General features: G+C 60.2%; 46 protein-coding genes, 1 rRNA gene and 3 pseudogenes. 17 read left to right on the top strand and 33 right to left on the bottom strand.

The window, feature by feature from the left end; all coding sequences use genetic code 11:
- Nucleotides 1-2: 2 nt before the first annotated feature.
- From proB to rplU, 4 genes are all read right to left on the bottom strand, one after another.
- A complete protein-coding gene (gene proB / locus AACY08_RS17850; RefSeq protein WP_005791305.1) occupies nucleotides 3-1121 on the bottom strand; it encodes a glutamate 5-kinase in 1119 nt (372 codons plus the stop codon).
- A gap of 111 nt (nucleotides 1122-1232) precedes the next feature.
- Nucleotides 1233-2456 carry an Obg family GTPase CgtA gene (gene cgtA, locus AACY08_RS17845; protein ID WP_339470648.1) on the bottom strand — a complete coding sequence of 408 codons (1224 nt, stop codon included), beginning with the start codon at nucleotides 2454-2456 and terminating at the stop codon, nucleotides 1233-1235.
- Nucleotides 2457-2649: 193 nt separating this feature from the next.
- The gene (rpmA, locus tag AACY08_RS17840) at nucleotides 2650-2907 is read right to left on the bottom strand and encodes a 50S ribosomal protein L27 (RefSeq protein WP_003176049.1); all 258 of its coding nucleotides are present in this window, start codon (nucleotides 2905-2907) and stop codon (nucleotides 2650-2652) included.
- Nucleotides 2908-2941: 34 nt separating this feature from the next.
- The gene (gene rplU, locus AACY08_RS17835) at nucleotides 2942-3256 is read right to left on the bottom strand and encodes a 50S ribosomal protein L21 (RefSeq protein WP_003176051.1); all 315 of its coding nucleotides are present in this window, start codon (nucleotides 3254-3256) and stop codon (nucleotides 2942-2944) included.
- 239 nt (nucleotides 3257-3495) lie between these two features.
- Between rplU and AACY08_RS17830 the strand changes: the two genes are divergently transcribed.
- From AACY08_RS17830 to AACY08_RS17820, 3 genes are all read left to right on the top strand, one after another.
- Nucleotides 3496-4464 carry a polyprenyl synthetase family protein gene (locus AACY08_RS17830; RefSeq protein WP_339470647.1) on the top strand — a complete coding sequence of 323 codons (969 nt, stop codon included), beginning with the start codon at nucleotides 3496-3498 and terminating at the stop codon, nucleotides 4462-4464.
- Between the two features lie 166 nt (nucleotides 4465-4630).
- On the top strand, nucleotides 4631-4972 hold the full coding sequence (locus AACY08_RS17825; protein ID WP_339420544.1) for a zinc ribbon domain-containing protein YjdM: 342 nt from the start codon (nucleotides 4631-4633) through the stop codon (nucleotides 4970-4972).
- A 162-nt stretch (nucleotides 4973-5134) separates the two neighbouring features.
- Nucleotides 5135-5392: a PA4570 family protein gene (locus AACY08_RS17820; protein ID WP_003194088.1), complete on the top strand. Its 258-nt coding sequence runs from the start codon at nucleotides 5135-5137 to the stop codon at nucleotides 5390-5392.
- A 162-nt stretch (nucleotides 5393-5554) separates the two neighbouring features.
- Here the strand turns inward: AACY08_RS17820 and AACY08_RS17815 are convergent, their stop codons facing one another.
- Complete coding sequence (locus tag AACY08_RS17815) at nucleotides 5555-6172, bottom strand: FKBP-type peptidyl-prolyl cis-trans isomerase (protein WP_003176055.1); 618 nt, start codon at nucleotides 6170-6172, stop codon at nucleotides 5555-5557.
- A gap of 204 nt (nucleotides 6173-6376) precedes the next feature.
- Here AACY08_RS17815 and AACY08_RS17810 point away from each other — a divergent pair, with 204 nt between their 5' ends.
- From AACY08_RS17810 to AACY08_RS30565, 3 genes and pseudogenes are all read left to right on the top strand, one after another.
- Nucleotides 6377-12046, top strand: a complete 5670-nt coding sequence (locus AACY08_RS17810; RefSeq protein WP_339470645.1) for a membrane-targeted effector domain-containing toxin — start codon at nucleotides 6377-6379, stop codon at nucleotides 12044-12046.
- A gap of 175 nt (nucleotides 12047-12221) precedes the next feature.
- Nucleotides 12222-13286 (top strand): annotated as a pseudogene (locus AACY08_RS30570) (methyl-accepting chemotaxis protein); the annotation flags it as partial.
- Nucleotides 13278-14141: a methyl-accepting chemotaxis protein gene (locus AACY08_RS30565; RefSeq protein ID WP_370467837.1), complete on the top strand. Its 864-nt coding sequence runs from the start codon at nucleotides 13278-13280 to the stop codon at nucleotides 14139-14141. The pseudogene AACY08_RS30570 and the gene AACY08_RS30565, both read left to right, overlap by 9 nt.
- A gap of 319 nt (nucleotides 14142-14460) precedes the next feature.
- Here AACY08_RS30565 and AACY08_RS17800 read toward each other — a convergent pair whose 3' ends face one another.
- The 4 genes from AACY08_RS17800 to AACY08_RS17785 all read right to left on the bottom strand — a co-directional run bounded on the left by AACY08_RS17800 (nucleotide 14461) and on the right by AACY08_RS17785 (nucleotide 18682).
- The gene (locus tag AACY08_RS17800; protein ID WP_339420541.1) at nucleotides 14461-14829 is read right to left on the bottom strand and encodes a glyoxalase superfamily protein; all 369 of its coding nucleotides are present in this window, start codon (nucleotides 14827-14829) and stop codon (nucleotides 14461-14463) included.
- Nucleotides 14830-14991: 162 nt separating this feature from the next.
- On the bottom strand, nucleotides 14992-16458 hold the full coding sequence (locus AACY08_RS17795; protein WP_339470640.1) for an N-acyl-D-amino-acid deacylase family protein: 1467 nt from the start codon (nucleotides 16456-16458) through the stop codon (nucleotides 14992-14994).
- Nucleotide 16459: 1 nt separating this feature from the next.
- Nucleotides 16460-17320, bottom strand: a complete 861-nt coding sequence (locus tag AACY08_RS17790; protein ID WP_339420539.1) for a MurR/RpiR family transcriptional regulator — start codon at nucleotides 17318-17320, stop codon at nucleotides 16460-16462.
- A gap of 12 nt (nucleotides 17321-17332) precedes the next feature.
- Complete coding sequence (locus AACY08_RS17785; protein ID WP_339420538.1) at nucleotides 17333-18682, bottom strand: GntT/GntP/DsdX family permease; 1350 nt, start codon at nucleotides 18680-18682, stop codon at nucleotides 17333-17335.
- Between the two features lie 248 nt (nucleotides 18683-18930).
- On the opposite strand from AACY08_RS17785, the gene AACY08_RS17780 reads away from it, so the two are divergent.
- Entirely contained in the window at nucleotides 18931-19311 is a 381-nt protein-coding gene (locus tag AACY08_RS17780) for a lysozyme inhibitor LprI family protein (RefSeq protein ID WP_339470638.1), read from the top strand.
- A gap of 4 nt (nucleotides 19312-19315) precedes the next feature.
- On the opposite strand, the gene AACY08_RS17775 is transcribed toward AACY08_RS17780, so the two are convergent.
- The 4 genes and pseudogenes from AACY08_RS17775 to AACY08_RS30560 form a co-directional block, all read right to left on the bottom strand.
- The gene (locus AACY08_RS17775) at nucleotides 19316-20761 is read right to left on the bottom strand and encodes a SulP family inorganic anion transporter (protein ID WP_339470637.1); all 1446 of its coding nucleotides are present in this window, start codon (nucleotides 20759-20761) and stop codon (nucleotides 19316-19318) included.
- A gap of 200 nt (nucleotides 20762-20961) precedes the next feature.
- On the bottom strand, nucleotides 20962-21855 hold the full coding sequence (locus AACY08_RS17770; RefSeq protein WP_339470636.1) for an NAD-dependent epimerase/dehydratase family protein: 894 nt from the start codon (nucleotides 21853-21855) through the stop codon (nucleotides 20962-20964).
- A 103-nt stretch (nucleotides 21856-21958) separates the two neighbouring features.
- Nucleotides 21959-22855 carry a LysR family transcriptional regulator gene (locus tag AACY08_RS17765; RefSeq protein WP_339470633.1) on the bottom strand — a complete coding sequence of 299 codons (897 nt, stop codon included), beginning with the start codon at nucleotides 22853-22855 and terminating at the stop codon, nucleotides 21959-21961.
- A gap of 60 nt (nucleotides 22856-22915) precedes the next feature.
- Nucleotides 22916-22993 (bottom strand): annotated as a pseudogene (locus AACY08_RS30560) (sulfite exporter TauE/SafE family protein); the annotation flags it as partial.
- Between AACY08_RS30560 and AACY08_RS17760 the strand changes: the two are divergent.
- A pseudogene (locus AACY08_RS17760) lies at nucleotides 22977-23576 on the top strand (LysR substrate-binding domain-containing protein); the annotation flags it as partial. The pseudogenes AACY08_RS30560 and AACY08_RS17760 overlap by 17 nt on opposite strands.
- Here the strand turns inward: AACY08_RS17760 and AACY08_RS17755 are convergent.
- The gene (locus AACY08_RS17755) at nucleotides 23522-24928 is read right to left on the bottom strand and encodes an amino acid permease (RefSeq protein ID WP_339470632.1); all 1407 of its coding nucleotides are present in this window, start codon (nucleotides 24926-24928) and stop codon (nucleotides 23522-23524) included. The pseudogene AACY08_RS17760 and the gene AACY08_RS17755 overlap by 55 nt on opposite strands.
- Nucleotides 24929-25065: 137 nt before the next feature.
- Nucleotides 25066-26316, bottom strand: a complete 1251-nt coding sequence (kynU, locus tag AACY08_RS17750; RefSeq protein WP_339470629.1) for a kynureninase — start codon at nucleotides 26314-26316, stop codon at nucleotides 25066-25068.
- Nucleotides 26317-26460: 144 nt separating this feature from the next.
- Between kynU and AACY08_RS17745 the strand changes: the two genes are divergently transcribed.
- Nucleotides 26461-26934: an Lrp/AsnC family transcriptional regulator gene (locus AACY08_RS17745; protein WP_339437464.1), complete on the top strand. Its 474-nt coding sequence runs from the start codon at nucleotides 26461-26463 to the stop codon at nucleotides 26932-26934.
- Nucleotides 26935-27045: 111 nt separating this feature from the next.
- On the opposite strand, the gene catA is transcribed toward AACY08_RS17745, so the two are convergent.
- The 3 genes from catA to AACY08_RS17730 are packed head-to-tail and all read right to left on the bottom strand — an operon-like array spanning nucleotide 27046 to nucleotide 29447.
- Nucleotides 27046-27975: a catechol 1,2-dioxygenase gene (catA, locus tag AACY08_RS17740; RefSeq protein WP_339420529.1), complete on the bottom strand. Its 930-nt coding sequence runs from the start codon at nucleotides 27973-27975 to the stop codon at nucleotides 27046-27048.
- A 41-nt stretch (nucleotides 27976-28016) separates the two neighbouring features.
- The gene (gene catC, locus AACY08_RS17735; protein ID WP_065874670.1) at nucleotides 28017-28307 is read right to left on the bottom strand and encodes a muconolactone Delta-isomerase; all 291 of its coding nucleotides are present in this window, start codon (nucleotides 28305-28307) and stop codon (nucleotides 28017-28019) included.
- 12 nt (nucleotides 28308-28319) lie between these two features.
- Nucleotides 28320-29447: a muconate cycloisomerase family protein gene (locus AACY08_RS17730; protein ID WP_339470627.1), complete on the bottom strand. Its 1128-nt coding sequence runs from the start codon at nucleotides 29445-29447 to the stop codon at nucleotides 28320-28322.
- Nucleotides 29448-29561: 114 nt separating this feature from the next.
- On the opposite strand from AACY08_RS17730, the gene AACY08_RS17725 reads away from it, so the two are divergent.
- Nucleotides 29562-30437: a LysR family transcriptional regulator gene (locus AACY08_RS17725; RefSeq protein ID WP_339420527.1), complete on the top strand. Its 876-nt coding sequence runs from the start codon at nucleotides 29562-29564 to the stop codon at nucleotides 30435-30437.
- Nucleotides 30438-30500: 63 nt separating this feature from the next.
- Here AACY08_RS17725 and AACY08_RS17720 read toward each other — a convergent pair whose 3' ends face one another.
- Nucleotides 30501-31481, bottom strand: coding sequence for an AraC family transcriptional regulator (locus AACY08_RS17720; protein WP_339470625.1), 981 nt, complete (start codon nucleotides 31479-31481; stop codon nucleotides 30501-30503).
- A 311-nt stretch (nucleotides 31482-31792) separates the two neighbouring features.
- Between AACY08_RS17720 and antA the strand changes: the two genes are divergently transcribed.
- From antA to AACY08_RS17700, 4 genes are all read left to right on the top strand, one after another.
- The gene (gene antA, locus AACY08_RS17715) at nucleotides 31793-33184 is read left to right on the top strand and encodes an anthranilate 1,2-dioxygenase large subunit (RefSeq protein ID WP_339470624.1); all 1392 of its coding nucleotides are present in this window, start codon (nucleotides 31793-31795) and stop codon (nucleotides 33182-33184) included.
- Nucleotides 33184-33675: an anthranilate 1,2-dioxygenase small subunit gene (antB, locus tag AACY08_RS17710; protein ID WP_339420524.1), complete on the top strand. Its 492-nt coding sequence runs from the start codon at nucleotides 33184-33186 to the stop codon at nucleotides 33673-33675. The genes antA and antB overlap by 1 nt, the downstream gene beginning before the upstream one ends.
- 41 nt (nucleotides 33676-33716) lie before the next feature.
- A complete protein-coding gene (antC, locus tag AACY08_RS17705; protein WP_339470623.1) occupies nucleotides 33717-34724 on the top strand; it encodes an anthranilate 1,2-dioxygenase electron transfer component AntC in 1008 nt (335 codons plus the stop codon).
- A 72-nt stretch (nucleotides 34725-34796) separates the two neighbouring features.
- The gene (locus AACY08_RS17700) at nucleotides 34797-36197 is read left to right on the top strand and encodes an amino acid permease (RefSeq protein WP_339427499.1); all 1401 of its coding nucleotides are present in this window, start codon (nucleotides 34797-34799) and stop codon (nucleotides 36195-36197) included.
- Nucleotides 36198-36279: 82 nt separating this feature from the next.
- Here the strand turns inward: AACY08_RS17700 and kynA are convergent, their stop codons facing one another.
- Both kynA and kynB read right to left on the bottom strand, forming a co-directional pair.
- Nucleotides 36280-37137 carry a tryptophan 2,3-dioxygenase gene (gene kynA, locus AACY08_RS17695; RefSeq protein WP_219269019.1) on the bottom strand — a complete coding sequence of 286 codons (858 nt, stop codon included), beginning with the start codon at nucleotides 37135-37137 and terminating at the stop codon, nucleotides 36280-36282.
- Complete coding sequence (gene kynB, locus AACY08_RS17690; RefSeq protein WP_339470622.1) at nucleotides 37134-37784, bottom strand: arylformamidase; 651 nt, start codon at nucleotides 37782-37784, stop codon at nucleotides 37134-37136. Before kynB ends, kynA begins: the two co-directional genes overlap by 4 nt.
- A 299-nt stretch (nucleotides 37785-38083) precedes the next feature.
- Between kynB and AACY08_RS17685 the strand changes: the two genes are divergently transcribed.
- A complete protein-coding gene (locus tag AACY08_RS17685; protein WP_049711538.1) occupies nucleotides 38084-38428 on the top strand; it encodes a cupin domain-containing protein in 345 nt (114 codons plus the stop codon).
- Nucleotides 38429-38492: 64 nt separating this feature from the next.
- Here AACY08_RS17685 and mmsB read toward each other — a convergent pair whose 3' ends face one another.
- On the bottom strand, nucleotides 38493-39380 hold the full coding sequence (mmsB, locus tag AACY08_RS17680) for a 3-hydroxyisobutyrate dehydrogenase (protein ID WP_339420520.1): 888 nt from the start codon (nucleotides 39378-39380) through the stop codon (nucleotides 38493-38495).
- Nucleotides 39381-39394: 14 nt separating this feature from the next.
- Nucleotides 39395-40912, bottom strand: coding sequence for a CoA-acylating methylmalonate-semialdehyde dehydrogenase (locus tag AACY08_RS17675; protein ID WP_339437465.1), 1518 nt, complete (start codon nucleotides 40910-40912; stop codon nucleotides 39395-39397).
- Between the two features lie 131 nt (nucleotides 40913-41043).
- Between AACY08_RS17675 and AACY08_RS17670 the strand changes: the two genes are divergently transcribed.
- Nucleotides 41044-41991, top strand: a complete 948-nt coding sequence (locus AACY08_RS17670) for a LysR family transcriptional regulator (RefSeq protein ID WP_339420518.1) — start codon at nucleotides 41044-41046, stop codon at nucleotides 41989-41991.
- A gap of 314 nt (nucleotides 41992-42305) precedes the next feature.
- Nucleotides 42306-42596 (top strand): DUF3077 domain-containing protein, encoded by a 291-nt coding sequence (locus AACY08_RS17665; protein ID WP_339470620.1) that lies wholly within the window; start codon nucleotides 42306-42308, stop codon nucleotides 42594-42596.
- 45 nt (nucleotides 42597-42641) lie between these two features.
- Here the strand turns inward: AACY08_RS17665 and AACY08_RS17660 are convergent, their stop codons facing one another.
- The 10 genes from AACY08_RS17660 to rrf all read right to left on the bottom strand — a co-directional run.
- Nucleotides 42642-43589, bottom strand: coding sequence for a LysR substrate-binding domain-containing protein (locus tag AACY08_RS17660; protein ID WP_339470619.1), 948 nt, complete (start codon nucleotides 43587-43589; stop codon nucleotides 42642-42644).
- Nucleotides 43589-44437 (bottom strand): EamA family transporter, encoded by an 849-nt coding sequence (locus tag AACY08_RS17655; protein ID WP_339437468.1) that lies wholly within the window; start codon nucleotides 44435-44437, stop codon nucleotides 43589-43591. Before AACY08_RS17655 ends, AACY08_RS17660 begins: the two co-directional genes overlap by 1 nt.
- Before the next feature lie 54 nt (nucleotides 44438-44491).
- Nucleotides 44492-45439: a TauD/TfdA family dioxygenase gene (locus AACY08_RS17650; protein WP_339470618.1), complete on the bottom strand. Its 948-nt coding sequence runs from the start codon at nucleotides 45437-45439 to the stop codon at nucleotides 44492-44494.
- Nucleotides 45440-45784: 345 nt separating this feature from the next.
- Nucleotides 45785-46276: an OmpA family protein gene (locus AACY08_RS17645; protein ID WP_339470616.1), complete on the bottom strand. Its 492-nt coding sequence runs from the start codon at nucleotides 46274-46276 to the stop codon at nucleotides 45785-45787.
- Nucleotides 46277-46279: 3 nt separating this feature from the next.
- Entirely contained in the window at nucleotides 46280-47542 is a 1263-nt protein-coding gene (locus AACY08_RS17640) for a diguanylate cyclase domain-containing protein (RefSeq protein ID WP_339470613.1), read from the bottom strand.
- Complete coding sequence (locus AACY08_RS17635; protein ID WP_339437471.1) at nucleotides 47539-48114, bottom strand: YfiR family protein; 576 nt, start codon at nucleotides 48112-48114, stop codon at nucleotides 47539-47541. The genes AACY08_RS17640 and AACY08_RS17635 overlap by 4 nt, the downstream gene beginning before the upstream one ends.
- Nucleotides 48115-48255: 141 nt before the next feature.
- Nucleotides 48256-50328: an exodeoxyribonuclease V subunit alpha gene (gene recD / locus AACY08_RS17630; RefSeq protein ID WP_339470611.1), complete on the bottom strand. Its 2073-nt coding sequence runs from the start codon at nucleotides 50326-50328 to the stop codon at nucleotides 48256-48258.
- Nucleotides 50325-53999 carry an exodeoxyribonuclease V subunit beta gene (gene recB / locus AACY08_RS17625; RefSeq protein ID WP_339470610.1) on the bottom strand — a complete coding sequence of 1225 codons (3675 nt, stop codon included), beginning with the start codon at nucleotides 53997-53999 and terminating at the stop codon, nucleotides 50325-50327. The genes recD and recB overlap by 4 nt, the downstream gene beginning before the upstream one ends.
- Nucleotides 53996-57448: an exodeoxyribonuclease V subunit gamma gene (recC, locus tag AACY08_RS17620; RefSeq protein WP_339470609.1), complete on the bottom strand. Its 3453-nt coding sequence runs from the start codon at nucleotides 57446-57448 to the stop codon at nucleotides 53996-53998. Before recC ends, recB begins: the two co-directional genes overlap by 4 nt.
- Nucleotides 57449-57592: 144 nt before the next feature.
- A 5S ribosomal RNA gene (gene rrf, locus AACY08_RS30555) occupies nucleotides 57593-57671 on the bottom strand; the annotation flags it as partial.

Raw genomic sequence — 57671 nt, 5'->3', positions numbered from 1 at the left:
GGTTAGACTAGGATCAGGTTGTCGCGGTGCACCAGTTCAGGTTCCGCCATGTAACCCAATAGTCCGACAATCGCATCAGAGGATTGTCCAATGATTTTCTGCGCTTCAAGGGCGCTGTAGTTGGCCAGGCCACGGGCAATTTCACGACCGTCCGGCGCAACGCAGACCACCATCTCGCCACGGCGGAAGCTGCCCTGCACCAATTTGACGCCCACCGGCAGCAGGCTCTTGTTGCCTTGGGACAACGCTGATACGGCCCCCTCGTCCAGCACCAGCGTGCCTCGGGTTTGCAGATGACCGGCCAGCCACTGTTTGCGCGCCGCCAGCATGCCGCGTTCCGGCGACAACAGGGTGCCGATGCGCTCACCGGCCTTGAGGCGGTCCAGCACGCGCTCCAGGCGCCCGCCGACGATGATGGTGTGCGCGCCGGAACGTGCGGCCAGGCGTGCGGCACGCAGTTTGGTCTGCATGCCGCCACGGCCCAGGGCGCCGCCGACACTGCCGGCCACGGCGTCCAGCGCCGGGTCATCGGCGCGCGCTTCGTAGATAAGCTGGGCGTCAGGGTTATTGCGCGGGTCGGCGTCGAACATGCCGTCGCGGTCGGTAAGAATGACCAGCAGGTCGGCTTCCACCAGGTTGGCTACCAGGGCGGCCAGGGTGTCGTTGTCACCGAAGCGGATTTCGTCGGTGACCACCGTGTCGTTTTCGTTGATGACCGGGATGACCTTGAGCTCCACCAGCGCACGCAGGGTGCTGCGGGCGTTGAGGTAGCGCTTGCGGTCGGACAGGTCGTCGTGGGTCAGCAGGATCTGCGCCGTGTGGCGACCGTGCTCGGCAAAGCTGGATTCCCAGGCTTGCACCAGGCCCATCTGGCCGATGGCAGCGGCGGCTTGCAGCTCGTGCATCGCGCTGGGTCGCGCGGTCCAGCCGAGGCGGCTCATCCCGGCAGCAACGGCCCCGGACGACACCAGCACCAACTCGACGCCTGCTTCATGCAAGGCCACCATCTGCTCGACCCAGACGCTCATGGCTGCGCGATCCAGACCTTTGCCATCCGCCGTCAGCAGCGCACTTCCAATCTTTACGACCCAGCGCTGCGCACCTGTCACTTTGCTCCGCATCATCTTCAACCCTAGAGTGATGGCTGCGCGACCCAGCGCCGCCCATAACGTTATACCCAGATACTAAAACGCCGCTCTAAAAGGAGCGGCGTTCAAGTTTATCGCAACAGATCAGTCGCGCACGTAAATGATTTCCGGACCGTCGTCATCATCCACGTCTTCTTCGTCCCAATCATCGTCGCCGATGTCATGGACCGACTTCACGCCGCTGCGGCGCAGGGCACGCTGGTCGTCCAGGGCTTGCAACTGGGCACGGGCTTCGTCTTCGATCTGCTGATCGAGTTCAGCCAGTTCGGCCTTGAACACCGGGTCGGCCGCCAGGCGGTCGGCACGGTCTTCGAGGTAGCGCATGATGTCGCGGGTCAGGCGCTCGGTGCCTTCTTTGGCGATAGCCGAGATCACGTAGACCGGGCCAGTCCATTCCAGGCGGTCAACGATCTCCTTGACGCGCTCTTCGTGCTCTTCTTCGAGGATCTGGTCGCACTTGTTCAGCACCAACCAGCGATCACGCTCGGCCAGGGCCGGGCTGAACTTGGTCAGCTCGCTGACGATCACTTCGGCGGCGTCCGGTGCACTGGTGTCATCCAGCGGCGCCATGTCGACGAGGTGCAGCAGCAAACGGGTACGCGACAAGTGCTTGAGGAAGCGAATCCCCAGGCCAGCACCGTCGGAAGCACCTTCGATCAGGCCAGGAATGTCGGCGATCACGAAGCTTTTCCAACGGTCGACGCTGACCACGCCCAGGTTAGGTACCAGGGTGGTGAACGGGTAGTCGGCGACCTTCGGCTTGGCGGCCGAAACCGAGCGAATGAAGGTACTTTTACCGGCATTTGGCAGGCCCAACAGGCCTACGTCGGCGAGGACTTTCATTTCCAGTTTGAGGTCACGCTGCTCGCCCGGCTTGCCTGGCGTGGTCTGGCGTGGCGCGCGGTTGGTACTGGACTTGAATCGGGTGTTACCCAGACCGTGCCAGCCGCCCTGCACAACCATCAGCTTCTGGCCGGCCTTGGTCAGGTCGCCAATCACTTCCTGGGTGGCCGAGTCGATGATCGTGGTGCCAACCGGTACGCGCAGTACCAGGTCTTCGCCTTTTTTACCGGTGCAGTCGGTGCTGCCGCCGTTGGAGCCACGCTCGGCATCAAAGTGCCGGGTGTAACGGTAGTCGACCAGGGTGTTGAGGTTTTCGTCGGCCATCATGTAGATGGAACCGCCGTCACCGCCGTCACCGCCGTTAGGGCCACCGTTTTCGATGAATTTTTCGCGACGGAAACTCATGCAACCGTTACCGCCGTCGCCTGCTTTTACTCGGATGGAAACTTCATCAACGAACTTCATAACAAAACGCCTCTCGCCGCACGGACGAGCTTAAGAAACCAAGACATAAGACTCTTGCAAAAATGAGCGCAGCGACCTCAATCAACGACCGCACATCCCGCGCCTGAGCCCATTACAAACAGCTTTGCAAGAGACTCACCCCACAAACGAAAAAGCCCCGTCGCGAGACAGGGCTTTTCCAGCGATCTCGCAGTTAAGCTGCGACAACGCTCACGTAACGGCGGTTGAACGCGCCTTTTACTTCAAACTTGATCACGCCTTCGATTTTAGCGAAGAGGGTGTGATCTTTACCCATGCCAACACCGTAACCGGCGTGGAATTGGGTGCCGCGCTGACGCACGATGATGTTGCCCGGAATGATTTTCTGGCCGCCATACATCTTAACGCCAAGGCGTTTGGCTTCTGAGTCGCGACCGTTACGGGTACTACCACCAGCTTTTTTGTGTGCCATGAGTCAATTCTCCTAGTGAGGAATTAGGCTGAAATTAAGCCTGAATACCGGTGATTTTGATCTCGGTGTACCACTGGCGGTGGCCCATACGCTTCATGTGGTGCTTACGACGACGGAACTTGATGATGCGGACTTTATCGTGACGACCTTGGGAGATCACTTCAGCCACAACGGTAGCGCCAGCAACAACTGGAGCGCCGATGTTCACGTCATCGCCATTGGCGACCAACAGAACGCGATCAAAAGTAACGGATTCGCCGGTAGCGATTTCCAGTTTTTCGATCTTCAGGTATTCACCTGGGGCGACTTTGTATTGCTTGCCACCAGTAACAATTACTGCGTACGACATGGTATTTCTCCGATAATCCTGCTCACCCAGCGCTTTATAAGAAGAGGTATTGGCTGGCATGGCTGCATGGGATGGACGTCCCGAATGCAATTGCGTAAGGCAGGTGCTGCCCAGGAAGTTCAGGGTGCGCGATTGTACGCAAGGCTTTGACGCGTTGCAAGTGGCCGTCTATCGCGCCTTGACACCCGGGGGCCTGGGTCCTAGCATGCCGCGCAACCCTTCTGGAGCGACTGTCGCTGATGCAACCCCAAGCTTTCTACCGCGCGGTCGCGGACGATTTTAGCGCCGTCGACGGCATCATCAAGAAGCAGCTGACTTCTAAAGTGCCGCTGGTCTCCAAAATTGGCGACTATATTACGTCGGCGGGCGGTAAACGCCTGCGTCCTTTATTAGTGTTGCTGTGCGGCAAGGCCCTGGGTCGCGAAGGCGATGACCTGCGCCTGCTGGCGGCCACTATCGAGTTCCTGCACACCGCCACCCTGCTGCATGACGACGTGGTCGACATGTCCGGCATGCGCCGTGGCCGCGAGACCGCCAATGCCATGTGGGGCAATGCCCCTAGCGTACTGGTGGGCGACTTCCTGTACTCGCGCTCGTTTGAAATGATGGTTGAACTTGGCTCGATGCCGGTGATGAAAATTCTTTCACAGGCCACGCGCATCATCGCCGAAGGCGAAGTGCTGCAACTGTCGAAGGTCCGGGACGCCAGCACCACCGAAGAAACCTACATGGAAGTGATTCGCGGCAAAACCGCGATGCTCTTCGAAGCCTCCACACACAGCGCCGCTGCACTGTGTGGCGCGACGGCCGAACAGTCCGAAGCCCTGCGCACGTTTGGCGACCACCTAGGCGTCGCCTTCCAACTGGTGGACGACCTGCTCGACTACCGTGGCGACGCAGAGACCTTGGGCAAGAACGTCGGCGACGACCTGGCCGAAGGCAAGCCGACCTTGCCGCTGATCTACACCATGCGCGAAGGCACGCTGGAACAGGCCGCCTTGGTGCGCAAGGCGATCCAGAAAGGCGGGATCGAAGACCTGGAGGCCATCCGTGCCGCCGTCGAGGCGTCAGGCTCGCTGGCGTACACCGCGCAGTTGGCGCGTGATTATGTCGCCCGTGCGATCAAGTGCCTGGACGCCCTGCCGGCCAGTGAATACCGGGACGCCCTGGTTGAGCTGAGTGAGTTTGCGGTCGCACGTACGCACTGATACTGCCCGGTTTCATGTGGGAGCTGGCTTGCCAGCGATGACTTTTGCGAGTTCACTGCCGCTATCGCAGGCAAGCCAGCTCCCACAGAGTTCCGCGGCGCCCCAACCTTGCGATAAACCCTATATAATGTGCGACTTTAGCCATCCTGACTTTTAAGGAGCTTTAGTGAGCACGTTGCCACCCTGCCCGAAATGCAACTCCGAATACACCTACGAAGACGGCACCCAGCTGATCTGCCCGGAATGCGCCCATGAGTGGTCCGCCAATGGCGAGGCCGAAGCGGCCAGCGACGAAACCGTGAAGAAAGACTCCGTCGGCAATGTGCTGCAGGACGGCGACACCATCACCGTGATCAAGGACCTCAAGGTCAAGGGCACCTCCCTGGTGGTCAAGGTCGGCACCAAGGTCAAGAACATCCGCCTGTGCGACGGCGACCACGATATCGATTGCAAGATCGACGGTATCGGCCCGATGAAGCTCAAGTCCGAGTTCGTGCGCAAAGTCTGAATGTGCTACCTCCATCCCGCGCCCGCCGCGGGATGGCGTTTCGCCCTCTACGTTGCACCCCACGCAATATCCACACAGAAAAAACCAGAAACCGCCAATAGGCACTTGCTATTCTATGAATAAGAATTATTCTCATTGAAACCCATCAAGGAGATGCGACCCATGACTTATTTGATAGATGCCTGGCTGGACCGCCCACACCCTTACCTGCGGATCCTGCATCGGGAAACCGGCGAAGTCTGTGCGGTACTGGAAGAAGAAGCCCTAAATGAACTGCAGGATCAGGGTGACCTGGACGTCAACGGGCTGAGTTCAAGTGAACCTGGCGTGTTGAAGGAAGTGGTGCGCAATCTGTTTCTGTTCTGCTATGCCCGAGCGTTGCGCCCGGCCACGGAGCTCAATGGCAAGTTTCATCCATGAGCGACACGACAACCCACGAATGCACCGGCCTGATGTGGGAGTCGGCGGTTCGATGCTTCGACTTGCCCGCGATGCAGACGACTCGGTCAACCTTGCTACCGAGGTGATGCTATCGCAGGCAAGCCAGCCCCCACATCAAGCTGGCGTCAATGCTACCCAGTCTTACAGAACGTCGAGCAGTTCGACGTCGAACACCAGAACGCTGTGCGGCGGGATGCTGCCAACGCCTTGAGCGCCGTAAGCCAGTTCGCTCGGCACATACAGACGCCATTTGCTGCCGGCATTCATCAATTGCAGGGCTTCGGTCCAACCGGCGATCACGCCGCCAACCGGGAATTCTGCAGGCTGGCCGCGCTCATAGGAGCTGTCGAACACAGTGCCGTCGATCAGGGTGCCGTGGTAGTGAGTACGCACTTGGTCTTCACGGGTTGGCTTGGCGCCATCACCTGCGGTCAGCACTTCGAATTGCAGGCCGGAAGCCAGGGTGGTGATGCCATCACGCTTGGCGTTTTCAGCCAGGAACGCCAGGCCGGCGCCCGCTGCGGCTTCAGCCTTGGCAGCCGCTTCGGCTTGCATGATTTCGCGGATCACTTTGAAGCTGGCGGCCATCTGCTCTTGGTCCACACGGCTTGGCTTGCCGGCGAAGGCGTCGGTCAGGCCGGCCAGGATCGCGTCAAGGCTCACGCCCGGCGGCGGGTTGTCGCGCAGTTGGTCACCCAACTGACGGCCAATACCGTAGCTGACGCGGGTTTCGTCGGTGGACAGATTAACTTCGGACATGAAGAGGCTCCGCTGTAGGAAGACACCGAAAAAGCTGCATGAGCGCTGCGCTTCCCGTGCCATCCAGAACTAAAAGGGCCAGCAGACTAGCACAGAAAACCTGCCCCTGATGAGCCCCACCCCTGCCCCTAGCTATCTACCGCTGCGCCGCCCGGGCGTTACCTCATGCTGAGGATTCATTCCATCATCATGGGGACTGTGCCGATGAGCACCCAGACCGAACCCACCCTCGAGCAGCTCGAGACCCAACTGCTCGAGATCGACCCGACACTGCGCGGCCAGACGCTGCGCCCCGTCCAATTGCCGCACACGCTCCAGGCGCTGGAAAAAGTGAACGCCACGCTCAAGCAAGCCAACGCGGCTTTCTTCACCCAGGCCCGCGCGCTCTACAAAGGCCTTGCCGAAGACGACACCTCGCTCGCGCGCTTGAAAACCAATCTAGACCAGCAACTGCAAACCCTGGATGAAACCAGCCGCGTGGATGGCCAGGGCCGCAAGGCCTACATGACCTATACCGCCGGCAGCACCGCGCTGGAACAGGAAGCGAGCCTCAACGCCAAGGATTACCTGCTCACACCGTCCGACCAGCGCATGGTGGAAGACTGCTCCCGCGGCCCGGCGTTTCGTCCAGGCATGTATGCACTGACGTTCACCTATCAGGAACAGACCGTGGCCTTTGCCGGCGCCTTCGTGCTCACGCGCCAGGCCAGCCCCGTGGTGAACGACTTGACCTGCGGCGAGCCGGTCGGTCCGGTACTGCTATTCACGCCATCCCGTGGCCTGGAACCCTTCGACTCGTTGCACGACCTCGACCAGGGCCTGCTGACAATCATGGCAACCGCCACCGACCGGGACGTGCTCACTCGCCACCTGCCTGTGGCTTATCAACACGTGCACAGCGCCGGTATCTGGCCCCTGGAACTGCAACCGATCACCGGCCAGCCGCTGTTCGAATTCAGCTACCAGGCGCTGCTGAACAAACGCAGCCTCGACATCGAAGCCGCCCTGACGCACCACACGCCTGCCACACGGGTTCCATTGCTGGACGCCGCCATTCAGGCGGCGCTGCCCGACCTCAGCGAACGCCTGGAATTTCGCGCCCAACGCCTGTTGGAACAAGCCCTCTACAACCGTTTGCCCGCCTGGTACCGCAATGCCGCAGCGACTGACCAACACGCGTTAATCGCGAAACTGGCGAACTACAATCAGGCCCGCCAGTCATTCCTCGACCTGTTCGGCCCTGCCGCCACACCACAGGCCCTGGCGCACTACCAACTGGTAGAGCGGCTGGCAGACGACATGGATATCCACGACCTCGATCCGCACCAACTGCACATCACCACCCAGCGCAAGGTCTCCCTCGTCGGCGACTATGCACAACGCCATAACCTGGTGGCGTTGGCATTGGCAGGCCTGCACACCGACGACGGTTTGCCTGGCTCCGACTTCCTGCAGCGCAGCCAACTCACCTACGCCGACGCGCCGTTGCAGCGTGATCATGCCCAACTGACTCCGCAAGCTTTGTCCCTCCTGTTACAACACCTGCATCCGCGCCTGGACTTCGCCGCCGAGCAAAAAAGCATGCTCGGTACGCCTGAAATCAAACAGGCGACTAGGGCGCTGCTCGATCAACGCCTGCTCACGCTGGCGACCCTCGCCAGGCTCCAGGGCCATCTGGACACGGCCGACTACCGGCGCTTCGAACAACTGCGCGCCAATCTTAATCCGCACCTGCGGGCGCAACCGGTGCTGGTACATGGCGCGCAACTCAAGGACCTGTGGCTACTGCGCGACGAAGCTGCCAGCGGCCAGGTCAAGCGCCTGCTGCTATGCACTCCCGAAGCCCCGCGCGCTCGGCAGTTCATGGCCTTCGACAGCCTGCGGGAATGCCAGACCCACATTATCGGCTGGGCGGATGAAGCGTCCGGGGCGATGCGTGACTATGTGATCCAGCAAGTCCCCGTGCGCTTTCGTCCCAAGATGGCGACCTTTATGAACAACCTGAGCTTTAAGCCAGGGGACGACGAGTATCAGGAAGTCACCTTCGGCCCGGCGTGTAACCACGCCGACTGCCTGGACGCGATGGTCGCCCATTGGCTCGAATCCCAGGCGCTGGACGATTACCAACACAGCAGCCCACCCTGGTATCGAGCAGCGTCGGCAGCCAACCGAATCAAACTCACCAGCCTGGCCGAGGATACCCAGGGCGCACAGCGCACCTACGATGCCCGGCCCGATTCGGAGGCGCGCCTGCCGACGTTTGAGGCGTATGTGCATGAGCACGCCAAAGCCAGCCTTAATCGGCTGTTGGGGCATCAGCAGAATGATGTCGATCCAGACACGGTTTTCGTCTACTCGCCCAAGCCGCTGCTGGGGCCGAAAACCGAAATGCCCTACACCCAGTTGTACCGCGACGGTTACGAAGACGGCGTGGGGTTCCTCGACGAAAAATTCTCCACCAGCGCCACTTTCCGCGGCCCGGCAGGTGTGGACCTGAGCCGGCTGACTGCGCAGAACGTGGCCCGCTCAGTGACCGGGGTGTGGATCGGCCAGCGCTACATCGAGCGGGTCCGCCTGCAACTGCAAACCGATAGCACAGGGTATGACGACCGGCGCAGCGCCATCCTGAAGATCAACCAACTGCAGATGAAAAGCGCCGCCCTCGAGTCCCGTCTCCAGGGCCACATCGCCAGTGCCGACCTGGCCTGGCTGGAGCGCGCCATCGATGGCCTGGGCGACAAGGCCGTCAGCCAACGCAACAGCTACCGCGTGTACCGTGTGTTCATCGACGGTGAATGGGTGATCGGCAACTACCTGTTCAGTCACGCCGACAACCCCACGCTGCTCTATACCCCGAATGCTCCGGATGGCATCAGTTTTCGCGAGGCCAGGCTGTTCAACTATCTGCTCAAGCAGGTCGACGGTATGCCGGCCTACTTCTGTGGACGCGTGCCGACACAGTCCCGATCGCGGGTCAGCGGATTTCTGGAGAGCGTGCGTAAAGGCCTGCCCAGTGATATCAACCGCACTACGCCAAGCCCGGCCCGCTATGACGCGATCGCCCACGCGGCCCCCCTGGCCAATCTGCGCCATGAGTTCTACAACATGGCGCTGCAACGCAAGATCGATGAGGTCAACGCCACCACCGTCAACCGCATGCAGAAAATCACCGGCATTCTCTGGACCTGCGTGGAATGGCTCACCGCCGTCGCCACGATCCCATTCCCGCCCCTGAGCCTGAGCCTGGGCGGCCTGCTGGCATTCAAGGACGCCATGCTGGCGCTCAACGCCTATCAGCAGCGCGACAAAGCCATGGCGCTGCAGCACTTTCTCGGTTACTTGCTTAACAGCGGCGGTGCCTTGCTGTTTGATTACCGCCAGGTTCTGAAGGGAACGTTCAATTTGCTGTCGCCCCTGCGTCCGGTGATTCCCGCCAGCACGCAGGCCCTGAAAACCGCTGCACTCAAGCCACTCAAAAGCACCGTGCCACCCGGCCTGCAACCCGTGCTGTTTGAAGGCCAGTCACTGTGGGCCGCGCAACAACCCGATGCGCTGGGACGGCATCTGCTCTATCGCCTTGACGCGCGAACGGGCCACTATCGTTCAACGGCACGCCTGGTCAATCAGGACGCCAGCGGCAACTGGATGCGTTCCGGCCTGGCGGGAGGCGGTAAGACGAAATACGAAAAGCTGGCGGAGGGCGTCGATAACCCCTTGGCCCCGTATGAGATTGCTCCCGATCAGGGCAAGAATTTCAGGGCTGTACTGGCGCCCAACTTCCTTAAGGAGCAGAGCGATTGGGGCGCTGGCCTGGCCGATGCGTCCCGCACACAGGCCAGCGCAGCGCTGGCCCCGCTCAGAGAAACGTACCCCGCGCAGGTATTACGCCTGACTGAAGATGCTAACCAATTCTTCCAGCCCCCCGGACCGCGTCCTGCCCGGACCGCCGCGCCGGCACTGGCACCCGACGCCTCCCACGCGGGCATCTTGCAAACCCTGTTCGCGCCCACCAAACGCTTGATCATCGGGGCCCATCACAACGCCATCGCCAGCAAGCAATTGCTCATCGAGCACATGCCGGCGCTGGCCAAGCAAGGCTTGAAGCGCCTGTATATCGAAAACCTGCCGGCGGATATTTGGCACAGCAAACTGCAGGTGCTGAACAAGCAGGCCAAGGGCGATATCGCACGCGCACTGAAGCAGGTGGAAGACCACCTGGCCGAGGTCGACAGCGCGCTCGGACTGCACCGCGACGCCCCCTTCACTTACCGCAAACTGATGCTTGCCGCCCACCGGCACACTATCGCGGTGGAGGCGTTGGATGGCTCTGCCTCCTACCATCTGGAACACGTACTCGCCCTGGGGGACGGCGAGCGTTTTATCCCTCGCGCCAGCACCTTGAGAAACTTCTATTCCCACAAAATCCTGGAACGCGATGCCGCAGACGGTTGGATCGCTTTGGTCGAACAAAATCGCCTTGGCACCTATGATCAGATACCGGGCCTGGCCGACCTGCAGAATGCGCTGGCCTTACGGGTCGAGGAGGTACCGCCAGGCGGGGTGAACGGTATCTGGCCCGACGTCAGCGGTGCCGCCCAATCCCGAGGGGATTACAGGCTCGCCATGACGACCGCCCACCGCGTGCTGCCATCACCCGGCTCGTCACGGGTTATGCAGGCGGCGGCGGTGTCATCGCATTTCGACACGTTCGACCTCCCCGCGACACTTCACGAGGACATCACGCAACTGGCCAGCGAGCGCCGCGGCCTCGACCCGCGCTACGCCTCGCAGCACCGGTCGAAGACACAACAGGCCGCTATCCAGAGCTTTACCGAACAGCGAGACCAGTTGCATCGGCAAGCCAGCCGTTTCGTTGCCGATTACACCTTCACGACACGCCCGTCATTGACGCTCCCGGCCACAGCAACCACAGAAGTGGCGTTTCTGGAGCGCCTTTATCAGTCAAGGCTCGGGCTGGTGATTGGCGAAGTGCATTCGGCCATATCACCTAAGCAGTTTCTGATCAAACACATGAAATGGCTGAAGAAACAGGGGGTCCGGACCCTCTATGTGGAACACCTGCTGACGGACTTGCATCAGGCACAGTTGGACGCTTTCCACAGCGGTTTGAAAATGCCCGAGCGCTTGCAACGTTATGTAAAGCAGCAAGACCTCGGCCATATGTGGAACTACACCGGACCCAATACCTACACCGGTGTGCTGAGCGCGGCCAATAAATACGGGATCCGCGTGCGAGCGCTTGATTGCACCGCCAGCTACCACACCAAGGGCATCGGCGGCGCCAACGTTCGGCCTACGCTGTTCAGCTATTTCGCCAACGAAGTGATCAAGGCCGACCAGGCGGCGCAAGGTGCGCATAAATGGGTGGCGCTGATGGGCACGGCCCACACCGACACCCATTACCTGGTACCGGGGATTGCGCAATTGCAGAACGCCGTCAGCCTGCATATTCACGATGTAGCCCCAAGCCTCGCAAAGCCGTTGCACGTCGGCGCCTGGGAAACGGCTGACGATGCCGGCGGAATAGCCTTGCGCAGCGACTTCAAACTGACCGTCGGCGTGCCGGGCCGAGCGCTCCCGGCGCCAGTAGCACTCCCTGATCGGAGCAAACTCAAGCGGGCCGGTGAGTTCCTGATTGAGCGGCGTTCGTCGACTGAAATCAACCTGGTGCATCGTTCCAGAAACGATGAAATTGTGACCACCGCCATTCAAATCGACGAGCGCGGACGCTACTTCATCAATCGATGGGACCGACTCAACGAACAGCGCTTCCTGCACCTGTCGCAATTGATCGAGGCGCTCAAGAGCCATCCGCCCCTGGGCATTGGGCCGGGCCTGCGACCGGTGACCTGACTTACACCTGAAGGCCCCGCCCATTGCCAGGGTGGGACCGTTTTCGACCGTTTGGTCATTCGGGCGACAAAAGTATTTCAGGTTCACGCATTGCCGCCGATACAGGTCTACATAATTCAGCTGGCCCCAACAACAACACCGTCCAGCACACCGAAATCATTCTTGCGGAGTATCGATGAACAGCTGGTTCGGCAACATCAGCGTCAACCTCAAACTCGGCCTGGGCTTTGGCCTGGTGCTGGTTCTCACCTCAATTCTGGCGCTCACCGGCTGGACCAGCCTGGGCGGCTTGATCGACCGCAGCAACTGGATGAGCGACATCACCCAGCTCAACGCCTCCCTGACCAAACTGCGAATCGTGCGCCTGCAGTACATGCTCGCCAACGGCGACGAAGCCGTGGCGCAGAACGTACAGACCAGCCTGGATACCTTCGCTGCCCAGCAGCAGAAACTGCTGGACAGCTTCAAGAGCCCGGCAAACCTCAAGCTGCTCAACGAGCAGAAATCCATCATCACCGCTTACCAGCAATCGCTGAACAAAATGCGCGAGGCTTACCGTAACGGCAACGCCTCGCGCCAGGTAATGGGCGACAAGGCTGATATCGCCAATGCTCAGATCGACGCGTTGGAAGCCAGCGTTAAACAGATGCCCGACAGTTCGGAGTACCTTGCCCAATTCCAGGCAGTGACCGACGCGAAGATGCAATTCCAATTGGCCCGCTACGAAGTGCGTGGCTACACCGCCAACGTCAGTCCGGAGACCGAAGCCCGCGCCGCAGCGCAAATCGAGAATGCCATTGCAGGCTTGAAAGGCCTGAACACTGCCTTTGGCACCCGCCAGCAAAGCGAGTTGACCGCATTGGAAACAGCCTTGGGTGCCTATCGCAGCGCCGTGCAGAACTACAAGGCCGCCAACGCCAACATCGTATCCGCCCGTGCCGAGATGACCACCCAGGGCGCCGACATCGTCACGATCAGCGACAAGCTGTACGACATCCAGTTGACCCGTCGCGATGCCGAAAGCACCCAGGCGCGCAGCCTGCAGTTGATCAGCACACTGCTGGCGCTGCTGGTGGGCGTTATCGCCGCATGGGCCATCACTCGCCAGATCACTCGCCCGATCCAGGACACCCTGGCCGTGGTGGAACGCATTGCCTCCGGCGACCTGAGCCACACCATCCAAGTGACCCGCCGCGATGAACTGGGTGTGCTGCAACAAGGCATCCAGCGCATGGGCACCACCCTGCGTGAGTTGATCAGTGGTATTCGCGACGGCGTAACCCAGATCGCCAGCGCCGCCGAGGAACTGTCGGCCGTGACCGAGCAGACCAGCGCCGGTGTGAACAGCCAGAAGATCGAAACCGATCAGGTCGCTACGGCGATGCACGAAATGACCGCCACCGTGCAGGAAGTTGCGCGCAACGCCGAGCAAGCTTCCCTGGCCGCGGCCGAGGCCGACGGCCAAGCCCGCGCCGGCGACAAAGTGGTCGCCGAGGCCATTGCCCAGATCGAGCGCCTCGCCGCCGAAGTGGCGCGTTCCACCGACGCCATGGCGCACCTGCAACAAGAGAGCAACAAGATCGGCAGCGTGATGGACGTGATCAAGGCCGTGGCCGAACAGACCAACCTGCTGGCCCTCAACGCGGCGATTGAAGCGGCGCGTGCCGGTGAAGCCGGTCGTGGGTTTGCCGTGGTAGCCGATGAAGTGCGCGGCCTGGCCCAGCGCACCCAGAAATCCACTGAAGAAATCGAAGGCCTGGTTGCCGGTTTGCAGAACGGTACTCAGCAAGTCGCCTCAGTGATGAACAACAGCCGCAGCCTCACCGACAGCAGCGTCGAGCTGACACGCAAGGCTGGCGTGTCCCTGGAAAACATCACCCGGACGGTGTCGAACATCCAGTCGATGAACCAGCAGATCGCTGCCGCCGCCGAACAGCAAAGCGCCGTGGCCGAAGAGATCAGCCGCAGCATCGTGAATGTGCGTGATGTCTCGGAGCAGACGGCGACGGCGAGTGATGAGACGGCCAAGTCGAGTGTGGAACTGGCGCGGTTGGGTAGCCAGTTGCAGCAGATGGTCAGCCACTTCCGGGTTTAAGAAACCAAAAAGCCGCCTCGGCCTACACCGAAGCGGCTCCACTTCTCAGACCTTAACGGTCATCAAAGCTGTCCCGCAGGAACTTCCATACGTGATAAGCACGCAGGCAGTTCACTACGAGGTTCCATGTACGTCGTGCAAACTTAAACATAATCGGCCCTCCGTAAGTTGGGCCTTACCTCCAGCGCACTTACCGGAACACGTGAGCCTTAGGATGCTGGTCATAGCTTCCAATGAGGTCGCAACCCCAGCCACTAACTGGGATTGCAATAAAAAACCGCCCTACCAAGGCGGTTTTTTATTGCCTGCGATTTACCCCTCAGCCCTCGCTCTCCTCGACAAACACCACCCGATTCCCGAACGGATCCTTGATGCTCATCTCGCGCGAGCCCCAAGGCGTGTCCTCAACTTCAGGCTTGGCATACCGGTAATCCTTGCCCGCCAATTGCTGCTGATACGCATCCACTCCCTGCGCCTGAATACGCACTGCCGAGCCCGGCGAGGCGTCGCCATGATGCTCAGTCAAATGCAGCACGCACTCACCCAGCGACACCTGCAGGTACAACGGATAATTCGCCTCGAAACGGTGTTGCCAATCTACCTTGAACCCCAGGAAGTCGACGTAGAATTCCAACGCCTTGGCCTCGTCGAAAATCCGCACTATGGGGGTAACTTTTCCTAAGTGCATGTATCCGCCTCCGTGTCTGAAAACCACAACTATAAAGGGTTTCCCGTGTTGAATGACAGATCGCAATCGCAGGCAAGCCAGCGCCCACAGATGATCGAATGTGGCTGGATAAATACGATCAACTGTGGGAGCCGGCTTGCCTGCGATGAACGATAAACCGGTCTATCCACCCGCCACGAATCCACGGCGCAAATCCCCACTGCGTGCCAGGAAGCGCCCTGCGCGCCGGCCATTCGCGCGCCCATTGCTGTAGCTCAACGCGCCGTTGACCCACACACCATCGATGCCTTCCGCCGCCCGCTGCGGTGCTTTGAAATCCGCCACATCGCGCACGCGCAGCGGATCGAACAACACCAGGTCGGCCCAGTGCCCTTCACGGATTTCACCGCGCTCGGCCAAACCAAAACGCGCCGCCGACAAGCCGGTCATTTTGTGCACCGCCGTGTGCAGCGCAAACAACCCGACATCCCGGCTGAAATGCCCCAATACCCGTGGAAACGCCCCCCACAAACGCGGATGTGGAAACGGGTCTTCCGGCAGCCCATCCGACCCGACCATCGACAATGGATGCGCCAGGATCTTGCGCACATCGTCTTCATCCATCCCGTAATACACAGCCCCTGCCGGTTGCAGGCGGCGCGCTGCATCCATCAACGAAACGCCCCACTCGGCGGCGATATCCTGCAAGTCGCGCCCGCCCAGCTCCGGGTGCGGTGTCGACCAGGTGATGGTGATGCGAAACGCGTCAGTCACCTGCTTGAGGTCCAGGGTCGAAGAACTCGCCGCATAGGGATAACAATCACACCCCACTGGATGGGTTCTAGCAGCCGCTTCCAGCGATGCCAGCAGCTGCGGGCTACGCCCCCAATTCCCCGCGCCGGCGCATTTGAGGTGGGAAATAATCACCGGCGCCTTGGCATGCCGGCCAATCAAAAACGCCTCGTCCATCGCCTCCAGCACCGGCTCGAATTCACTGCGCAAATGGGTGGTGTACACCGCGCCATACGCGGTGAGTTCTTCACTCAGTTGCAGCACTTCATCAGTCTCGGCATTGAACGCACTGGCATAGGCCAGGCCTGTGGATAAACCAAGGGCGCCGGCTTCAAGGCTTTCCTGCAACTGCACGCGCATGGCGGTGATTTCATCCAGCGAGGCGCTGCGGTGCAGGTCGTCCATATGGTTGTTGCGTAGCGCCGTATGACCGACCAGTGCGGCAACGTTCACCGCCGGATGCGCCGCGTCCACCGCCGCGCGGTAGTCGGCAAAACGTGGATAAGTGAACGCCTCGCGCGTGCCCAACAAGTTCATCGGGTCCGGCGGATCGCTGCGCAAACTCACCGGCGTGGCGCTGATGCCACAATTGCCGACGATCACCGTGGTCACACCCTGGCTGAGCTTGGGCAGCATTTGCGGATGGCGAATCACCACGGTGTCATCGTGGGTGTGCACGTCGATAAAACCCGGCGCCAGCACGCGCCCCATGGCGTCGATTTCATGCTCGGCCACGGCCGCCGACAAGTCACCGATCGTCTCGATGCGCCCGTCGCGCAACCCCACATCAGCAACGTAGCCGGGCGTATTGCGGCCATCGATGATCAGCGCCTGGCGTATCAACGTGTCGTACTTCATATCAGTCTCCAAGCGGCAGGCTATCGGGACCGCCGCGGTAATCGTCCAGGGCCAGCTTGATCCGGCGCAGGCGTTCCTGGTTGTCGTCGGGCATAGCCAGCGCCAGCTCGGTGGCGAGCAGGTCGATGGCCAGCAGCATGCCGTAGCGCGCGGCGGTGGGCTTGTAGATAAAACTGGTTTCGGCCGGTTGCAACGGCAGCAGCACATCCGCCAACTGGGCCAAGGGCGAATCGGCCAGGGTGATGGCGACGACACGCGCGTCGTAGTTGCGCGCCAGTTCCACCACGTCCAGTAACTCGGGGGTGAGGCCGGTCAGGGAACACACAATCAATGCATGGTCCGGGCCCAAGGTCGCTGCCGTGACGCGCATCATCAGCGGGTCATGACAAGCCGCAATCGGATAGCCCAGGCGCACCAAGCGCACCTGTAATTCATCACTGCACAGGCTCGACGGGCCGCCCATACCGAACGCGTGGATCATCCGTGCCTTGCCCAGCAGGCTGACCGCGTCAACGAAACTCGCCTGGTTGAACCCCGACAAGTGCTGACGCAAAGTCGCCTCGATATCACCCAGAATCTGCCGATGAAACGCCGATTGCTCCGGCAACCCCGCCGGGTCCAGGAAGCGGCTACCGACGCCACTGGCTTGGGCCAATTGCAGGCGCAAGTCGCGCAAATCCCGGCACCCCACACTGCGCGCAAACCGCGACAAGGTCGCCGTGCTGACCTCGGCCCGCTGGGACAACGCTTCCAGGCTGGCCGAAGCGGCAAAGCCTACGTCCTCCAGCATCAGCCTGGCGATACGCCCTTCACCGGCGCTGAAGGAATCCTGGCGGGCGCGGATCTGGTAGAGGATGTCCATGGGGTCTCCGGGTTACAAAATGCAGGACAGACCGTACGTCAGACCAAAGGCGACAAGAGAGATCAATGTCTCCAGCACGGTCCAGGTCTTGAAGGTCTGGATCACCGTCATATTGAAGTATTCCTTGATCAGCCAGAAGCCGCCGTCGTTCACGTGAGAAAAGATCACCGAACCCGCGCCGGTGGCCAGCACCAGCAATTCGGGGTGTGGATAACCCAGGCCCATGGCGACCGGCGCCACCACGCCGGAGGCGGTGGTCATAGCGACAGTGGCAGAGCCTGTAGCAATACGCATCAGTGCAGCGAACAGCCAACCCATCACCAGCGGCGACAGATGGAAGGCATGGGCCAACCCGAGGATTTCGTGGGTGACGCCAGCGTCCACAAGGATTCGATTCAACCCGCCGCCCGCCCCCACCAGCAAGGTGATACTGGCGGTCGGCGCCAGGCACTCATTGGTAAACCTGAGGATTGACTCGCGGTTGAAGCCCTGGGCCAGGCCCAAGGTCCAGAAACTGACCAACGTCGCCACCAACAACGCGATCACCGAGTTACCGATAAACAGCAGGAATTGATTAAAGCCCGTGCCCGGGGTGGAAATCACGTTGGCCCAGCCGCCAATCATCATCAACACTACCGGCAACAGGATAGTGCCCATGGTCAGCGCGAAGCTCGGCAGGCGCGTGCGCGGTTCGCGCTCGATGAACTGGCGTTCCAGCGGGTTTTCCGCCGGCAGATGAATACGCGGCACGATGAATTTGGCATAGACCGGGCCGGCAATGATTGCCGTGGGAATGCCGATCAAAATCGCATACAGCACGGTCTGCCCTACCGAGGCGTTGTACGCCAGTACCGCCATCATCGCCGCCGGGTGCGGCGGCACCAGCGCATGCACCACCGACAAACCGGCGACCATCGGCAAGCCGACCATCAGGATCGACACGCCCACGCGCCGCGCTACGGTAAAGGCGATCGGCACCAGCAACACAAAACCGACTTCGAAAAACAGCGGCAGCCCCACCAGGAACGCGATGCACACCATCGCCCAGTGCGCGTTGCGTTCGCCAAACCGGTTGATCAGCGTGCGCGCCACCTGCTCGGCACCGCCAGACTCGGCCATCATCTTGCCCAGCATGGTGCCCAGTGCCACCACCAAAGCAATATGTCCCAGGGTCTTGCCGACGCCCGCCTCGTACGAGCCCATGATGGTATCCGCCGGCATCCCGGCCATCAGCGCCAGGCCGATGGACACCAGGGTGATGACGATAAACGGGTTGAGCCGGTAACGTGCAATCAGCACGATCAAAGCAATGATGGCGATGGCAGCGTATGCCAATAGCCCGAAGCCCGGTGATGCGGCCATGCGGTACTCCTCGGAAAGGGTCACGTCGAGTTGGTTGTGAAACTCATAAATCATTACCGAAGGGCATTTTCAAATGCTATGAAAGTGATTTTCGCCCACGGGTAAGCGCTGTCGCGTTGGGGTATGCGCGACAGCCGTACATGAAAACTCGGGGGGTGTTCTTACATGAGGTTCAGAAAAGGCTGGAAACTCAGCGCGAGCGCTTGAGTCATAGAATGCACATCCCTTTAAGCCCAGGAATATCGACCATGATTCGCACATCCCTTGCTGCCGGTGCCGTGCTTCTAGCCCTGTGTGGCACTGCTTCAGCCGCCGACAACGCGGCCTTGAAAAAATGCATGGACGGCGCCAACACGACCGTAGAAATGGTCAGTTGCAACGTCAAAGAAGCCAAGGTCCAGGACACGCGCCTGAACAAGGCCTACAAAACCGCCCTCGCCGCCCAGAAAGGCGCGCGCAAGCAACAACTGCAAGACGTGCAGCGCCTGTGGATAAAGTACCGTGACGCCAATTGCGCCTTCGCAGGGTCCGCCACCGGCGGCACCATCGACCAGGTCAACGGTACCGGCTGCATGCTGGACATGACCCAGACCCGCGCCCAGGAACTGGAAACCCTGGTCGGGCCTTGATCACTTACTCATGATGTACCCGGGCGCGCTTGAGCAACTTCTTGCAGCGCTCGGACAAATGCAGCACCCGCAGATGCTTGCCAGCCTTGGTGTAGCGCTCGCGCAGGGTCATCAGTGCAGCAATCGCCGAGTAATCGACAAAGCTCAGGTGGCGGCAATCCAGTGTCACCCGGTCCGGATCATTGGCCGTATCGAATTGATTCAGGAACGGTGTGGTCGAGGCAAAGAACAGCGTGCCGTGCAGGCGGTAGAGCTTGCTGCCATCAGCCTCCAGATGCTCATCGGCATACAACTCGCGCGCTTGTTGCCAGGCGAAATTCAACGCTGCGATCACAATGCCGCACAGCACCGCCGTGGCCAGGTCGGTGAACACGGTGATCACCGTCACCGCGATAATCACCAGCACGTCATTGAGCGGCACCTTGTTGATCACGCGCAGCGACGCCCAGGCGAAAGTCTGTTGCGACACCACAAACATCACCCCCACCAGCGCCGCCAGCGGAATCCGCTCAATAAACGGTGACAGAAACAGAATGAACAGCAAGATCATCACCCCGGCAAACACCCCGGAGAAACGCCCGCGCCCGCCGGAGCTGAGATTGATCACGGTTTGCCCGATCATCGCGCAACCGCCCATACCGCCGAACAGGCCCGAAACCATATTCGCTGCGCCAAGGGCCACGCTTTCGCGGTCGGGGTAGCCACGGGTCTCAGTGATTTCGTCGGTGAGGTTGAGGGTGAGCAGGGTTTCCAACAGCCCAACCATCGCCATCAGGAACGCGTAGGGCGCGATGATGCCGAGGGTTTCCAGGGTCCAGGGGATTTGCGGCAGCGCGAACGTTGGCAGGCCACCGGCGATGTGGGCCATGTCGCCAAGGGTGCGGGTTGGTAGGCCAAGCAGGTAGACCGCCAGGCCGACGCCGAGGATCGCCACCAACGCGGGCGGCACGGCGCGGGTGATGCGCGGCAGCAGGTAGACGATGGCCATGGTCACCAGCACCAGGCCGGCCATCACGTACAGCGGCGTACCGCTGAGCCAGGTTTCACCGCTTTTGAAATGCTCCAACTGTGCCAGGGCGATGATAATCGCCAGGCCGTTGACGAAGCCGAGCATCACCGGGTGCGGCACCATGCGCACCAGCTTGCCCAGGCGCAGCAGGCCGAAGGCAACCATGATTAACCCGCCCAGCAATACCGTGGCCAGCAGATACTCCACGCCGTGTTGCACCACCAACGCAACAATCACGACAGCCATCGAGCCTGCCGCACCGGACACCATGCCGGGTCGACCACCAAACAACGCCGTGAGGGTGCAGATGATAAAAGCGCCGTAGAGCCCCATCAGCGGGTTGAGATGGGCCACCAGGGCAAAGGCGATGCATTCGGGCAGCAACGCAAAAGAGGTGGTGAGGCCAGCCAGGGCATCGGCGCGCAGACGGGTGAGGTTCATGAGGTACCAGGGTAATGCGGGGGATAAGGCGGGGAATGGTACGGAATTGAGCGCGGCGGGGCCAGTCTCGGGTGAACCAGACGGACCGAGTGGCCCCTTTCGCGAGCAAGCCCGCGCACACTTGACCGAGTTTCAACGTTGGAATGCAGTCAAATGTGTGGGCTTGCTCGCGAAGGCAGCAGCTCGGTCTCAAGCGAACATCACACCCTCTCGTGGCGAATCCACTCCACAACGGAAGTCCGCTTCGGCGCCCAGCCCAACAGTTCACGGGCATGCTTGCCCCGCACCCGGCTGTTGGAGCCCAAACCATAATTCGCCATTTCATAGCCCCACTCGGCCTCGGCGTCGGCCAGTGGCCAATCCTGCGGTTTACCCAGTTTCAAGGCTTCGGCAATGGCCGTGGTCATGTCGATAAACGACGCCTCGCCGCTTTCCACGAAGTAAAAAGTGCCTGGCACATTCTTGGCCAGCGCCAGCAAGTACAGCGCAACCACGTCTTCAATGTGCACGTTGGACCACATGTTCTGCCCGCTGCCCACATGACGCACCACCCCGCTCTTGCGGGCTTGCTTGAGCAGACGCGGCAATTGCACGCTGTCGCGCTTCACGCCCAGGCTGTGGCCGTAGATCAACGTATTGCAGATCACTGCCGAATTCACACCGTCCTGAGCGGCGGCCAGGATCAGGTTATCGATGGCGACACGGGCCGCTTTATCGACAGTCGGCTCAGGAAGGTTGTCTTCGAAGTAGATGACATCACTGCCTTTGCCACCCGACGCATCACCGACGATGCTTGAACCGCTGGTGTGCAGGAACGGCTTGTTCGAGCCCTTCAATGCTGCCAGCAGGGTTTCAACGGCCGCACGATGGTCGCTGCTCGCGGCATTGATCACCGCATCGGCCTTTTGCGCCTGCTCGGTCAACACGGCGCTGTCATCCAAGGTGCCGATTACCGGGGTGATGCCCAGGGCGGTCAACTCGGCGGCTTGTTCGGCACTGCGCACCAGGCCGGTAACGGTGTGGCCGGCCATGACCAGGCCAGTGGCGATGGAACCACCGATAAAACCGGCTGCGCCGGTGACGAATACGTTCATGGAGAGTGCTCCTGACTGAATAAGTGATGGGGCCAGTATCACGGGCTGATCCATGACGAATAAGCCCCGTTTACCCAATTCACTCTTGCGCAAGAGTCACGAATCAGCGCGCATACCGCGCCAGCTTGGCCTGGATAAAGTCGAGGAAACACTGGATGCGCAACGCCAGTTGCGAGTTGCGGTAGAACACCGCGTGGATTGGTTGGCGATAGCCACTGTTGAACGCTTCCAGCACCGGCACCAGGCGCCCGGCGTCGATGTCGGCGCCGGTCATGAAGTTCGACAGGCAGCAAATACCCTGGCCCTCCAGCGCCAACTGGCGCACGGTCTCGCCGCTGGAGGCGGCCACGCTGGGCTGGATCAGCCAGCGGTCACCGTCTGCATGGCGCAGCGGCCAGTGGTTGAGGGTTTCAGTCTGGGTGAACCCTAGCAAAGTGTGGTCCGCCAACTCGGTGACCGTGGACGGTGTGCCGTATTGCTTGAGGTAGTCGGGGCTGGCGAGGATATGCAGCGGCGTACTACCAAGGGCTCGTGCATGCAGGGTGGAATCGCCCAGGGCGCCGATGCGAATGGCGATGTCGGTGCTTTGCTCAAGCAAATCGATAATCAGATCATCGCTGTTCAGCTCCAGCTGGATCTGTGGGTAGAGGCTGCGAAACTCGGCGATGTACGGCACGATGCCATGCAGCATGAACGGCACGGCGGCATTGATGCGCAGACGCCCGGCGGGCTTTTTCTGGCGCGACGACAGGCGTTCCTCCAGCTCATCCATCTGCGCCAGGATCACCTTGGCCTGCTCGAAGAAGTACTTGCCCTCCTCGGTCAGGTCCATGCGCCGCGTGGTGCGGTTGATCAGCGTGGTGTCGAGCTTGGCTTCCAGGCGCGACAAGGTGCGGCTGACCGCCGAGGGCGTATACCCGACCTGTTCGGCGGCGGCGGAAATCGAACCGCACTCAATCACGCTGACGAAGATCTGTAGCTCATCGGATCGGGCTTTCACACGTCGTTCTCTCTTATCCGTTCGCAGCAGCTTACACCGAGAGATTGAACTGTTGCGCCTTTAACCACTGATCAGCAAGTGACCGCCCAATAGCGCCATGCCGATGAAAAATACGCGTTTGAACAGCACCGCCCTCAGCGAATACTTACCCGAGTTGCTGGCGGACTTTTTGCGCGAGCACCCCAACCTCGATATCGACCTGCAAGAGCTTCCGAGCCTGCGCATTACCCAGGCCTTGCGTCAGGGCACGGCGGACCTTGGGATCATTTCCGACGCCGTAGACACCCACGGCCTGCAGACCCTGGCGTTTCGTGACGATCCGCTGGCGCTGATCATGCCGCTGGATCATCCACTGACGACGCAACACGTGAGCTTCATCGACAGCCTGCAACACGACTACGTAGGCCTCGCCGCCAACAGCGCGCTGTCGGTGTACCTGGAAGAACAGGCGCTGCACGCAGGCTTTCGCTTGCAGACGCGCATCCGTGCCGAGGGTTTTGATGGCGTCATTCGCATGGTCGCCGGTGGCGCCGGCCTGGGTATCGTGCCCCAGGCCGCACTGGAGCGTGGGCAGCCGGAACGTCGCTTCAAGGCCCAACCGTTGCAAGAGGATTGGGCCTGCCGAAAGCTGCTGCTATGTGCGCGCTCGTTCGAACAGCTGCCGGGCTACGCCAAAGCCTTGTTCGACGCCTTGGCCCTGCCTTTGCGGAAAAACCCGTAGTAAACCGCCGACAGAATCAATAGAAACGGCACACCAAACACCAACGTCATCTTGAACGCCTCGGTGAAATAGGTGGTGATCATCACCGCGCCCATCAGCACCAGCCCCAGCAGGGTGCTGTACGGGAACAGCCGCATCTGGAAGGATAACGTCGGCCCGCCGTGACGCGTGCGATAGCGCCGGAAAAACAGGTGCGTGAGGAAGATCATGAACCAGGTGAAGATCGCGCCAAACATCGAAATCGCCATCATCAGGGTGAACGAGCTTTCCGGGTACACCACATTGAGCAACGTCGCCAGGGCGATGCCCGAGCTGGACAGCAACAACGCGTTCAACGGAATGCCGCTCTTACTCAAGGCGCCCATGGACTTGGGCGCAAAGCCGGCGCGGGACAAACTGAACATCATGCGCGTGGTGATGTAGAGCTGGCTGTTCATGGCCGACAGCGCCGCAATCAGGATCACAAAATTCATTACCCCCGTGGCGCCGGGAATGCCGATGGTCTGCATCACTGTGACGAATGGGCTCTGGGTTTGCCCGGCCTGGTTCCACGGCACGATGGCCAGCATCAGCGCCAGGGTCAGCAGGTAAAACACCACGAGGCGCACGATGGTGGCGCGGAACGCTTTCTTCACTGCTTGTTGCGGGTCCGCCGCTTCACCGGCGGCCACCGCGATCATCTCCACGCTCAAGTAGCTGAAGATCGACACGATCACCGCGATCCACATGCCGCTCAAGCCATGGGGAAAAAAGCCGTCATGGGCGGTGTAGTTCTGCACCCCGTAGTCCGGGTTACCGGAGCCGAATACTACGTACACCGCGAGAATAATGAAGCCGACGATCGCGCTGATTTTGATCGTCGAGAACCAGTATTCGAAGTTGCCGAAGGTCTTCACGCTGATCGCATTGAGCACAATCAACACGCTGGAAAACGACACGATCCACACCCATTCCGGTACGTTGGCGAACCAGTACTTCATGTACATCGCCACAGCCGTGACCTCGGCCCCCACCGCCAGTACTATCGCTGCCCAGTAGGCATACCGCACCAGAAAGCCCGCCAGCGGGCTGATATAGAACTCGGCGTAGGCGCCAAAGGAGCCCGAGGTGGAATGCGCCACGGTCATTTCCGCCAGACAGCCCATCAACAGCAAGGTGATCAACGCACCAATGGCGTAGCTCACCAGCACACTGGGCCCGGCATAACCGATGGCGTAGGCGCTGCCCATGAACAGCCCGGTGCCGATGGCGCCACCGATGGCGATCATGCTCATCTGGCCGCAAGTGAGCTGGCGCCGCAGGCCCAGCTCGCGGTGGGTGATCTCTGCAAAGCCGTTGTCTGGCGTGGTCACGTGGTGTGCCCCTTTATTATTGTGAGGGTTGTTGCTGGCGCTGAACCCTGTGGGAGCTGGCTTGCCTGCGATGGCGATGGTGAATTCACTACCGTCTTCGCAGGCAAGCCAGCTCCCACATTGGATTTGGGTTGTGCTTAAGTGACGCTGTTTCGGACTTTGTATTGCGGCTGGTCCCAGGTGTGGTTGTCGAGGATGTCGCCGAGGATTTCCACCGCATCGAATACCTCGGTAAAGCTGGTGTACAGCGGGGTAAAACCAAAGCGCATGATGCGCGGTTCTCGGTAATCGCCGATCACTCCACGGGCGATCAAGGCCTGGATCACCGCGTAGCCTTCGGGGTGTTCAAAGCTCACATGACTGCCGCGCCTGGCGTGCTCACGCGGGGTGATCAGTTCCAGACCGTGGGCGCCGCAACGGGCCTCGACCAGGGCAATAAACAGGTCAGTCAGGGCCAGGGATTTGCTGCGCAGACTCGCCATGTCGGTCTGGGCAAAAATCTCCAGGCCGCATTCCACCATGGCCAGCGAGGTAATCGGCTGGGTGCCGCACAAGTAACGCGCGATGCCTGCGCTCGGTGCGTAAGTCGACTCCATGGCGAACTGGCGGTTGTGCCCGAACCAGCCGGACAACGGCTGACGCACCACATCCACCAACGCCGGGTTGACCCACACAAACGCCTGGGAGCCCGGGCCACCGTTAAGGTATTTGTAGGTGCAGCCAATCGCATAGTCGGCACCCGCCTGATGCAGGTCGATGGGCACGGCACCTGCCGAATGCGCCAGGTCCCAGATACTCAACGCGCCACATTCATGGCTCAGGGCGGTCAGCGACTGCATGTCGTACATGTAGCCGGTTTTGTAGTTGACGTGGGTAAGCATCACCACCGCCACGTCCTCATCGATGGCCTGGGGCAATTCGTCCGGGCTGTTTACCAGGCGCAGGGAATAACCTTGCTGCAGCAGCTCGGCCAGGCCCTCGGCAATGTACAAATCGGTAGGAAAGTTGCTCGCTTCGCTGACGATCACTTTGCGATGAGGCTGGCGTTGACGTTGCACAGTCAACGCCGCGCTGAGCACCTTGAACAGGTTGATCGAGGTGGTATCGGTGATCACCACTTCGCCGTCATGCGCACCCATCAGCGGCGCCAGGCGGTTGCCCAGGCGCTGGGACAAGTCCGCCCAACCGGCGCTGTTCCAGCTGCGAATCAGGCCATTGCCCCATTCTTCGGCAATCACCGCCTGCGCCCGCGCCAGCGCCGCCACCGGACGCGCGCCGAGGGAGTTGCCATCGAGGTAGATCACGCCCTCAGGCAAGGCGAACTGACGACGCAACGCTGCCAGCGAATCCTGGGCATCGAGGGCTTGGCAATGGCTTCGAGTGGTCATGGGTTGTCCTGGCTTTTATAAGTGAGAATGGACCAAATAATGAACGAAGTTTTAGAGAATTTTCGTGCAAAGTGGTGGGTAACAGGCTAATTAAGCTGTAGGAAATTCGAATTTAACCCCCAAACACGCGGATTTATTCTAACCATGATTCTTGACGCCACCGACCTGCGCCTCCTGCATTTCCTGCAACAGGATGGTCGTATCAGCAACCAGGAGCTGGCGGAAAAAGTTGCATTGTCGCCTTCCGCCTGCCTACGCCGTTTGCGCCTGTTGGAGAGTGAGGGAATCGTCAGCGGCTATCGCGCAGTGCTGAATGCCGAGCAATTGGGAATCGAGCTGGAAGCCATCGTCCACCTGTCGTTGCGCCAGGACGTGGAAGATTGGCATGAGACGTTTATCAAGAAGGTGCAGGGCTGGCCGGAAGTCGCCAGTGCCTATGTGATCACGGGTGCCAGCAACTATGTGCTGCGCGTGCAGGCGAGGAATCTGAAGCATTTTTCCGACTTTATCGTGAACCACTTGAACCGCACGGCGGGGGTGATGGATATCCGTTCGGAGATTGTGTTGCAGAAGATCAAGGATCGGGATGAGGTGCTGGATCTGGTCATCCGCAAATAACCGTAACACCCCAGAACCCAAGGGGGCTTGCTCGCGAATGCGGTGTATCAGTCGCCGAATATATTGACTGAGATACCGCATTCGCGAGCAAGCCCACATTTTTAACCGCGTTTAATCTTCCAAAGCGCGTACGCGTTGCATGCGTTTTTGCTCTACCGGCGCGTCAGCCACGTGCAATTCAAAGTCAAAATCAATCTGCGCAAACCGACCCTCCACGCCAAACCCGCGCGCCAGCTGCGGGTCGTCACTGAAGCGAATCTGCGCAATCAATTCATCCCGCGTGGCATAGGCAAAATCATCATGCAGGTACGGGTCGTCCGACAGGTTGATCTGCGTGGTCAGGTGCCGATGCCCCGGCGCCGAGATAAAGAAGTGGATATGCGCCGGCCGCTGTCCGTGACGCCCGAGTTGATCGAGCAGTTGCTGGGTCGGCCCGCTCGGCGGGCAACCGTAACCCGACGGCACGATGCTGCGAAAACGGTAGTTGCCCTGGGCATCGGTCTCGATGCGACGGCGCAGGTTGAATTCGGATTGCGTCGGGTCGAACCACGAATACGTACCCGCGGTGTTGGCCTGCCACACATCCACAATCGCCCCCGCCACCGGCTTGCCATCGATGTCACGCACCTGCCCGCGCATGAACAGCGGCACCGCATCATCCTTGCCATCATCCAGCCGTGCCTCGTACTTCGACAACGGCGCCCCGGCCACGTACAACGGGCCTTCGATGGTGCGCGGGGTACCGCCGGACTTGCCGGCCTCTTCATCGGCGGCGTCCATCAACAGGTCCAGGTAATGTTCCAGGCCCAACCCGGCGGCAAGTAAACCGGCTTCCTGGTTTTTGCCCAGTTCGTTGAGGTAGTTGACGGCCTTCCAGAACTCTTCCGGGGTCACCTCCAGGTCTTCGATGATGTTCACGGCGTCACGCAGGATCCGGTAGATCAGCGATTTAGTGCGCGGATTGCCGCGGTCGTTAAGGTTGCCGCTGGCTTCTTCGAGAAACTGTTGGGCATGGGCAGTCTGGGACAGTCGGATGGACATGGTGCATTCCTCATCTTGTAGTTATTAGTTTGAAAATCGACCTAGCGGTCATCCTCATGGATCGACGACGGGTGCCGGCACAACGCATTCACTTCGATAGCCATGTAGGGGTAAAGCGGCAGTTGCATCAGCAGGTCGTGCAGTTCCTGCACACTGTCGACGTCAAACACGCTGTAGTTGGCGTAGTGCCCGGCGATGCGCCACAGGTGGCGCCATTTGCCGTCTTGTTGCAGGCGTTGCGCCAAGGCTTTCTCATCGGCCTTGAGGCTGGCTGCACGTTCGGGGTTCATGTCGACGGGCAGGTTCACGGTCATTTTTACGTGGAACAACATGGCAGACGCCTCTTAGTGTTTGTCACGACGGAAGAACGCCAGGCGCTCCTCATCAATGGCCAGGCCCAGGCCCGGTGCGTTGGAGACATGCAGCTGAAAATCGCGATAAACCGGTGGCTCGGTGAGGATGTCTTCGGTCAGCAGCAACGGACCAAACAGTTCGGTGTCCCACGCCAGTTTGTTCAGCGTGAGAAAGGCATGTGCAGAAGCCAGGGTGCCGATACCGCCCTCGAGCATGGTACCGCCGTACAGGCCAATACCCGCCGCCTCGGCAATCGCAGCAGTGCGCAACACCGCACGGGGGCCGCCGTTCTTGGCGATTTTGAGGGCGAACACCGACGCCGCGCCTTCGCGGGCCAGGTTGAAGGCATCCTCGACACACTCAATGGACTCATCGGCCATGATCGGCGCCGGGCTCGACAGGTTGAGCCGCGCCATGCCGCCACGGTTATTGCGTGAGATCGGTTGTTCGATCAGGTCGATCCCGTTGTCGCCGAGCACCTTGCATGCCCGCAGTGCCACGGCTTCATCCCACGCCTGGTTGACGTCGACACGCACACTGGCACGCTCGCCAAGGGCCTTTTTGATCGCGATCACATGGGCCAGGTCATGGCTGACTTCGCCCGCACCAATCTTCAATTTGAAGATGCGGTGGCGGCGCAGGTCGAGCATCTTTTCTGCCTCGGCAATGTCCTTTTCGGTGTTGCCGCTGGCCAGGGTCCAGGCCACCGGCAACGCGTCACGCACACGGCCGCCGAGCAACTCGCTGACCGGCAGGTTCTGGCGTTTGCCCAGCGCGTCGAGCAAGGCGCTTTCGATACCGGACTTGGCAAAGGTGTTGCCGCGAATGTTGCGCTCCAGGCGCAACATGGCCGCGTTGATATTGCTCGCGTCCTGGCCAATCAACAGCGGTGCGAAATGGCGGTCGATGTTGACCTTAATGCTGTCGGGGCTTTCATTGCCGTAGCTCAGGCCGCCAATGGTAGTGGCTTCGCCGATGCCTTCGATGCCGTCGGCGCAGCGCAGGCGGATGATCACCAGCGTCTGGTTTTGCATCGTGTGCATCGCCAACTTGTGCGGGCGAATAGTGGGGAGGTCGACGATGACAGTGTCGATCGACTCAATGGCGCAAATCGGCATGGCTATACCCGTTGGGTTATTTTTAGAGTTGAGCCGATTCTGTTCCGCATCTTTCGAGGCTTCCAATATAGAATTAGTCTCGACCAATACCCCAAAGGTATGAAAGGAGCCGTCATGGAACTGCGTCACTTGCGCTATTTCCAGGTGCTGGGAGAAACCCTGAACTTCACCCGCGCCGCCGAACGTCTGCACATCGCTCAGCCGCCGTTGAGTCGGCAGATCCAGCAATTGGAGGATGAGCTGGGCGTGATTTTGCTGGAGCGTGGCCGGCCGCTGCGGCTGACCGAGGCCGGGCGGTTCTTCTATGAGCACGCCAATGTGCTGCTGGAGCAACTGAACAAAGTCTGCGACAACACGCGCCGCATCGGCCAGGGTGAAAAGACCTGGCTGGGTATCGGTTTTGCACCCTCGACCTTGTACGGCGTGCTGCCTGAATTGATTCGGCGATTGCGCAGTCACGAGGCGCTGGAGCTGGAATTGGGGCTGTCGGAGATGACCACCTTGCAGCAGGTCGAGGCGCTCAAGGCTGGGCGGATTGATGTGGGGTTCGGGCGGATTCGTATCGACGATCCGGCCATCGTCCAGCGTGTGCTGGTGCAGGACCGGCTGGTCGCCGTGTTGCCCGCCGGTCACCCCTTGCTGGGCGCGCCCGCCACCCTCACTCAACTCGCCGCCGAGCCGTTTGTGCTTTACCCCGGCAACCCGCGCCCCAGCTATGCCGACCATGTGATTGCGCTGTTCGACGCCCATGGCCTGAGCCTCAAAGTGGCGCAGTGGACCAACGAACTGCAGACCGCTATCGGGCTGGTCGGGGCCGGGATGGGGGTGACGTTGGTGCCGGCTTCGGTGCAGGTGCTGCACCGGGCGGATATTGGCTACACGCCGATTGTGGAAGCCACGGCGACGTCGCCGATCATCCTCAGCCGACGGGTGAATGATCAGTCGCCGGGGCTGAATCATTGCCTGCACCTGGTGGAAGAACTGATCTGAGCCTCCCAAACACTGAGAATCCAATGTGGGAGCAGGCAAGCCACAGTTTGATGTTCATTGTCTTCAGATACTGCGCATGCGCTTGCGCTGCTGGGTCTGGCTGGGGGACTCGTCGAACAGTTTTCGGTATTCGGCTGAAAACCGGCCCAGATGAGTAAACCCCCAACCTAGAGCGATTTCGGAAATGGTGCGAGTGGAGCCATGCTCAAGGATTTCCTGGCGAACCGAACTCAGTCGGTACTTCTTCAAATAAGCCATCGGCGACAGTGCGAAATACTTACGAAACGCATCGAACAGCTTGAACCGCGACACCCCTGCGGCCGCTTCGAGGTCTTCCAGATGCACGGCTTCGCGAGCGTTGTCGTGGATGTACTGGCGCGCACGGATCAGGTAGTGCGGCAGTTTCACGCCCAATACGTCGCGCAGTTCTTCGGAGTAATTGTTCGGCTGGGCCAGGATCAGGCCCTTAATCAACGAACTTTCCAGGTCGCGGGTGAACGCAGCCTGCTCATACAACTCGCTGCCGTGTTCCAGCTCCGCAATGAAGTAACGCACCATGCGCCACCACGACGCTGAAGCGCCATCCACCGCGTCCATCAACGACTCAAAGCGCAACGGCGCCTCAATCGGCCGATGCAGCAACCCTTCCAGGGACTCGCTCATCGCTGCGCGCGTGATCACCACCTGCAACTTGCGACAGTCACCGGAAATGGCCAGCACCTGGTGCTCGTTAGGCGAGATGATCACCCCTTGGTCACGGTTGGAACTCAGGCGCTCGCCGTTCTTGCTCAATTCCTGCTCGCCCACCAGCGGCAGGCTCAGGCTATAGCTGCTGAAGTGCTCGGCGTCTTCGATGTCGATGGTCACGTCGGTGCCGTATTCGATCATGCCCAAGGTAGTGGCGCGCGACTTGAACACGTTGGCGCTGTGATGAAAACGCAGGCGTTCGGGCGTGGCGGTGGCCAGGCGATGGGGCCCGCAGATGCCGGACATCCAGCTGCGGGCGCCTTCCAGGTCGAAGCGTTGAATCGTTTGGCTGCTCATCAGGGTGCACCCACGGCGGTTAGGCATTTGCGCGCTCTGACGGCGCGTCCTGTCGATCAAGGCAAGTTCCAAGCCACACCTGCCGTATCGCAACCCGATGGATAGCAACGGTCGACTATGTGGATAAGTAGCCGGCTTTTTTCGCCTCTTGCCCTGCCAGACAGTAGCGCATCCCGTCACCGGCCTGCACCGGGTTGGGTATTTGCTGCCCAATTATCCGGCTCAGGTTCCCCCATTAAGTGGATAGCCCGCGCCCTGCCCCGCTGCCTCTAATGAACCACCGTTTAGCCCCAATCAAAAAGGTGCCTCCCATGAGTGGTGCAAGAAGCGTCGAGCAATGGAAAAGCTTTATCGACAGTTGCCTGGATTTTCGCCCGGCAGATGAAGTGTTCCGCATCGCCCGCGACATGTTCACTGAACCGGAACTGTTCGACCTGGAGATGGAACTGATCTTCGAGAAAAACTGGATCTACGCCTGCCACGAAAGCGAACTGGCGAACAACCACGACTTCGTGACGATGCGTGCCGGGCGCCAGCCAATGATCATCACCCGCGATGGCGACGGCCAGCTCAACGCGCTGATCAACGCCTGCCAGCATCGCGGCACCACGTTGACGCGAGTCGGCAAAGGTAATCAGTCGACATTCACCTGCCCATTCCACGCCTGGTGCTACAAGAGCGATGGCCGGTTGGTGAAGGTCAAGGCGCCAGGGGAATACCCGGAAGGTTTCGACAAAGCCACACGCGGCCTGAAAAAAGCCCGCATCGAAAGCTACAAAGGGTTCGTGTTTATCAGCCTGGACGTGAACGGCACGGACAGCCTGGAAGACTTCCTCGGCGATGCGAACGTGTTTTTCGACATGATGGTCGCCCAGTCCGCCACCGGTGAGCTGGAAGTGCTGCGGGGCAAGTCCGCCTACACCTACGATGGCAACTGGAAATTGCAGAACGAAAACGGCCTGGACGGTTATCACGTCAGCACCGTGCACTACAACTACGTGGCCACGGTGCAGCACCGCCAACAGGTGAATACCGAGAACGGCAGCCCGTCCGGCACCACTCTGGACTACAGCAAACTCGGCGCCGGCGACGCGAATACCGACGACGGTTGGTTCGCCTTCAACAACGGCCACAGCCTGCTGTTCAGTGACATGCCCAACCCCAGCGTACGTTCCGGCTACGCCACCATCATGCCGCGCCTGGTCGAAGAGCACGGCCAGCAAAAGGCCGAGTGGATGATGCACCGCCTGCGCAACCTGAACATCTACCCGAGCCTGTTCTTCCTCGACCAGATCAGCTCGCAACTGCGCATTATCCGGCCGGTGGCGTGGAACAAGACCGAAATTATCAGCCAGTGCCTGGGGGTGAAAAACGAATCCGACGCCGACCGCGAAAACCGTATTCGTCAGTTTGAAGATTTTTTCAACGTTTCGGGCATGGGCACGCCGGACGACCTGGTGGAGTTTCGCGAAGCCCAGCGCGGTTTCCAGGGCCGGCTGGAGCGCTGGAGCGATATCTCGCGCGGCAGCCATCGCTGGGAAAGCGGCCCAACGCCCAACAGCGAAGCCATCGGCATCCAGCCGGCCATGACCGGCACCGAGTTCACCCACGAAGGCCTCTACGTGAACCAGCACCGCAACTGGCAGCGATTTCTGTTGGATGGCCTGGACCGGCAAGCGCTGAAACTGCGGGAGGTGGAATGATGAACGCGCACCTGCAATACCAGATAGAGCAGTTTTTCTACCGCAAATCCGAGCTGTGCGACGCCCAGGACTGGGATGCCTATGTGCAACTGTTCGATCCGCAGAGTGAATTCCACCTGCCGCAATGGGACTCGGAACACGTCTACACCCGCGACCCCAAGCGCGAGATGTCGTTGATCTATTACGCCAACCGTTCGGGCCTGGAAGACCGCGTGTTCCGGTTGCGCACGGGCAAAGCCGCGTCGGCGACACCCATGCCGCGTACCGTTCACCTGATCAACAACGTACGCATCGCCGAGCAGGCGGATGGCATGCTGGAAGTGCGGCTGAACTGGCACACGTTGTTTTGTCGGTTGGCCACTTCGGAGCAGTTTTACGGGCATGCCACCTACAGCCTCAAGCCCCATGGCGACAGTTGGTTGATTACGCGCAAGCACGCGTTGCTGCTCAACGACACCATCAACTCGGTGCTGGACTTCTATCACCTGTGAACACCTCCACAGCTGCTACGGGGTGTTTGGAGAGCAATCAGATGAATCACAAAGTGGCCTTCAGTTTTGCCGATGGCAAGACTCTGTTTTTCCCGGTAGGCACCCATGAAATCCTGCTGGACGCAGCACTGCGCAACGGCATCAAAATCCCTCTGGACTGTCGCGAAGGCGTGTGCGGCACCTGCCAGGGTCGTTGCGAGTCAGGCGATTACAGCCAGGATTATGTGGACGAAGAAGCGCTGTCGAGCCTCGATCTGCAACAGCGCAAGATGCTCAGTTGCCAGACGCGGGTGAAGTCCGACGCAACGTTCTATTTCGACTTTGATTCAAGCCTGTGCAATGCGCCCGGTCCGGTGCAGGTGCGAGGCACGGTGAGCGCGGTGCAGCAGGTGTCGGCGAGTACGGCGATCCTGCAGGTGCAGTTGGATCAGGCGCTGGATTTTCTGCCGGGTCAATACGCACGCCTGTCGGTGCCTGGCACGGACCGTTGGCGGTCTTACTCCTTCGCCAACCTTGCGGGCAATCAACTGCAGTTTCTGATCCGCCTGTTGCCCGATGGGGTGATGAGCAACTACATCCGCGAGCGCTGCCAGGTGGGCGATGAGCTGTTGATGGAAGCGCCACTCGGTGCCTTCTACCTGCGCCACGTCACCCAACCGCTGGTGCTGGTGGCGGGTGGAACCGGGCTTTCGGCCTTGCTGGGGATGCTGGATGAACTGGCTGCCAATGGCTGCAACCAGCCCGTGCACCTGTACTACGGCGTGCGCGGCGCCGAAGACTTATGTGAGGTGGCACGCATCCAAGGTTATGCCACAAAAATCGCTGATTTTCGCTACACCGAAGTATTGAGTGCCCCGTCAGATGAATGGCCCGGCAAACGGGGCTACCTCACCGAGCATTTCGACTTGGCTGAATTGCGGGACAGATCGGCGGATATGTACCTGTGCGGCCCCCCTCCAATGGTCGAGTCCATCCAACAATGGCTGGCGGATCAGGCACTTGATGGCGTTCAGCTGTATTACGAAAAGTTTACGCAGAGTAATATCTGACCCCTCAGCACTTCTGAGGGGTTGGTGCTGCGTGCAATCAACCCTGAGAAAAACAAGTAGAAGGGAATGTTAATGGCGGATGACATGGTTAACCCGGTAGGCCTCAAGCGTGGCCTGAAGAACCGGCACATTCAGCTGATCGCCTTGGGAGGGGCGATCGGCACGGGGTTGTTCCTCGGCTCGGCCGGGGTGCTCAAGTCGGCGGGGCCGTCGATGATCCTCGGTTACGCGATTGCCGGTTTTATCGCGTTCCTGATCATGCGCCAGCTCGGTGAAATGATCGTCGAAGAGCCGGTGGCCGGGTCCTTCAGCCACTTCGCCCACAAATACTGGGGCGGTTACGCAGGCTTCCTGGCGGGCTGGAACTACTGGGTACTCTACGTGCTGGTGGGCATGGCCGAACTGACGGCCGTGGGCAAGTACATCCAGTTCTGGTGGCCAGAGATCCCGACCTGGGTCAGTGCGCTGGTGTTCTTTGTCGCGGTGAACCTGATCAACACCCTGAACGTGAAGTTCTTCGGTGAGACCGAGTTCTGGTTCGCGATCATCAAGGTGGTGGCAATTGTCGGCATGATCGTGCTCGGCTGCTACCTGCTGTTCAGCGGTACCGGCGGCCCGCAAGCGTCCGTCAGCAACCTGTGGAGCCACGGCGGGTTCTTCCCGAATGGCGGCATGGGGCTGTTGATGTCCATGGCATTCATCATGTTCTCGTTTGGTGGCCTGGAGCTGGTGGGTATCACCGCCGCCGAGGCCAGCGAGCCGCGCAAAGTGATCCCGAAAGCGATCAACCAGGTCGTCTACCGGATCCTGATCTTCTACGTCGGCGCGCTCACCGTGCTGCTGTCGCTGTACCCGTGGGACCAACTGTTGCAAACCCTCGGCGCGTCGGGCGATCCCTACAGCGGCAGCCCGTTTGTGCAGATCTTCTCGCTGATCGGCAACGACACCGCTGCGCACATCCTCAACTTCGTGGTGCTGACCGCGGCGCTGTCGGTATACAACAGCGGCGTGTACTGCAACAGTCGCATGCTGTTCGGCCTGGCCGAGCAAGGCGATGCGCCAAAAGCGTTGATGAAACTCAACAAGCAAGGCGTGCCGCTGCGGGCGCTGGCGATTTCGGCACTGGTGACGATGCTGTGCGTGGTGGTCAACTACGTCGCGCCGCAGAGTGCGCTGGAGTTGCTGTTTGCGCTGGTGGTCGCCTCGCTGATGATCAACTGGGCGTTGATCAGCATCACCCATATCAAGTTCCGTAAGGCCATGGGCGAGCAAGGCGTGACGCCGTCGTTCAAGACCTTCTGGTTCCCGTTCAGCAACTACCTGTGCCTGGCGTTCATGCTGATGATCATCAGCGTGATGCTGGCGATCCCGGGTATTCGCGAGTCGGTGTATGCGATGCCGGTATGGGTGGGGATTATCTACATTGCCTACCGGTTGCGGATGAAAAACGCGAAAGTAGCCGTGATGCAATAACCCCTGTGGGAGCGGGCAAGCCCGCTCCCACAATTTTGAGTGCATGCCAAATGAAGAGCCCCGGTGATCCGGGGCTTTTTGTTTACAGCGTGGAGCGAACTCGCCAGAGTTCGGGGAACAGCACGGTATCGAGCATCTTGCGCAAATAGCCCACGCCTTCGGTGCCGCCAGTACCCGGCTGGAAGCCGATAATCCGCTCCACCGTGGTCACATGGCGGAAGCGCCACTGACGGAACGAATCCTCCAGGTCGATAAATTTCTCGGCCAACTGATACAAATCCCAGTACCGGCTTGGATCGCGATACACCTCGCGCCACGCGGCCTCCACGGATTCATCGTGAACCGTCGCCGCCGTCGGGTCGCGCTCGGCACGTTTCGGGTCAATCGCCAAACCTGCCTTGACCATCAGGTTGATCGCTTCGTCATACAGCGACGGCGTAGCAATCGCCACTTTCAACTGATTCAACAGCTCCGGCCGATGGGCGTGGGGCCGCAACAGCGCCGCGCTTTTATTGCCGAGGATAAATTCGATCTCACGGTACTGGAACGACTGGAACCCAGACGACTGCCCGAGGAACGGCCGAATGGCTTTGTACTCCGATGGCGTCATCGTCGCCAGCACCGCCCAGGCGTGCACCAATTGATCAAAGATCCGTGAGACCCGCGCCAGCATCTTGAACGCCGGCGGCAACTCGCCCAGGCGCACGTGCTCGCGGGCGGCCTTGAGTTCGTGGAGCATCAGTTTCATCCACAACTCAGAGGTCTGGTGCTGGATGATGAAGAGCATTTCATTGTGGTCCGGCGACAGCGGATGCTGGGCGCTGAGGACTTTGCCCAGGTCCAGGTAATCGCCGTAGCTCATGGACTCGGAAAAATTCAGTTCGGCGTTATGCCATTCTTCCGGGGGTTGGTAATCAGGCGAGAAAGGACATTGGCTCATCGCGTGGGCTCCTTGAGCGGACGGAGAATGGCGCGGACCGGGCTGGCGTCGAGGTTGGCGAAACGCAGCGGCAGCGCGATCAGTTCATAGTCGCCCTCCGGCACGTCATCGAGCACGATGCCTTCCAGAATCGCCATGCCATGGCGGCACACGGCGTTGTGGGAATCCATGGTCTTGGACTGCTGCGGGTCCAGGGACGGGGTGTCGATACCGATCAAACGCACACCCAGGCTGGCCAGCAGCTCGATGGTTTGCGGGGCAATGGCGGTGAAGTTCGAGTCCCATTCGGTGAGTGGCGCTTTTGGATAAGTGCGCAGCAACACACGCTCCGGCACGTTATCCACACGGCCTTCCAGCTGATGCGGCTGCACCAGCGCAACGCTGTCCAGGCAATGCAGCACACGGCAGGGCCCCATGTACACCTCCAACGACACCTCGCCAATCGGCGCGCCGTCTGCGCTGTAATGCAGCGGTGCATCCACATGGGCACCGGTGTGCGGCGATAGGGTAATGCGCCCGACATTCACCGGGCACTCCGGGCCGAACTGCCACACGCGTTCTTCCTGGAACGGCGTATCGCCCGGCCAGGTCGGGGTCGCCGTGCTCAAGGGTGGGCTGATGTCCCACCACGTTTTTATTGGGTTCATTTGAAGGCTCTCGGCGGTTACTGGGGTGAATGATACGAGGGCCTGCTGCGAATTTTCTTGCGAATTCTGGCGCGAAGCGGGAAATCTTTCGCACTTACTGCGAGGAATGGGTGGATTGGCGCTTAGATATATCATTCCGGCACGGTGGATCAGCCACTGAAGATCCAATGTGGGAGCGCAGGGTGCCAGAGGGATCGCATTCCCCTGCGCTTCTGAGCATCCCAATGTCGAGTTCAGACCACTGGCGCAACGCCAGAGGCCTTAGGGTTCATCTGTCCATTCCCTGCCCTGGAGTCATCATGTCCACGCCCATCACCGTACTGCGCGACACCCACCCCCTGCCGGTCCTGGACGCGTGCAAATGGGAAAAGCTCGAAGGCGACCCGCACACCGTGAACCTCAACGCTTACACCAGCGAAGACGGCAGCAAAATCATGGGTACCTGGATCTGTACACCGGGCAAGTGGTACGTGGACTACGTGAAGTGGGAATACTGCCACTTCCAGGAAGGCTACTGCATCATCACACCAGAAGGCCTGGAACCGATTCATTTGCGAGCTGGGGATATCTTTGTGGTGGAACCGGGGATGAAGGGGACGTGGGAAGTGGTCGAGACGGTGCGTAAGTATTTTGTGTTTGCTTGAAGTTGTTGTAGTGAGCGGGCTTGCCCCGCGCTGGGCAAGCCCGCTCACTACGCGTAGCGGCACCTTATTTGGGCTTGCGATAGCTGTTGATAATCGCCGAGAAGTCCTTGCCCCCTTCCCCACGCTGGCTCATTGATTGATACAACTGCTGGGCCACAGCGCCGAGGATCACCGGCTGCTTGGCCTGGCGCGCCGCTTCAGTGGCCAGGCCCAAATCCTTGAGCATCAAGTCGGCACCAAACCCGCCGGTGTAGCCACGGGACGACGGCGCGGTTTCAATCACGCCCGGCCATGGGTTGTAGGTGTCGGAACTCCAGCAACGCCCGGTGGAGCTGTTGATAATTCCCGCCAGCACTTGCGTGTCGATACCCAAGGCATCGCCTAGGGCCATGGCTTCGCTGACGCCAACCATGCTGATCCCCAGCAACAGGTTGTTGCAGATTTTGGCGATTTGCCCGGTGCCCACGTCGCCGCAATGCACGATGTTGCGGCCCATCTGCGCCAGCACCGGTTGCAGGGTGGCGAACAGTTCAGGGTTGGCGCCGACCATGAAGGTCAGCGTACCGGCCTGGGCGCCGCCCGTGCCGCCAGAGACTGGCGCGTCAGCCACGGCCACGCCTTGCTTCGCCGCTGCAGCCGCCACATCGCGGATGGTTTGCGGGTCGATGGTGCTGCAGTCCACCGCCGGCACGCCTTTGCCGATGCCGGCGAGCACGCCGTCTTCATTCAGCCAGACGCTGCGCACATGCGCAGCAGCGGGCAGCATCGTGATCACTAGCTCCGCGCCGTTGGCCGCATCACGCGGTGAGTCGCTGATAGCGCCGCCCAGCTCGGCCAGTTCCTTGAGCACCGTCTGGTTCAAGTCGAACAGGTTCAACGCGTGGCCGGCCTTGATCAGGTTGCGGGCCATGGGCGCGCCCATGTTGCCCAAGCCGATAAATGCAATCTTCATGGTCGTCTCCCGAATCAGCGCAGGTTGATGGTGGTGTTGACGCCATCGTTGACTGTGTCGTCATCAAACCAGCGGCTGGTGACGGTTTTGGTCTGGGTGTAGAACTGCACCACTTGCTTGCCGTACGGGCCAAGGTCGCCGAGTTTGGAACCACGGGAACCGGTGAAACTGAAGAACGGCACCGGCACCGGAATCGGGATGTTGATGCCGACTTGGCCTACATCGATTTCGCTCTGGAACTTACGCGCCGCCGCGCCGCTCTGGGTGAACAGGCCGGTGCCGTTGCCGAACGGGTTGGCGTTGACCAGTGCGATGGCCTCATCCAGGGTGTCGACTTCCAGCACCACAAGTACCGGCCCGAAAATTTCCTGGGTGTAGATTTGCATATCGGTGGTCACGCCCGAGAACAGGGTCGGGCCGACAAAGTTGCCTTGCTCATAGCCCGGCACCTTGATGTCACGGCCGTCCAGTTCCAGCTTGGCGCCTTCTTTCACGCCGCTTTCGATCAGTTCCAGGATTCGCGCCTTGGCGCGCTTGGAAATCACCGGGCCGACATCGGTACCGGCTTCGCTGCCGGCATTGACCTTGAGCTTTTGCGCCAGCGCCTTGAGATCCGGCAGCCACTGCTTCGACGCGCCCACCAGCACCACCACCGAGGTGGCCATGCAACGCTGGCCTGCCGCGCCGAAACCGGCGCCGACCAGGGCGTTGAGGGTGTGTTCACGGTTGGCATCCGGCAGCACCACCGCGTGATTCTTGGCGCCCATCATCGATTGCACGCGCTTGCCGTGTTTGCCGGCCAGGTCGTAGACGTGAGTGCCCACGGCGGTCGAACCAACGAAGGACACAGCCTTGATGTCTTTATGGGTGCACAGCGCATCCACCACATCCTTACCGCCGTGCACCACGTTGAGCACGCCGGCAGGCACCCCGGCCTCCAGCGCTAGCTCCACCAGCAGCATGGTCGACAGCGGGTCCTGCTCGGAAGGCTTGAGGACGAAGGTGTTACCGCAGGCAATCGCCATCGGGAACATCCACAGTGGAATCATCGCCGGGAAGTTGAACGGCGTAATACCGGCGCACACGCCGATAGGCTGGCGCAGGGTGTAGGTGTCGACGCCACCGGCGACGTTTTCAGCGAACTCGCCCATTTGCAGGGTGCCGATGGAACAGGCGTGTTCCACCACTTCCAGGCCACGAAAAATGTCGCCTTCGGCATCGGCAATGGTCTTGCCCTGCTCGTTGCTGAGGACCACCGCAATGCGCTTGGAATGTTCGCGGATCAAGGCTTGCAGCTTGAGCATGATGCGCATGCGCGCGCCGATCGGCGTCAGCTTCCAGGTCTGGAAGGCGCGATGGGCGGCGTCGATGGCGGCGTTCACTTCATCAGCCGTGGCGAACGGAACTTTGGCCAGCACCTGCTGGGTGGCCGGGTTGACGATGTCTTGCCATTCGGTGGTCTTGGACTCGACCCACTCGCCGTTGATCAGCAACTTGACCTGTTGCACGGAAATATCGGCAGATGCGTTCATGTGGTCTCCAATCTTATATTTATGCAGAGAACCAAGGCGTTGAATCGCCTTGAAGAATGAGGCGTTCGGACTGTTTTTGGAGTATAGATGTGCAAATCTCTAATAAGAACGCACATAAAAGCCGGACCAATATGCAAAAAAACATCACGTCACTGGGCTCCCTGAACTGGGATGACCTGAAGTTTTTCCTTGAAGTGGCCCGCACCCGCAAGGCCAGCGTCGCCGCCAAGCGCCTGGCGGTGGACTACACCACCGTGTCACGGCGCATCAGTTCGCTGGAAATGTCACTCGGTACCCTGCTCTTCGAAAAATCCCGGACCAACGGTTTCGTCCTCACCCCCGAGGGCCAGCGTTTACTGGGCTATGCGGAGTCCATCGAAAGCACCCTGCATATGGCCTGCGAACAGGTGTCCGGCTCCGGCGTGGCACTGTCCGGCCATGTGCGCATGGGCTGCACCGAAGGCTTTGGCAGCTTTTTCGTCACCCCGCAATTGAGCCACTTCGTCGACACCTACCCGGCGATCTCAGTGGATATCCTGCCCCTGCCCCACTTCATTAGCCTGTCCAAGCGCGAAGCCGATATCGTCATCGCCCTGGAGCGCCCGGAACACGGGCCCTACGTGTGCTGCAAACTGTGTGATTACAAACTGCAGCTGTACGCGACCCAGGAATACCTCGATCAACACCCGCCGATACAACGCCCGGCGGATTTGGCTGAGCATCCGTTCATCAGCTACGTGGATGACCTGGCGTTCAGTTCGGAACTGCTTTACCTGGCGAATGTGGTGCCCGGCGCCAGCGCCAGTTTGCGCAGTACCAGCGTGATCGCGCAGTACGTGGCGGCGCAACAGGGGCGGTCGATGGCGATATTGCCGTGCTTTCTGGCGGCGCAGGATCCGCGGTTGCTGCCGGTGTTGGGGGAGCAGATTGCGATTACGCGGCAGTTCTGGATGTATTGCCGGGAGGATTTGAGGAAGCTGAAGCGGATTACGTTGTTGTGGGATTACATCAGGGAAGTGACGGAGCAGAATCAGGGGTTGTTGATGGGGGAGACGCGGGAGATTAGGTTCGCGGATTAAAGGGCCATCAACGACGATTCGCTTTAATTTGCAGGACGTTTCCTAGAGAATCTCCGGCCTATCGTGCCGTAGGGTTCGAGTCATTAGCCTCCGTACTTCGCTGACATCAGCGAACGGGTTTAGCGACCCGAACCCGGACACAGCCTCCAACGGCAAGAGCTTCGTGCTCGTCGTTCTCGTGTTATGGCGGCTGTGCGTGGGAGACCCTCGGGTCTGCCGGGTCCTGGGTCCGGTTCGCTAACCTGCGTACAGCTGCCACCCTTTCATGTTTAGCGACATGAATGGGTGGTTCCTAAAACTCCCAGGTATGAATCATGACTAAAATCGTCCCCGACCCACCGCGTTCCTCCATCACCACCCTCGGCGTAGTCACATTCGGCGACTACGGCGAAAACGAAAAAACCCTGTTCCGCGTCAACTCCGGCATGCCGATTGAGGAAGCTTTGGAACACGCCTCCACCCTACTTTTTTACTCCAAGAAACTCGCGATGGAAGCCGCCATGGATGTACGCGGCGAGCAATACGCATGGGCTGCGCATTACCTGTGTGAAATGGGCAAGGCCGTGGTGGATGACTTGACGCAGGCGATGACACCGGGCCGATAAGCAAATACCGTTCGAATGCGGGAGGAGCCTTGCTCCTTCCTACATTTAAACCGCACCAGCCCCGGCAATTTGCGGATACCGAGCCCGAACTTCGCGCAGAAACTTACTCGCTCTGGTCTTGAGCCATTCAATCAGCCGAGCGATATCCGGCTCTAATTGCCGCCCGTTTCGACAAATGATGTAGTACGCCGCTGGCGACATCATCGCGGGGCTTTTCAACGCAACCAACGCGCCGTCTTCCAATTGGTCGTATACCAACGCAGTCCTGCCCAGTGCGATGCCTGTGCCCTTCACCGCCAGGCTGATCGCCAAGCTCGAATCCGGAAATCGTGGCCCATGGTGATAAGGAGGTGCCGCCAGCCCTTGAAACGCAAACCAACTTTCCCACCCCGGACACACCTGATCGTCCACTCGATGAATCAGCGGGTACCGGGCGACATCCTCCAGTGAAATATCCCCCTTCAACCGTAGAAATTCCGGCGAGCAAACGGGAAATACTGCGTCGCACATCAGCAGTTCAACATGGTGATCCGGATACTCGCCGTACCCCATCACCACCGCGACATCGTATTGATGAGCTTCCAGGCTGGTGCTGTTCATATCGGCGCTAGTCAACACCAGATCAAGGTTGAACGACGCCTCTGTGTGCGACCCATGCATCCTGGGGATTAGCCACGTCGAACAGAGAGAAGACGTGCATGAGAGGTACAACGGTCGGGATTTACCGGGGTTGAGAGATTGCAGTACCCCATCCAGCGCCTTGAAAAAACCATCGGTAACCGGCAACAAGGCTTGCCCCGCCTGGGTCAGCTTGACGCCGCGTGAATGCCGCTCAAACAACTGCACGCCCCACCATTCCTCCAGGCCTGCAATTTGATGACTAATGGCGCTGGCAGTGAGGTTAAGCTCAGACGCCGCACGCGCAAAACTACCGGTTTGCGCAGCGCTGACGAACGCTTGAAGCATCGGTGTGGGAGGCGGACGCTGAGCCATCAGGTGCTCACTTTGATCAAGATGATCCCGCTAACAATGACGAATGCCGACAGCATCCGTCGCCAACCGAACCGTTCATGAAAGAACAGCGCGGCAATAATGGCGCCGATAATAACACTGGTTTCCCGCAGCGCTGAGACCTTGGCCACCGCGTCCAGCGACAACGCAAACAACACCAGTGCGTAGGACGCCAAGTAAAAAACGCCGCCTAATAGGCCAACTCGCCAATGCCCACGTATCGCTTGAGCCAAAGCCGAGCGCTCTTTGGAAAACGCCAGCAGTGGGATCGGAATACTCTGGAACACCGTCAGGTAGATGATGTACTGCAGCACCGTCTCACTGGCTCTTACACCTTTGGCGTCCACTACCGTGTAAGACGCGATAAATGCTCCAGCGCACACCGCCATCAGAATCGGCTTGAACATCTGCGCCGTCATCCTGCGCACAAAGGTCAGGCTGATAATTCCCACACATATCAGCGCCCCCCCCACCAGCGCCAGCAGTGACAACTGTTCATGCAACAGAAAGTAGGAAAACAATGCGACAAATACCGGCGGTACCCCACGCATCACCGGATAAACCTGACCGAAGTCACCCGTTTCGTAAGCTTTGATCAGAAATAACCGATAGACCGTATTGAGTACCACGGAGACGAGGATATAACCCCCTACCTCCAGGCTGGGCACACTGACAAGCGGCAACGCCAACAGGCATATCACCAGCGCGGTGCCATCCACCATGGCCAAGGTCATGAAGCGACTGCTACCGGCGCGGACTACGGCGTTCCAAGTGGCGTGCATAAAGGCAGAGATCAGGACCAGCGTGATCGCGATATCGGAGTTGTCCATGGGGTTCGGCTTATGGCGGATAGTGGGGGGATGTAAGTTATGAGCATCGGGGCATCACTGCTTGCGCAACCACATCCGTAGCATGTAGCGATTTAGATCGTTCAAGGACTTCGCATCATCAATCACGCAACGTGGAGTATTCATATCTATAAAGTGCGTGCGGGTGTGGAGAAACTTGTTATCGGCTGAAATGAGTACCTGCCCTGGTTCCAGCAACACTCGATGCTGAACCGATGACTGATCGAGAGCGGTGTCCAGAAAGTCTAGCGCCTGGGATTGGGCCGCTGTTAATGGCACTCCCGCTTTAAGGTGAGCGGACTCAATGTAGACGCGAAAGTATCTGATCAGCGGAATACCTTCATTGGAAAAGCTCAGAATAGGTGCTTTGAACAACTGTTCCTCATCTGACATACCGCGGTTTTCAAAAAAGAAGTCGCACTTAAGCTCTTCCAATATTTCTGGAAACGCCATCAGCTCCGCGTATACCGCGCTTGCATCAATCAGAATACTCTCACCTCCCAAAAGCGCTTTTTGTCCGCAAGCCAGGATCAAGTAATCGATAGGCAACGGGTCGCTCACTCCATCGTTGTGCACATAGGCACCTTGGCGGGTTTGATGGTATCTCGCACCGTCCTCAATGCTCTTACCGCCCCTGTCATAAACCTCAATCACCTTATGACCGAGATGGTTCTGCACCATTGGCACACCGAGTAGAGAGCCAAATGTCCATATCAGCGACTTGAAAATCGAAAGTTTGTCGACCTTAAAGCCATCAAGAATCAAGATATGGCTTTCATGATCGATCATGGTTCGGATTCTATCTAGCTCCTTATTCAGGACGGGTAATTGTAGAGGATTGATGTGCGCGGCGTTGGTATCGAATCGAATTCCCTGACGCTCAGACTCGAACAACTCTCTTGCGCTCAACAGCTCTTCAAAAGCAATGTTTGAAAGTCTAGTTTTAGAAACTTCCTGGCGGAAATTACTGACGTTTATGCTCATCGCAGTCCTTTACGGTGGTTAGTTCGAGCGGCCATTTAACTAAGCCCACCCTTTGCGAAAAAGCGAAACCTCGTCAGCCTAGCCATCAAGATTCGTCATGGCAGACTTCTCCTACAGGAAACATGCTTGACGGTCTTTGCTGAGATACGGTGATGGTGCGTCAACGCAGGCGATGACACCGGGCCGCTAAGCGAACGCTGTAGCAAGGCACCGCAAAACCCACTGTGGGAGCTGGCTTGCCTGCGATGGCAGTATGTCCGTCAGTACATCCAGTACTGAGACACCGCTATCGCCGGCCAGCTCCCACAGTTGATGGGGTTTCACATTGAGGTCGGCGGGACGGGCTCAATCCGCGATCACAACAATCGACACCCGCCGATTCTCGGTGCGCCCTTCAGCGGTGTCATTGGAGGCTACCGGTTTGCTACTGCCCAAGCCGCGTAGCTGGATGTTTTCTTCTTTCATGCCCACGCCGGTCAGCACCGTGGCCACGCTTTTGGCACGACGCAGGGACAGTTGTTGGTTGTAGGTTTCCTTGCCAGACGCATCGGTGTGGCCATCGACACGAACGCGTTCGATACCTACGCCAAGCAGGGCCTTGCCGATGCGCTGGACGATGTCGGTGCTGGGTTGGTTGAGGGTCTCGACATCGCTGCCAAACAGCACTTTGCCGGACAGGCCGAATGACCAGCCTTCGTCGGTCATTTCAAAGCCTTGCTGCTTGAGGACCGCGACCTGCGCCGGGGTCAGGCCTTTGGGTGGGGGCGTCTGACAGCCGCCGAGGGCGAGCAGTGCCATCAGCAGGGTGATAAACATAAAACGTGCGGTGGTGAACAAGGGTCAACTCCTGTGTTGAAGATTGACGGCGGCGTGCTCCGACTCCGCCGTGTGCTGGCCGCCCGAGGACAGGCGCTTGGCCTGGTACATCGCCGCGTCGGCCGCATTGAGCAGGGTGCCGGGGGTGGCACCATGATCGGGGTAGATGGCGATGCCGATACTGAGGGAGGTCAATACCTCGGTATTGCCGGGCACGGGGATCGGCAGGTCCATGCTGGCAATGATCTTGTCGGCGATACGCTTAGCGTCTGCCACCTTGTGCAACGGCGCCAGCAGGACAGCGAACTCATCCCCCCCCAGTCGCGCTACCAGGTCATCTTCACGCAATTGCGCACGCACACGCTGGGCGACGGCCACGAGGACGGCATCGCCGGCGGCATGACCAAAGCTGTCATTGACCTCTTTGAAGCGGTCGCTGTCGAGGTAGAGCACCGCCACTTGCTCTTTGGCCTTGGCGGCGCTGCGCAGAGCGCGAATCAGACGGCCTTCGAAGAACGCCCGGTTGGGCAAACCGGTGAGGCTGTCGTGGTTGGCCTGGTGGGCGAGGAATTCGTTTTCGCTCTGCAGGTGGCTTTGCCAGGCTTCCATCTCGCCGAGCAAGGCATTGAAGTCACTGCCCAGGCTGTCGAGCTCAGCGATTTGCGCCGGCGGTACGCGGCGGTCGAAGTCACGTTCGCTGCGAGCGGCATGGGCCACGGCGGCAAGGCTTTGCAGGGGACCTGTGATGCCACGTAACAAGCGTCGCGCAAGGTGCAGGGCGACCCACGCGCTGAGCGCGGTGCACATGAGAATTCCAGCCAGCCCGCTGAGCAGGAACCGCAGCAGACTACCGCCGTGACCGGTGAGATTAACGCTGCCGACGGCGCGCCCTTGATGCAGAATCGGCTGGCTGATGGGTTGTTCGAGCAAGGTATGCGCCAGCGCCAATTCAACTCGCGAAAGCATGCCCGTTTCCGGACGTATCCACTGCGCCAACAACCTGCCGTTGATATCGAAGACGTCTGCCCGCGCCACCTCTTCGGTGGAGGCAATCAGGCTGAGGGCCTCGGTGGCCGCCGCGCTGTCGTTGAACACCACCGCCGCCTCAACGGTGTAGCTGATAGAGCGCGCGATCAGGTGCAGGTTGTGTTCGGCGTAGACCCTCAGCGCCAGCACGCCGAGCAGCGTCAGGGAAACACTGGCCAGGATCACCGCCACCAGCGCCAGGATCAGGTGCCCCCGGCCGATGACCGAGCGCAGCGTCGGTCGCACTTTATCGGCCTTCATGGCGCGGGCGCTCGGCGACGTGACAACTGCAGCACGCTGGGGTGAATACGTACGCCACTGCGGGCGACGGAGTCGAGATTGACGTCGAATGACACTTGCTCATCACTCACCCGCAGGCAGAACAGGCTGCCCACGGTGCACTGGTCACCGCCTTCGCTGATGCTAAGCACCGGGTGGCCGATCAATGATGTAAACAGCTGGCTGCGCTCGTCGGCACTGAGTTTGCCGATGTACACCGCATCGCAGGCGTCGACGATATCAGGATGGCTGGCCAGCAGGCGCTGCACCACGACCGGACGGCCGGTGGCCTGGGTGGTGCCTTTGACCAGGTCGTCGGTGTATTGGGTCGGGCCGACGATACACAGGCGCAATTGCGCAGGCTCAGCCGGCCAGCGCGCATAACTGAGGATACCGAGCACCACCTGGGTGACCGCTTGGGCACGGTGGGCGGCAAGGTCAATGGGCTCGGGCGCCTGGGCGAAGGCGCGTGGTGCGAGCACGCACAGGGCCGCCACCAGCAACATGCGTCTCCAGCTCAAACTGCGCTCTGTGGGCGAGACAGCCATGTTCATGCAGAGACACTCTCAGTTTTTTTTCAGATCATGCCGCAACGATAGCACAGTGGTGGAACCCCTCAGCGGAATGGGTCTTCACGTGGCCCGCTCTTTTTTCAGAAAAATCAGACGCCTTAATAAGAAATATTGCATGACCTGTCAGTCAGCTTTTTCTGATTCGTGCCCCAGTTCAAGCATCAACCCACTCAGACGCTTGACCTTGCGCTTTACCGCTTCTTCAAACACGCCACCACGCGGTTCGATTAGGCTGAACCAGCGCTTGGCCCGGGTGATGCCGGTGTAGATCAGTTCTTTGGTGAGCACCGGGTTGAGCGCATCCGGCAGGATCAATACCGTGTGGATGAACTCAGAGCCCTGGGATTTATGCACGGTCATGGCGTACACGGTTTCCACATCATTCAGACGGCTGGGCAGCACAAAGCGCACGCCGCGCTGACCATCGTTACGTGGGAAGGCCACGCGCAGTACCTGCGGGCCGCCATCGCTTTCGGGCAATTTGAGGGCGATGCCGATGTCGCCGTTCATCAAGCCCAGCCCGTAATCGTTGCGGGTCATGAGCACCGGGCGGCCTTCGTACCATTGCTCGTCACCCTCTACCAGCCGCACCTTGCGCAAGGCTGCGGTGATGCGCAGATTCAGGCCTTCAACACCCCAAGGGCCTTTGCGGACCGCGCAGAGCAGTTGGAAAGCGTCGAAGGCTTGCAGCAGTTGTTGCGCCCAGTGGGTCCAGGCGGGGGCTTCACGTGGGGTGTCGGGAGATGGACGCGCGCTTTGCAGCAGGTTGAGGTAGTAACGGTAACCTTGGGCGCCGTCGCTGCCCTGCCCGTCCAGGACCAGACGCTCGAGGGCGTGGTCGTGCTCGCCCTTCAGGCTGAGGCAGAACAGGTCACTGTGGCTGCGTGCCGTCAGCAGCTTGCGGGCTTCCTCAGCGTTTTGCTGGTTGACCCAGCGCGCCAGTTGGCCGATACCACTGCCTTCGCCAAAACGTCGCGAGTAACGCAGCATCACCACTTGCTGGGCCAGGGGATGGTTGCCGTCGAGGTCTGCCTGCAGGCCACTGGTGCTGAGGTCTTCGCCACTGACAGCTTGCAGCCATTGGCGGGTCTGGGCGTTATAAAAGCCGGCTTCGGCGTCTCGGCACAAATCACCGAGAACAGCGCCCGCTTCCACCGACGCGAGTTGGTCTTTGTCACCGAGCAATACCAGACGCGCATGGGGCGCCAGGGCGTCGAGCAGGTTGGCCATCATTTCCAGGTCGATCATCGAGGCTTCGTCCACCACCAGCACATCCAAGGGCAACCGGTTGCCGATGTGATGACGAAAATGCCGCGTGCCCGGGCGACTGCCGAGCAAGCGGTGAACGGTGGTGACCTGAGTCGGGATTTTTTCCTTCACGTTGTCCGGCACTTTCAGCGACAGCACTTGCTGGCTGATGGACTCGGTGAGGCGTGCAGCGGCCTTGCCGGTGGGCGCAGCCAGGCGAATGCGCAATGGACTGCCAGCTTCCACCGCCGGCGCCTGCAACAGCGCGAGCAGGCGCACCACGGTGGTGGTCTTGCCAGTGCCGGGGCCGCCAGTGACGATACTGAATGCACCGCGAGTGGCCATCGCGCAGGCAAGTTTCTGCCAGTCGATCACGCCATCGGGCGGGGGTTGGTCGAACAGGTTGTTCAGGCGCTGCGGCAAATCGGCGGCGACACTTTCCTGGCTGGCGAGACGCAGCCGCAAGGCTGTGTCGATGCGTCGCTCGTAGGTCCAGTAGCGGCGCAGGTACAGGCGCTTGCCGGACAGGACCAATGGGCGACGCTGGGCGGCCTCGCTGCCATCAATTGCCAACGCGACCAGATGGCTGGCGGCCAGCGCTTGGCACCAATGGGCGCCGTCGAGGCCATCAAGCAATTGCGACGGCAGCAACATGGCACCGGTTTGCTGGTCGCCTTCAGGCGGCAAGGACAAAGCGAAATCCGGCGCCTTGAGGGTTTCGAACAGGTCGAGGCAAACATGACCATGGCCCAATTGATGGCTGGTCAGCGCAGCGGCCAGCAGCACCAGCGGGTCAGCGTCCGGATCAAGTTCGTGCAGGAAGCCGACGAAGGCTTTGTCCAGGGCGCGCAACCAACCGCGATCCACCCAACGCTCCAGCAGTTGCACCAGGTCATTGGCACGGCTGAGAGGCATCAGGTCCTCAAGCGGTAATGGCGACAGGCTCATAGCAGCACTCCTTGTTCCCAGGCGGGCTCAACCTTGGGCGGGATAGGCTTGCCCTGGAACAGCAGGTCCAGGCCTTCGATCAGTTCCCGTGGTGGCCGGGTGAAATACGCGCCCTGGCTCACGGACTGGGTGCCGCGCAGGAACAGGTAAAGCGCACCGCCGACATGGCGGTCGTAGTCGTAGTCCGGCAGGCGCGCCTTGAGTTGGCGGTGCAGGGCCAGCAGGTAAAGTACGTATTGCAGGTCGTACCGATGCTCGAGGATCGACTGTTCCATGGCGTCCTGTGTGTAGGCTGAATCGTCGGGGCCGAGCCAGTTGGATTTGTAGTCGGCCACGTAATAGCGGCCGTCATGTTCGAACGTCAAATCGATAAAGCCCTTGAACATACCGTTGAGCAGCACGGGTTCGGCGGCGACGCGGGAAATGCCGTTGTGGGTGTACTGGCACACCAGTTTGTCGAGGGCGAGTACGTCGACTTTATGGCTGGCGAACCAGAACTCCATTTCGACCTGGTAATGCTGCAGGCTTTTCAGGCTGACGTGGTTGTTGTCCACAGGCAGCGCCGCTTGCAGCAAGTGGCCCAGCCAACTGCTGAGGGTGACGATCCAACCTTCCCAGTTGCGGCGATTGCAACGAGCCCCTACTGCTTTTTCGATAGCCTCGGGGGTGACGTTGAAACCCTCCTCCCCCGCCCACTCCAGCAGACCGTGGAGAAAGGTCCCAGGGTTCGGGCCACGTGGGAACCGGTGAATGTCGCCGCCGGACGCCGCCACCTCGCGGGGTGCGTCAGGGTCGAGGCGTTCATCATCGAACAGCTTCTGGGCTTGTGCGCTTTCCGGCGCTTCGAGACTGGCGGCACTCATGCTGTCGCCAATGCGCAAGGCGCTGTAGGAGGCGATCCACCAGTTTTCGGCCGCCTTGCGTTTGGGCAGCAAGGGCGCTCTAAGCAGGGCTTCGCTGCGCGGCGGGTGGAAGATGATGTCTTGCGCGTCGGGCACGTGGGCATAGTGGATTGAGGTGCAACCCTCTTGCAGATCCAACAACCAGCGCGCCAGACCCGCGGACTCTCCCAGCGATGTACCCGCGCCAAGCAAATAGCCCAACGCCGATAAGTGCAGCACAGAGCTATTGCTGTTGCCACGCTTGAGGTCGGCGATGCCGAGCCAGCACGCATGCTTGGCGCGGGTCAGGGCGACATAGAACAGGCGCAGGTCTTCGGCCAGACGCTCGTTGTCGGCCTGGGCGATCAACTCAGCGGTCGGACGCAGACTGACCTGCGACTTGCCGTGTTCATCGTGGTAGTGAAGGGGCAAACGGCTGCCGTCGACTGGTTTGGCTGAGCAGATGAAAGGCAGGAAGACCAAGTCGTATTCCAGGCCCTTAGACTTGTGGATAGTCACCACCTTGACCAATTGTTCATCACTTTCCAGGCGCAGGATTTGTTCCTCACCCGCCTGGCCCGACAGCGCCAGGTGTTCGGCCAAGTGGCGGATCAGCGCCTGTTCGCCGTCCAGTTCCGATGCGGCCTGTTGCAGCAGTTCGCTGAGATGCAGCAGGTTGGTCAGCACACGTTCGCCGTCACTGCGCGCGATCAGGGTTTGCGGCAGTTTAAAATCGTGGAGCAGGCGACGCAGCATCGGCAGCACACCTTGGGTGCGCCAGATCACGCGATAGCCACGGAATTGCATGACGCGGCTTTCCCATGCGAGTTCGTCCTGGTTCAGGCGTTCCAGTTCCGGCAGTGACAGGTTCAGGGTGACGCAAGCCAGGGCTGCGCGCAGCGGGCGCTCAACATCCGGCTCGGCGCAGGCCTTGAGCCAGGCCAGCAGGTCGTGGGCTTCCTGGGCGGCGAAGACCGAGTCTTTGTCGGACAGGTACACACTGCGCACGCCACGCGCAGCCAGTTCAGACCGCACGGCTTGAGCTTCCTTGCCGTCGCGAACGAGGATGGCGATATCTGACGGAAGCACGCCGTTGAAGCTCGCGTCCGGCTGTAGGAAACCGGCTGTGCCTTGCTGTCCGCCGTTGAGCAATTCAACAATCTGCGTGGCACAGGCGGCAGCCAATTGCTGACGGTAAACCAGGTTGGAAACCGGCTGCTCGGTGGGCAAATGCCAGAGATTCATCGCCGGCAGCGTTTGGCCATTAACCTGCAATCGTTCCTTGCGGCCTTGGGACAGCACCGAGTGGAACGGCACCGGATTCTGGCCATCCGGTTCGCGGAACAGGAACGCGCCACGGCCTTTTTCTGCGCGCTGGAACACGTGGTTCACTGCCTCGACCATCGCATGGCTGGAGCGGAAGTTGGTGCCCAGCGTGTGGTGGCGGCCAGTGGTGGACTGGCGAGCGCGCAAGTAAGTGTAAATGTCAGCGCCACGGAAGGCGTAGATCGCTTGCTTGGGGTCGCCGATCAGAAACAGGCCACTGTCGAGGTGGTTTTCTTCGATGCGGTAGATGCTGTCGAAGATGCTGTACTGCACCGGGTCGGTGTCCTGGAACTCGTCGATCAGGGCCACCGGGAATTGCTCGCGGATGACACTGGCCAGACGTTCGCCGCCGTCAGCTTTCAGCGCGGCGTTGAGGCGGATGAGCATGTCGTCGAAGCCCATTTCGGCGCGGCGGCGTTTTTCTTCTTCGAAGCGTTTGCCCACCCAGCCGGCGGCGTGTTGCAACACAGCGGCCTCGGGGGTCGGCAACGCATCGAGGGCCGACTTTAGACCGGCCATGGCGTCAATGCCAGGATGCTGGGGCGGCTCGCCCTTCCAGGCTTCGGCCATGCCGTCGGGCGTGAGGCGGGTGAAGCCAGTACCGATATCGAGTTGTTCGAGAGTGTCGTCAGCAGCCCAGGCGCCGATCTTTTCGAACCACGGCTCGAAGTAACGCGCTTGCATCTTGCGGCCGTCGACGGCTTTGGCGGCCACGGCTTGCAGGCAGATGTCGCGTAGCTCGGCGGCCCATTGTTGCCAGGGGGCTTTGAGTTGTGTGAGCGCTTCACGGCGTTCTTGCAGGCAGGCGTTGATCAGCTCGGCGGGCTCGCGGACTTCATCGGTGGGCCGTTCGCTGCCGAACAACGCGCGGACTCGCGGCATCAATGCGGCGGGACCGCCCCAGTTGTTGCGTACCCAGTTGAGCGCGTCGTCGTGCATCGGGTAGCAAAACAAACGCCAGTAGTCGCGCAGCACCTCACCGAGCAGGTCGCTGTGGTCGGTTTCCAGGGTCTGGGTGAACAGGCTGCCGCTGTCGAAGGCGTGTTCGCGCAGCATGCGCTGGCACCAACTGTGGATCGTCGAGACGGCGGCTTCGTCCATCCATTGCGCGGCGATGTCCAGGCGGTTGGCACAGGCGGGCCACTGTTCGGGTGGATACTCGTCGCGCAGATCAGCGATCAGGGCGTCAGGCTGTTCAATTTCTTCGCGGAAGAACCGCGCGGCCTCGGCAAGACGAATGCGGATGCGTTCGCGCAGCTCTTTGGTGGCGGCGTCAGTGAATGTCACTACCAGAATTTGCGGCGGCAACAGCTCGCGACCAAAGCCGGACGCTTCGCCACCGTGGCCGAGGACAAGGCGCAGGTAGAGGGCAGAGATAGTGAACGTCTTCCCGGTACCGGCGCTGGCTTCAATCAGCTGGCTACCCTTGAGCGGGAAGGCAAGGGCTAAAGGTTTGCTGGTCATGCGCCGGCCTCCTCACCTGTGAGTGATCGCCATGGGGCGTTGATCAGCGGGCGATAAAGGGTTTCGCACCAACCTTCGAATTCTTCGCTGGCGATGAGCGCGGCGTAGTCGGGGAATTGCCGAGTGAGCGCTGGGGTTTCGCGACGCTCGCCGTCGGAGGTCAGGCCGTCGCCCTCGTAGGCTTTACTGGCGGCCGCCTGGGCCTTGGCAGGATCGGTTTGACCGAGCCAGGCGAAGGCGGTTTTGACAGCTACGGGTAACGGTTTACTCATGCCTTCGTGCCAGGCGAGCAGCAAGTGGCCGAGGATTTCCTGTGCGATGGATTTATCCAGAGGCGGCAGCAGCAAGGTGTCGTCGCTAGCCACCAAGCCGGTGCTTAACGGCAGGCCGCAAGCACAGGCAACCACGTGATTGACCCAAGGGCGGATAAGGTGATGCCACTTGCGGGTCTTGATCGAACCAATGCTGTTGGGAATGGTGGTGACGCTTAGCAACCCGCCATCACTGCGTCGATGCAGACCGCTGATCCAGCCTTCCAACTGAACCCCCTCATGCTCAAAAATGACAGGTTCGGCGCCAGTATGCTGGGTGGGCCAGAGAGCCAACAATTGTCGATAGCGTTGCAGAAGGTCGGGTAAAGGCTCCATCAGTTCGTTGCGGAGGCATTCGCCGAAACCGACCATGGGCAACAGGCCACTGCCTTGCAGTCGCAAGGCCTGGGCGTTCAGGGCCTGGTCGAGATGATCGGGGTTAGTGAGTGCAGCGTTCAGCAAGCTGTCACTCAGGCTATAGCGCTGCAGTGCGTCGAGGACAAAGGGTTCTTCGTCGGCCAACGGCACTTCGGCGGCTTCGAAGAATACTTTCAGACGTTGGCTAAAGAAGTGTTTGGCCGGGTTGCGCAGGAAGTCTTGTAACTGGCCGAGGCTCAGGGGCTCTTCCTGTTCGTGCGGTGGCAGGTCGTGTTCTGTTGAGGGCGCGTCGCAGGCTACGTGGAGCAATTGCCATTCGCGGGCGAAGCTGAACAGCGCGTCGCCCTCATGGAAGTAGCGGGCGCTGAACGGTTGCAGCGGATGCTCTTGGGTCATGGCTTCGATAAGCGCTTCATCGCTGTTTGCGTGATGCCAGCCGCTGGCGAGATGGTCGCGCAGTTGGCCGATCAATACCGAGGCAGGACGATCGCTATTGTCGCGGATGCTGCGACCCACCCAACTGATGTAGAGCTGGTCACGCGCTGAAAGCAGGGCTTCGAGCAGCAGGTACCGATCGTCTTCACGGCGTGAACGGTCGCCGGGGCGGTAATCACTGCCCATCAGGTCGAAGTCCAGCGGTGGTGTGGCGCGGGGGTAATCGCCGTCGTTCATGCCGAGCAGGCAAACGAGCTTGAACGGGATCGCGCGCATGGGCATCAGGGTGCAGAAATTAACAGCCCCGGCGAGAAAGCGCTGGGACAGGCGCCCTTGGTCCAGGCCAGCCAGCCAGGCTTCACGGACTACGGTGAGCGGTAACTCGTCTTGTAGGCCTACGGACTCGCAGGTTTCCAGCCAAGCCTCTCGGAGTTGTTCAAGTTGACCCAACAGGTAGTCGTCGTGTTCGCTGCTCGGCAGAAAGAACAGTTGCATCAGGCGTTGCAGGCGTTCGCCCCACGTCTGCGGAGGCGCGGGGTGCGACAGCGCTTGATGGGCGTCACTGAGTGCGTCGAGTAAGGCGACCAGCGGGCCGATCAGGGCGGCGTCGAGACCACCGATTTCGTCGTAGGGCTCGATGCCGTCGCACGCGGCGCCGGTGCCTACGGCGTAACCGAGCAACATGCGGCGTAGGCCGAAACGCCAACTGTTTTGTTCCAGTTCCGTGGGCAGGCCCAGGCCTGCGCGCTGTTCAGCGTTGAGGCCCCAGCGGATGCCGGCGCCTTCAATCCAGCGGTGCAGTGTGGGCAGGTCGCGTTCCTTGATGGCGAAGCGTTCGCGCAGGGCCGGAACGTCAAGCAGGTCGAGGATTTCGCTGACAGGGAAGCGGCTGTCGGGGAGTTTCAGCAGATGTTCGACTGCGATCAGCAGAGGGTCGCGGCCGCGCTGACCCTGGTCAGTCAGGGTGAACGGGATGAAGCGCGGGTCGTTGCGCTCAAGCTGGCCAAACACGGCGCGGATATGCGGCGCGTAACTGTCGACGTCGGGGACCATGACGATGATGTCCCTGGGACGCAGCGTGGGGTCGGCGCTAAAACGTTGGAGCAGTTGGTCGTGGAGGATTTCTACTTCGCGTTGAGCGCTGTGAGCGATGTGGAAGCGGATTGAGGTATCTCGCTCCAGATCGACGGCAGGCCATAGTTCGCGGGTTTCATTGAGTGGGCGCAGTTCAAGGATATCGTCCTGGAGCTGATTGAGCAGCGTGGTGGGATCGCTGTCACTGAACAGGTCGATACGACCATCGCGGAACGCTGCACGGTAGCTGTTGGGGTCATCGTAGCTGTCTAGCAGGCTGATGTAGTCACGGCCTTGTTTGCCCCAGGCAGCCAGTAGCGGGTGGGCGTGCTGGTGCAGGGTTTGTGGATCGATAGTGACCGGCATGCCGGATTTACGCGCTTGGCGTTTGTATTCGTTACGCAGCAGGTCTTTGTCGGCGACGATGTCGGACCAATGATGGCGACACGGGTTGTGTACGCAAAGCAGGACTTGGCTGAATCGTGCGAGCCCGGCAAGGGCTTCCAGCGCCTGTGCTGGCAACGAGGAGATTCCGAAAACAATGACTCGGGATGGCAGCCCTGGTGGGGTGCTTTCGAGCGTATTGATGCGTTCGATGAAGCGTTGGTGCACGCCTGCGCGGCTTTCGGCCATGCCTTCTTCACCGACATCCAACAGCAGTGCGCGCCACAGTTCGGCTTGCCAGCAGTTAGCAGGATTGAGCGGTTTGGCGTCGCCTCGGCCGTTACGCAGTTGGTGGCGGCCGGCAGCCCAGTCTTCCAGCCAGTCGGCGCGGTAGACCTGGTATTGGTCGAACAAGTCAGCCAGGCGCTCGGCGAGTTGGTAGCGTTTACGCAGGTCGGTGTCGTGGGTGAGGAAGCGCTGCAACGGTTCGAAGTGTGGCTGATCGATAAGCTCTGGGAGCAGGCGCATCAGGCGCCAGGTCAGGGGGGCCTTATCGAGCAGGGACTTGGGTGGGATTTCGTCACGGCCAAGGACCATGCGGTAGAGCTGCCACATGAAGCTGCCGGGCAGTTGCACGTCAATTGCTGCAGCGATACCGCAGCCGCCCATGTCGTCCTCTTCCGGATCTTCAGCCAGGGCCAACTTGAGCCATTGAGCGATGCCGTTGCTTTGCACCAGGGCGATTTCGTTTTCCAAGGGCGCCAGGGGGTAGCGGCGCATCCAGCTGACCACCAGGCTGCGCAGTTCATCCAGGCGATTGCCGTGAACCACCATGAATCCAGCGCTGAGGGACGTCGCATCCGGCATAACGGCTTCCTTGGGAAAAGCAAAATCGAGGGTGCGACTTTAGCACTGTGGACAGTTATTGGCGGAATTGGGATGTAGATGTCTTTTCGACCGCCCAAAACAAAACCCCTGTTTGCGTTAGCAAACAGGGGTTTCGGAATTTAATCTTGACGATGACCTACTCTCACATGGGGAAACCCCACACTACCATCGGCGATGCATCGTTTCACTACTGAGTTCGGGA

It is taken from the genome of Pseudomonas sp. EL_65y_Pfl1_R83 (genome assembly GCF_963970695.1).
GTDB classification, from domain to species: domain Bacteria; phylum Pseudomonadota; class Gammaproteobacteria; order Pseudomonadales; family Pseudomonadaceae; genus Aquipseudomonas; species Aquipseudomonas tritici.
Note: the sequence above shows the minus strand (reverse complement) of the source record. Positions and strands in the feature narration are given on the sequence as shown.

Bases quoted from the DNA above. Each gene is read 5' to 3' on its own strand.
- AACY08_RS17635 (WP_339437471.1), bottom strand. From the start codon at position 48,114: ATGAACATGGCTGTCTCGCCCACAGAGCGCAGTTTGAGCTGGAGACGC.
- recC (WP_339470609.1), bottom strand. From the start codon at position 57,448: ATGCCGGATGCGACGTCCCTCAGCGCTGGATTCATGGTGGTTCACGGC.
- AACY08_RS17720 (WP_339470625.1), bottom strand. From the start codon at position 31,481: ATGAGCAGCCAAACGATTCAACGCTTCGACCTGGAAGGCGCCCGCAGC.
- AACY08_RS30565 (WP_370467837.1), top strand. From the start codon at position 13,278: ATGGGCACCACCCTGCGTGAGTTGATCAGTGGTATTCGCGACGGCGTA.
- AACY08_RS17800 (WP_339420541.1), bottom strand. From the start codon at position 14,829: ATGCACTTAGGAAAAGTTACCCCCATAGTGCGGATTTTCGACGAGGCC.
- AACY08_RS17745 (WP_339437464.1), top strand. From the start codon at position 26,461: ATGATTCTTGACGCCACCGACCTGCGCCTCCTGCATTTCCTGCAACAG.
- kynB (WP_339470622.1), bottom strand. From the start codon at position 37,784: ATGAACCCAATAAAAACGTGGTGGGACATCAGCCCACCCTTGAGCACG.
- AACY08_RS17685 (WP_049711538.1), top strand. From the start codon at position 38,084: ATGTCCACGCCCATCACCGTACTGCGCGACACCCACCCCCTGCCGGTC.
- recD (WP_339470611.1), bottom strand. From the start codon at position 50,328: ATGAGCCTGTCGCCATTACCGCTTGAGGACCTGATGCCTCTCAGCCGT.
- kynA (WP_219269019.1), bottom strand. From the start codon at position 37,137: ATGAGCCAATGTCCTTTCTCGCCTGATTACCAACCCCCGGAAGAATGG.
- antC (WP_339470623.1), top strand. From the start codon at position 33,717: ATGAATCACAAAGTGGCCTTCAGTTTTGCCGATGGCAAGACTCTGTTT.
- antB (WP_339420524.1), top strand. From the start codon at position 33,184: ATGAACGCGCACCTGCAATACCAGATAGAGCAGTTTTTCTACCGCAAA.
- antA (WP_339470624.1), top strand. From the start codon at position 31,793: ATGAGTGGTGCAAGAAGCGTCGAGCAATGGAAAAGCTTTATCGACAGT.
- catC (WP_065874670.1), bottom strand. From the start codon at position 28,307: ATGTTGTTCCACGTAAAAATGACCGTGAACCTGCCCGTCGACATGAAC.
- rpmA (WP_003176049.1), bottom strand. From the start codon at position 2,907: ATGGCACACAAAAAAGCTGGTGGTAGTACCCGTAACGGTCGCGACTCA.
- AACY08_RS17815 (WP_003176055.1), bottom strand. From the start codon at position 6,172: ATGTCCGAAGTTAATCTGTCCACCGACGAAACCCGCGTCAGCTACGGT.
- AACY08_RS17700 (WP_339427499.1), top strand. From the start codon at position 34,797: ATGGCGGATGACATGGTTAACCCGGTAGGCCTCAAGCGTGGCCTGAAG.
- AACY08_RS17670 (WP_339420518.1), top strand. From the start codon at position 41,044: ATGCAAAAAAACATCACGTCACTGGGCTCCCTGAACTGGGATGACCTG.
- AACY08_RS17830 (WP_339470647.1), top strand. From the start codon at position 3,496: ATGCAACCCCAAGCTTTCTACCGCGCGGTCGCGGACGATTTTAGCGCC.
- kynU (WP_339470629.1), bottom strand. From the start codon at position 26,316: ATGACCACTCGAAGCCATTGCCAAGCCCTCGATGCCCAGGATTCGCTG.
- AACY08_RS17785 (WP_339420538.1), bottom strand. From the start codon at position 18,682: ATGGCCGCATCACCGGGCTTCGGGCTATTGGCATACGCTGCCATCGCC.
- AACY08_RS17770 (WP_339470636.1), bottom strand. From the start codon at position 21,855: ATGAACGTATTCGTCACCGGCGCAGCCGGTTTTATCGGTGGTTCCATC.
- proB (WP_005791305.1), bottom strand. From the start codon at position 1,121: ATGCGGAGCAAAGTGACAGGTGCGCAGCGCTGGGTCGTAAAGATTGGA.
- AACY08_RS17775 (WP_339470637.1), bottom strand. From the start codon at position 20,761: ATGAACCTCACCCGTCTGCGCGCCGATGCCCTGGCTGGCCTCACCACC.
- AACY08_RS17655 (WP_339437468.1), bottom strand. From the start codon at position 44,437: ATGGACAACTCCGATATCGCGATCACGCTGGTCCTGATCTCTGCCTTT.
- AACY08_RS17675 (WP_339437465.1), bottom strand. From the start codon at position 40,912: ATGAACGCATCTGCCGATATTTCCGTGCAACAGGTCAAGTTGCTGATC.
- AACY08_RS17660 (WP_339470619.1), bottom strand. From the start codon at position 43,589: ATGGCTCAGCGTCCGCCTCCCACACCGATGCTTCAAGCGTTCGTCAGC.
- catA (WP_339420529.1), bottom strand. From the start codon at position 27,975: ATGTCCATCCGACTGTCCCAGACTGCCCATGCCCAACAGTTTCTCGAA.
- AACY08_RS17730 (WP_339470627.1), bottom strand. From the start codon at position 29,447: ATGCCGATTTGCGCCATTGAGTCGATCGACACTGTCATCGTCGACCTC.
- cgtA (WP_339470648.1), bottom strand. From the start codon at position 2,456: ATGAAGTTCGTTGATGAAGTTTCCATCCGAGTAAAAGCAGGCGACGGC.
- AACY08_RS17810 (WP_339470645.1), top strand. From the start codon at position 6,377: ATGAGCACCCAGACCGAACCCACCCTCGAGCAGCTCGAGACCCAACTG.
- recB (WP_339470610.1), bottom strand. From the start codon at position 53,999: ATGACCAGCAAACCTTTAGCCCTTGCCTTCCCGCTCAAGGGTAGCCAG.
- AACY08_RS17725 (WP_339420527.1), top strand. From the start codon at position 29,562: ATGGAACTGCGTCACTTGCGCTATTTCCAGGTGCTGGGAGAAACCCTG.
- AACY08_RS17820 (WP_003194088.1), top strand. From the start codon at position 5,135: ATGACTTATTTGATAGATGCCTGGCTGGACCGCCCACACCCTTACCTG.
- AACY08_RS17790 (WP_339420539.1), bottom strand. From the start codon at position 17,320: ATGGACATCCTCTACCAGATCCGCGCCCGCCAGGATTCCTTCAGCGCC.
- rplU (WP_003176051.1), bottom strand. From the start codon at position 3,256: ATGTCGTACGCAGTAATTGTTACTGGTGGCAAGCAATACAAAGTCGCC.
- AACY08_RS17780 (WP_339470638.1), top strand. From the start codon at position 18,931: ATGATTCGCACATCCCTTGCTGCCGGTGCCGTGCTTCTAGCCCTGTGT.
- AACY08_RS17650 (WP_339470618.1), bottom strand. From the start codon at position 45,439: ATGAGCATAAACGTCAGTAATTTCCGCCAGGAAGTTTCTAAAACTAGA.
- AACY08_RS17665 (WP_339470620.1), top strand. From the start codon at position 42,306: ATGACTAAAATCGTCCCCGACCCACCGCGTTCCTCCATCACCACCCTC.
- mmsB (WP_339420520.1), bottom strand. From the start codon at position 39,380: ATGAAGATTGCATTTATCGGCTTGGGCAACATGGGCGCGCCCATGGCC.
- AACY08_RS17640 (WP_339470613.1), bottom strand. From the start codon at position 47,542: ATGAAGGCCGATAAAGTGCGACCGACGCTGCGCTCGGTCATCGGCCGG.
- AACY08_RS17795 (WP_339470640.1), bottom strand. From the start codon at position 16,458: ATGAAGTACGACACGTTGATACGCCAGGCGCTGATCATCGATGGCCGC.